A 53,447-nucleotide genomic window follows, 5' to 3' on the forward strand; every position below is an offset into this window, starting at 1 on the left:
CGATCAGCTCGTCGCGCAGCTTGGTCAGCTGCGGGACGTGGGTGCTGCGCTGGTCCACCGCCTCGCGCACCGCCGCGGCCAGGCCCAGCACGGCGGGGGTGTTCATCGTCCCCGACCGCACTTCCCGCTCCTGGCCGCCGCCGTGCAGCACCGGGACGCACTTGACGTCCCGCCCCAGCAGCAGCACACCGGCCCCGCACGGGCCGCCGACCTTGTGCCCGGTCATGGTGAGCGCCGCCGCGCCGCTGGCCGCGAAGTCGACCGGCAGGGTCTCCACCGCCTGCACCGCGTCGGTGTGCAGCGGAACCCCGTAGCGGTTCGCCACCTCGGCCAGCTCCCGGATCGGGTTCACCGTGCCGACTTCGTTGTTCGCCCACATCACGGTGGCCAGCGCCACCTCGTCCGGCGCCTCGGCGATGGCCTCTTCCAGCACCTCCGGCTGCACCCGGCCGCAGGAGTCCACCGGCAGCCAGGTGACCTCGGCTCCCTCGTGCTCGGCGAGCCACTCGACCGCGTCGAGCACCGCGTGGTGCTCGACCGAGGAGGCCAGCACCCGCCGGCGGGCCGGGTCCTCCTTGCGGCGCCCCCAGTAGATGCCCTTCACCGCGAGGTTGTCGCCTTCGGTGCCGCCACCGGTGAAGATCACTTCGGACGGCCGGGCGCCCAGCGCGTCAGCGATGTCCTCCCTCGACTCCTCCACTGCCCGACGAGCCCGCCGGCCCGAGGTGTGCAGGGAGGAAGCGTTGCCGATCATGGTCAGCGCTTCGCTCATCACCGCGGCCGCCCGGGGCCGCATCGGTGTCGTGGCAGCGTGGTCGAGGTAAGTCATCGTCTGTCCAGGGTAATGCAGGCCGCGCTCGCCCCACCCCGCGGTCTGATGAAAGGCGCAGGTCAACCCGGTTCCTGCCGCAGACCTGCGGGTCAGGCGGCCAGCCGGTGGCGCCGTCGGGGCGCCCCCCGCCGGGCGCGGCGGCCAACGTGCTCGTCCCCGCACGGCGCGGGAACGCCCGGTCGCTCCGGGGTGCGCCCGCCGCGACGACCGGGGGCGGCCGTAGATTGCACAGCATGCAGCCCAGCGATGCCCTCGAGTGCGTGGAGATCTACCCGGACGGCGCCTGCAGCGGCAACCCCGGCCCCGGCGGCTGGGGCGTGGTCCTGCGCTACGGCAGGCACGAGCGGGAGCTCTACGGCTCGGACCCGGCCACCACGAACAACAAGATGGAGCTCACCGCGGTGATCGAGGGGCTGGCGGCGCTCACCCGCCCGATGCCGCTGGTGCGGATCTACACCGACAGCAGCTACGTGCTCAACGGGATCACCAAGTGGCTGCCGGGGTGGAAGCGCAACGGGTGGCGGACCGCCGCGAAGCAGCCGGTGAAGAACGCCGAGCTGTGGCAGCGGTTGGAAGCCGAGTGCGCCCGGCACCGCGAGGTGCGGTGGCAGTGGGTCAAGGGGCACGCCGGGCACCCGGAGAACGAGCGGGCGGACGAGCTCGCCTGCAAGGGCCGGGACGAAGCCGGCGGCCGCTGAAAGCGCAGCGGGCGGGCCGCCGGTGCGACCCGCCCGCTGGTGGAGAGCTTCTGCGCCAGCTCAGCCCTTGCGCTTGTTGATCTCCTCGGTCAGCTGCGGGGCGACCTGGAACAGGTCGCCGACCACGCCGTAGTCGGCGATCTCGAAGATCGGGGCTTCGGGGTCCTTGTTGACCGCCACGATGGTCTTCGAGGTCTGCATACCGGCGCGGTGCTGGATCGCACCCGAGATGCCGAGCGCGATGTACAGCTGCGGCGAGACGGTCTTACCGGTCTGCCCGACCTGGAACTGGTGCGGGTAGTAGCCGGAGTCCACCGCGGCGCGGGACGCGCCGACCGCACCACCCAGCGAGTCGGCCAGCGCCTCGACCACGGAGAAGTTCTCCGCCGAGCCGACACCACGACCACCGGAGACGACCACGGAAGCCTCGGTCAGCTCCGGGCGGTCACCGGCCTCGGCCGGCTGGCGACCGGTGATCTTGGCGGTCTTGGCCGCGTCGGAAGCGGGGACCTCCACCTGCTCGACCGCGGCGGCACCGCTGGCCTGCTCCGCCTCGATGGAGCCCGGCAGGACGGTGATGACCGGGGTGCCCTTGACCACCTTCGCCTGCGAGGTGTAGGAGCCGCCGAACAGCGAGTGGCTGGCCACCCCCTGCTCGTCGAGGTCGACGACCTCGTTGAGCAGACCGGAGCCGGTGCGCACCGCCAGGCGGCCGGCGATCTCCTTGCCGTCCACCGAAGCCGGGATCAGCACCGCGGCCGGGGACGTCCGCTCCACCAGCGCGGCCAGCGCGTTGACCTGCGGCGTCAGCAGGTACTGGGCGACCTCGGCGGTCTCCGCCGCGTAGACCTTGGCAGCACCGTAGGAGCCCAGGGCCGCGGTGAGCTTCTCAGCGGTGCCCGGCTCGCCGACGACCACGGCCGACGGCTCGCCCAGCCGCCGAGCAGCGGTCAGCAGCTCGTAGGTGACCTTCTTGACCTCGCCGCCCACGTGATCAACGAGGACCAGAACCTCACTCATGAATCAATGCCTCCTCGCGATTTCCGTGAACGACTTTCAGAGCAGTTTCTGACCGGCAAGGAACTCGGCGATCTGCACGCCGCCCTCGCCTTCGTCGGTGACCTTCACACCCGCTGCCTTCGGCGGCGTCGGCGCGGACGCCACCACCTGCGACGCGGCGTTGGCCAGCCCGACCTCGGAAGCGTCGATGCCGGCGTCGGCCAAGCTCAACACGGTGACCGGCTTCTTCTTCGCGGCCATGATGCCCTTGAAGGACGGGTACCGCGGCTCGTTGATCTTCTCGGTCACCGACACGACCGCAGGCGTGTTCGCCTCGAGGTTGACGATGCCCGCGTCGGTTTCCCGCTCGATCTTGACGGTGGTGCCGTCGGTCTCGACCTTGCGCGCGAAGGTCAGCTGCGGCCAGCCCAGCACCTCGGCGAGCATGGCCGGCACCGCACCGGCACGACCGTCAGTGGACTCGTTGCCCGCGATGACCAGGTCCACCGAGTCCACCGTGCCGATGACCTTCGCCAACGCGCGAGCCGTGGCAGGAGCGTCCGTGCCGTGCAGGGCTTCGTCCGCCAGGTGGACCGCCTTGTCCGCGCCCATGGACAGGGCCTTGCGGATGGCGTCGGTAGCCCGCTCGGGGCCCATGCAGATGACGGTCACCTCGCCGCCTTGCGCTTCTTTGATCTGCAGCGCTTCCTCAACGGCCCGTTCGTTGATCTCATCCAGCACCGCATCGGCCGACTCACGGTCGAGCGTGTGGTCGGTTTCCGTGAGTTTCCGCTCGGAATATGTGTCGGGCACCTGCTTGACCAGGACGACGATGTTCATGGGCCCTCTTCGACCTCCTGCGGACTGCCGACGGCTCGCTGGGCAACCCAGCGCTTGCTTGATTTACCTGGCGGCCACACCGGATAAGTGATCGCGAATGGCCACCGGATGCTGTCGCATCGTGATACCACCCGGGATGTTACTTGTCAGTAGCCCAGCGGCAACCAGGACTTGCGCGTGAGAGTACTCACCTTTTCACCGACTCGTGCCACAAAGCGATCCAGGCCACTTCAATCCGGGGGGAAATGGGTAGTACATCCGGGTGAGTAGCCTGACCGCATGAGGCAACGCGTCGCCATCGTCACTGATTCCACCGCTTCGATCCCAGCGGACGTGGCCAGCAAGCTGCACCTGCCCGTGGTGCAGCTCGAACTGAGAATCGGCGACGAGCACAACGACGAGCGCCGGATCCCGCACGCGCAACTGGCCGAAGCGATGGTGGCCGGAGTCCCGGTCGAGACCAGCGAACCACCGTCCCCGGCCTTCTTCTGGAACTACATGGACGCCGCAGCCGCCGGGGTGGAGGCGATCATCTCGGTGCACATCTCCGAGCAGCTCTCCCGGACCTGCAAGTCCGCGCGCAGCGCAGCCGCCGAAGTCGACCTCCCGGTCTACGTCGTCGACTCCCGGCTGGTCGGGCTCAGCCTCGGCTTCTCCGCGGTGGCCGCCGCCGAAGCCGCCGCGTCCGGCGCCACCCCGCAGCAGGTGATGAACGTGCTGGAGCAGCGCCTGCGCAGCACCACCCAGCTGGTTTACGTCGACACCCTCGAATACCTGCGCCGCGGCGGCCGGATCAACAACCTCCAGGCCATGCTCGGCCAAGCGCTGTCCATCAAGCCCCTGCTGATCCTCAAGCACGGGAAGCTCGAGAAGTACGCGCAGGGCATCGGCCCGGAACGGGCGATCAACAAGATCATCGACGCCGGGGTCAGCCGGGCCGGCAACAATCCGGTCGACATCGGCGTGGAGCACTTCCAAGCCGCCGACCGCGCCGAACAGGTGCTCACCGAACTGCGCAAGCGCATCCCGCAAGTCCGCCGGGCCGTGCTGGTGGAGACCAGCGCGATCCTGGGCGCCCACATCGGCCCCGGCGCATTCGGGGTGACCGTCTCCCCGGTGAACTGACGAACCGGCCCCGGGCCGAGGCCACCCCGGCCCGGGCTAGCCGGCGAGCTTGTCCATCGCCCGGTGGATCCGCTTGACCGAAACCGACTGGGCGGTCCCCAACGTCTGCGCGAACAAGCTCACCCGCAGCTCCTCCACCATCCAGCCGATCTCCCGCAGCGCGGGCGAGGACGGCAACTGCCTCCGCAACTGCTGGTAGCGCTGCTGCACCTCGTGGATCTGGTCCATCCACTCGAAATCCCGCTGCGGGTGGTACTGCGCCTTCTCCAACCGCACCTCGACGGCCTGCAAGTACCGGGCGATGTGCGGCAACCGGTGCCACCCGGTGGCGGTGACGAACCCCGGGTAGACCAAGCCCGCCACCTGCTCCCGCATGTCCGCAATGGACTCGGCGGTGACGTTCTTCGGAGGATCGGCCAGCACGGCGTTCACCCGCTGCGCCACCGACAAGATCCGCACCGTCCGGGTCACGGTGTCGGCGGTGACCTCGCCCAGCCGCGGGCGAATCGCGTCCAGCAGCTTGCGGAACGACTCCTCGTCCCACACCGGGCCGCCGTTCTCGGCCATCAACTTGTCCAACGCGCAGTTGACGCAATCGGTCAGCACCGCGTCCACGTCCCCGTGCGGGGCGCTGCCCAGCACCAGCTTCTCGCCGCTGTTCAACCCGCGCTGGATCGACTTCACCGGTGACGGCAGGTTCAACGCCAACAACCGCCTGGTGCCGCCCCACAGCGCCTGGCGCTGCTCCGCCTCGGAGCTGAACATCCGAACCGCGACGCTGTCCCCTTCGTCCACCAAGGACGGATAGGCGCGCACCGCGTGACCGGACCGCTGGTCCTCGAAAGTGCGCGGCAGCGAACCGAAACTCCACGACCGCAGACCGCGCTGCTCCACCGACTTGCCGGCCTTGGAGATCTCCGCGCGCAGCTTCGGCTTCAACTCGGCCTTCAACTGGTCCAAGTCCTTGGACTCGCCGAGCTTGCGCCCCTTGGCCCCCACCACCCGGAACGTCATCTTCAAGTGGTCGGGCACCCGGTCCCAATCCCACGCGTCGGCCGGCACCACCACACCGGTCATCTGCTTCAACGCCCGGGTCAAGCACTCCAGCAGCGGGCCGTCCTGCGGGTCCATCCGCTGCAGCGCCGCCTTGGCGTGGTCGGGCACCGGCACGAAGTTGCGGCGCAACTGCTTGGGCAGCGACTTCAACAGCGCCGTGACCAGTTCCTCCCGCAACCCCGGGATCTGCCAGTCGAACCCGTCGGAGCTGACCTGGTTGAGCAGCTCCAGCGGAACGTGCACGGTGACGCCGTCGGCATCGGCCCCCGGCTCGAACTGGTACGACAACCGCAACCGGTGCTGGCCCTGCACCCAGAAGTCCGGGTAGTCCTGATCGCTGACCTCCCCGGAATCCTGGTTGATCAGCATCGACTTCTCGAAGTTCAGCAGATCGGGCTGCTGGCGGCGGACCTCCTTCCACCAGGAGTCGAAGTGCCGCCCGGAAACCACTTCCGCGCCGATGCGCTGGTCGTAGAACTCGAACAGGGTTTCGTCGTCGACCAGGATGTCGCGGCGCCGGGTCCGCTCCTCCAGGTCCTCCACTTCCGCCAGCAGTTCCCGGTTGCGGTGGAAGAACTCGTGGTCGGTGTCCCAGTCGCCCTCCACCAGGGCGTGCCGGATGAACAGCTCCCGGCTCAACTGCGGATCGATCCGCCCGTAGTTGACCTTCCGCGAGGCCACCAGCGGAACCCCGTACAGCGTCACCTTCTCGTAGGCGACCACCGCGGCCCGGTTGCGCTCCCAGTGCGGCTCGCTGTAGTTCCGCTTCACCAGGTGGCCGGCCAACCGCTCGGCCCACTCCGGCTCGATCTTGGCCACCATCCGGGCCCACAGCCGGGACGTCTCCACCAGCTCCGCGGCCATCACCCACCGCGGCTGCTTCTTGACCAGCGAAGACCCCGGGAAGATCGCGAACCGGGCGTTGCGCGCCCCCAAGTACTCCTGCGGGCCGCGGCCGGAGGACTTCTTCTCCGCGTCCTTCAACCCGATGTGGCTGAGCAGCCCGGCCAGCAGCGACTGGTGGATCAGGTCGGGGTCCGCCGGCTGGTCGTTGATGGACATCCCCATGCCCTTGACCAGCTGCCGCAACTGGAGGTACAGGTCCTGCCACTCGCGGACCCGCAAGTAGTTCAAGAACTCCGCCCGGCACAGCTTGCGGAACTGGTTGCCGGACAGCTCCCGCTGCTTCTCCCGCAAGTAGCGCCACAGGTTCAAGTAGGTCAGGAAGTCCGAATCGGCGTCCTTGTCCACGAACCGGGCGTGCTTGCTGTCCGCGGCCTGCTGCTGGTCCGCCGGCCGCTCCCGCGGGTCCTGAATGGACAAAGCGGCGGCGATGACCAGGACCTCCCGCACGCAACCGTTCCGCTCGGCCGCCAACACCATGCGGGCCAGCCTGGGGTCGATCGGCAACTGCGCCAACCGCCGCCCGATCTCGGTGAGCCGGTGCCCCTTCCCGGTCTTCTCCAACGCCCCGAGCTCGTACAGCAAGTTGACGCCGTCGTTGATCTGCCGACGATCCGGCGGATCCAAGAACGGGAACGACCCCACGTCCCCCAGCCCCAGCGAAGTCATCTGCAAGATGACCGAAGCCAGGTTCGTCCGCTGGATCTCCGGATCGGTGAACTCCGGGCGGGCCAGGAAGTCCTCTTCGGAGTACAACCGGATGCAGATGCCCTCCGACACCCGGCCGCAGCGGCCCTTGCGCTGGTTCGCCGAAGCCTGCGAGATCGGCTCGATCGGCAACCGCTGCACCTTGGTGCGGAAGCTGTACCGGGAAATCCGGGCCGTCCCCGGGTCGATCACGTACTTGATGCCCGGCACCGTCAACGACGTCTCGGCCACGTTGGTGGCGAGCACGATCCGCCGACCGGTGTGCGACTGGAAGACCCGGTTCTGCTCGGAAGCCGACAACCTGGCGTACAGCGGCAAGATCTCGGTGTTCGGCCGGTTCTGCTGCCGCAGCGCGTCCGCGGTGTCCCGGATCTCCCGCTCCCCGCTGAGGAAGACCAGGATGTCACCCGGGCCCTCCGCGCACAACTCGTCGACCGCGTCGCAAATGGCCTGCGTCTGGTCCCGGAACACGTCCTCGGTCTCGTCCGAGTCGTCCACCAGCGGCCGGTAGCGCACCTCCACCGGGTAGGTGCGCCCGGACACCTCGATCACCGGGGCGTCGTTGAAATGCCGGGAAAAGCTCTCCGGATCGATCGTCGCCGACGTGATGATGACCTTCAGATCCGGGCGGTGCGGCAACAACCGCTTCAAATAGCCCAGCAGGAAGTCGATGTTCAGGCTTCGCTCGTGCGCCTCGTCGATGATCAGCGTGTCGTAGCGGCGCAGGAACTTGTCGTGCTGGATCTCGGCGAGCAGGATGCCGTCGGTCATCAGCTTCACCAGCGTGTCCTCACCGGCCCGCTCGGTGAAGCGCACCTGGTAGCCGACCGCGCCGCCCAGCTCGATCCCCAACTCGTCAGCGATCCGGGAAGCCACCGACCGGGCGGCGATCCGCCGCGGCTGGGTGTGCCCGATCAACCCCCGCACCCCGCGGCCCAGCTCCAGGCACATCTTCGGCAGCTGCGTCGTCTTGCCCGAACCGGTCTCGCCGGCGACGATCACCACCTGGTTGTCGCGGATCGCCTCCAGCAGCTCCTCCCGCCGCTGGCTGACCGGGAGGTTCTCCGGGTAGGTGATCTCGGGAATGCTCTCCCGCCGCTGCTGCACCCGCAGCTCCGCCTCGGCAACGGCCGAGGAGATCTCCTCGGTCACCGCCTGCCGCGCCTGGGGATTGCGGATCTTGCGCACCCCCTCGATGCGCCGCTGCAGCCGACGCTGATCCTGCAGCATCAGCTCCGGCAGCCGGTTCCGCAGCTCGTCCAGGGATGTTTTCACAGACGGTGTACCCATACTCGTTCCAGCATAGAGAAGAGGTTCCGCGCGCTCCGCGCAATTTCCGACCGAACACGCAGCGCAATCAGACGTGCTCAGCGCGGCACAAATAAGCCATCGCGGTGTTCCCGACCCGGGTCAGCACCACGGTGGCCTCCTCCGGCCCCTTCGGCTTCAACTTGCGGCGCAGCACATCCGGATCGACGTCCACCCCGCGCACCAGGATCTCCAACCGCCCCACCTCGTGCCGGCGCAGCAGCGCCCGCAACGCCTTCTCGCTGTAGCGGCCGTGGTCCACCACCCGGAAAGCCCGCACCCCGCTCGGCGGCCGGTCCCCGGTCAGGAAAGCGATCCGCGGGTCCAGCTGCGCCAGCCCGTGCCGGGCCGCGTAGTGCCGCACCAGCCCGGCGCGGATCACCGCACCATCCGGTTCGACGATCCACTCCCGCACCTCACCCGCGGGGCACTCGTCCGGTTCCGCATCGGTGATCGCCCAGCCGCTGCCGTCCGCGGCGAGCACGGTGGCCCGCCGCCGCACCCCGCTGGCCAGCGAACCGAACCACAGCGACGCCTCCCGCACCTGGCCGCGCAGCGACACGAGCTCGATCTCGGCCCGCTCCGGCACCGCGGCGAAATCCAGCCCCGGCGCCGACTTCACCACCAGGTCCCGCCCCGCGTACACCGCCAGCAACTCGTCCAGCGGCGGCACCAGGTCGGCCGGGTTCCAGCGCCGCCGGCCAGCACCGTCCCGGCGCGCCGGATCGGCCACCACCGCCGTGCCCCGGGTCACCGGGCGCAGCGCGTCCGCCAACAGCAACGCCGCCGACCGCCCGGAGACAGCGAGGTTGTGCCGCGCCATCGCCAACCGCACGGCGTCCACATCGGAACCGACGCAGCGCTCGGCCACCGCCGCCAGTTCGAAGAGATCCGCCCCCACCGAGCAGGTGACGTCGTGCACCACCCGCCCGGCCAACCGCTCGGCCCGGTGCCGGGCCACCACCGAAGCCGTCGCCTGCTGCAGCGCCGCATCGGTCAACAACCAGCGGTGGCCCTCCACCAGCTTCTCCGCCGCCCGCCGCTGCAGCACCGCGGTCTCCAGCACCGCGGCCGCGAAACGCTCCCCCACCAGTTTGCGGGCCACCGCCACATCGGAGAACCGCGACGCAGCCGTCAACTCCCGCTCGGACAGCTCAGCCACCGCCTCCTGCCCGGCAGGCGACCCCAGGAACCCCACTTCGGACAGGTCGAACGAATACCCCACGAAAACTTTCCACACCAAAAAGCGAGGCCGGGCTGCGCACCAGCCCGGCCAACCACCATCAACCGGTCACTTGCCGGTGAACTTGGCCTTCCCCGGACCGTTCTCGATGAACGACCGCATCCCGATCTTCTGGTCCTCGGTGGCGAAAGTCCCGGCGAACAAACTGGTCTCCAGCTTCAACCCGGTCGCCAGGTCGACCTCCAGGCCACCGTCGATCGCCGCCTTGGCCGCCGCCAACGCCTGCGCCGGCCCCTCGGCGAACTGCTCCGCCCAACGACGAGCCGCCTGGTAGACCTCCTCGGCCGGAACGACCTCGTCCACCATGCCCAGCGAAAGTGCCTCGTCCGCCTTCACGTGCCGGCCGGTGAAGATGATGTCCTTGGCCTTGCTGGGGCCGATCAACCGGGCCAACCGCTGCGTGCCGCCCGCGCCCGGGATCACGCCCAGCAGGATCTCCGGCTGGCCGACCTTGGCGTTCTCCCCGACGATGCGGCGGTCGCAGGCCAGCGCCAGCTCGAAACCACCGCCCAAGGCGTAGCCGGTGATCGCGGCCACCGTGGGCTTGGGGATCGCCGCCACCGCGCTCACCGCGTCGGACAGGCCGCGCGCCTCCTTGGCCACCATGTCCGAATACGACATGTCGGCCATCTCCTTGATGTCGGCGCCCGCGGCGAACACCTTCTCACCGCCGTAGACGACCACCGCCCGAACATCGGTGCGCTCGGTGGCCTCGACAGCGGCTTCCCGCAGCTCCTTCTCGATCTGCCGGTTCAGCGCGTTCATCGGAGGACGGTCCAGCCGGATCGTCCCGATCGCACCGTCCACCTCGAGCCTGACGAACTCGCCCACGCAGCCTCCTCCTCGTCGAACCGCCGCCTGTGCAGGCAGGCTACCGCCGCGCCACCCGCGCGGCAGTGTTGCAGATCACTGTCCGCAGCCGATGCTCAGCTGCGCCGCCAGGCAAAATAGCGGCTGCCGTTGCGCTGCACCTCCAGATCCTGGTCGAAGGTCTTGGAGAGGTTGTCCGCGGTCAGCACGTCGTCCAGCAGCCCCTGGGCGACGATCCGCCCGTCCCGCAGCAGCAGCGCGTGCGTGTAGCCCGGCGGGATCTCCTCCACGTGGTGCGTCACCAGCACCGAAGCCGGCGCGTCCGGATCCATCGCCAACCCCGACAACCGCGCCACCAGGTCCTCCCGGCCACCCAGGTCCAGACCGGCGGCCGGCTCGTCCAGCAGCAGCAGCTCCGGATCCGTCATCAACGCCCGCGCAATGGTGGTCCGCTTGCGCTCCCCGTCCGAGAGGGTGCCGAACCGGCGCTCCGCCAGGTGCCCGATCCCCAGCAGCTCCAGCAGCTCGCGCGCCCGGTCCAGGTCCAGGTCCTCGTACTCCTCGCGCCACCGGCCGACGACCGCGTAGCCCGCGCTGACCACCACGTCCTTCACCAGCTCGTCCCCGGGGATGCGCGCGGCCAACGCACCCGAGCAGAACCCGATCCGCGGACGCAGGTCGAACACGTTCGTCCGGCCCAACCGCTCCCCGAGCACGTCCACCGTCCCCTCGCTGGGATACATCTCGGTGGCGGCGAGCTTGAGCATCGTGGTCTTGCCCGCCCCGTTCGGGCCGAGCACCACCCACCGCTCGTCCAACTCCACAGCCCAGTTCACGTCGGACAGCAGCGTGGTTCCACCGCGCCGAACCCCGACCCCGTCCATGCGGATGACCAGGTCGTCCACGTCTAACCTCCCAGCCGTGACTGACCACAGCGCCCGTGGTGCCGTCTCGGTTCGTCTCCGTGCGGACCGCCGCGGTCTCCCCGGCAAGTCCCCTCCACCGGCCTATTCTTCCGCCCGAACCCGCCGACCAGTGCGGCGGGGAGCGGAAAACCCCGGCCGCGGATCATCGCGAAACCACCCCCACCACCCGCCGCGAAACTAAGATCAGCTCCCTGTGCGAAGCAAAAACCTGCTGCTGCGCCCCTGGGTGCTCAGCACCGCAGCCGGCATGCTCGTGATCGCGGCAGTGGAAATCCCCACCGGCACCGGAGCGACCGGCACCGCGCTCGGCTGGCTGGGCGCGCTCACCGCCGCCATCACCCTGCCCATGGCGACCCAGCTGGGAATGCTCGCCGGCGCGCTCCTCCTCGGGCTCCGCATCCGGCACGTCGTGATCGGCGCCATGCGCCGCCTCGGCACCTGGAAGCTCGGCCCCGCCACCATCACCCTCCGGGCGCTCCCGGTCACCATCAGCGCCGAGATCGGCCCGTGGCGCCCCCCGGTGATCCTGCGCAGCTGGCTGGCCGGGCTGCTGTCGGCCTGCACCGGGATCGGCCTGGTCACCACCGCCTGGCTGCTGGCCGGCGGCCCGTTCGGCCGCGGCTACGCCCTCGCCGCCACCGCCCTCATGCTCCACAAGCTGCGGCCGAAACGAGCGCCCCTGTCCACCTCCACCGGCTGGCTGCTGTTCCGGCTGCCCCGCATGCCCGAACCGCAGCGCACCGAATTCCGCGCCGGCCCCATCGCCGCCGCTGCCAACGACGCCCTGCAGGAAGGCGACCTGGACACCGCGCAACGGCACGTCGACCAGCTGACCGAGCAGTACCCGCACCTGACCGCCACCCGCTCCGCGCAAGTGGCCATGCTCGAAGCCCGCGGCGAATACGCCCGAGCCACCCTGCACCTGCTCGACTACCTGTCCAGCGGCCCCGACCTGCCGCCGCGGGAGATGTCCTACCTGCTGGCCGGGCTGGCCGGACTGGGCTTCGCCGCCGCCGAAACCGGGCAGCTGCCCGCCGAAACCATCCTGCCCACCGCCAAGAAGGCCCTCACCGACGCCATCCAGCTCGGCTACCCGGAATTCGAGCTCAGCGGCACCCGCGGCATGCTGGCCCTGCTGGAGGGCGACCTGGACGAAGCGGTCCGCCTGGCCGCCATCGGCGCCGAGCACAGCCCCTCACCGCTGTCCCGCGCCGACGACTACGCCACGCTCGCCCAAGCCCACATGGCCCGCCGCGACAACGCCGCCGCCCGTCGAGCCCTCGCCGCAGCCGAAGAACTCGCCGCCTGGTGGCCGCGGGTCGCCCGCGTCCGGCAGCGCCTGCACGTCAGCTGAGCCTCACCCGGCCAACACCACCTTGCCCAGCTCCGCGGGCCCGGACAGCAGCGGGTGCTTCGGCAGCACCCGCACCGTGTACCCGGCCGGACCGGCGTGCGGCAACGTCACCCGCGCCCGCCACCGGCCGACACCGGTCTGCCGCATCGACTCGGTCACGAAGTCGTGCAGCTCGGCCGAATCGTCCACCCGGCCGACCACCACCTCCACGTCCACATCGGACGGATCCAGGCCGGCCAGGTCCACCTCGGCGCTCACCTCGACCTGGCCGCCCAGCAGCGGCGTCCCGCCGTCGAGCACCGTCATCTCCGTGCTCGCGATCCGCACCGAATCCCACGCGGCCCGCAACTTCGCCAAGTACTCGGCCATCTCCTTGCTGCCGCGGTAACCGTCCGCGGCCACCGCGCGCACCGAACGCGCCGCCGGCGCGTAGTGGTGGTCCACGTACTCGCGCACCATCCGCGACGACTGCACCCGCGGCCCCAACGTGGCCAACGTGTGCCGCACCATCGACATCCACTTGCCCGGCACGCCGTCGGCGTCGCGCTCGTAGAACATCGGCACCACGTGCTCGGAGATCAGCTCGTACAGCGCGGCCGCCTCCAAGTCGTCCCGCCGGTTCGGGTCGGTCACCCCGTCCGCGGTGGGGATCGCCCAGCCGTTGGAACCGTCGTACATCTCGTCCCACCAGCCGTCCCGCACCGACAGGTTCAACACCCCGTTCAACGCGGCCTTCATCCCCGAGGTGCCGCACGCCTCCAACGGGCGAACCGGGTTGTTCAACCACACGTCGCAGCCCGACACCAAGTACCGGGCCAACGCCATGTCGTAGTCCGGCAAGAACACGATGCGGTGCCGCACGTCCGCCTGATCGGCGAACCGCACGATCCTCTGGATCATCGCCTTGCCCGCCTCGTCAGCCGGGTGCGACTTGCCCGCCACCACGATCTGCACCGGGCGCTGCGGGTCCAACAGCAGCGACCGCAGCCGCTCGGGGTCCCGCAGCATCAACGTCGCCCGCTTGTAGGTCGGCACCCGCCGGGCGAAACCGATGGTGAGCACCTCCGGATCGAGCACCGAATCGCACCAGCCGAGCTCCAGATCCGAAGCGCCCCGCTCCAGCCACGCCCGCCGCAACCGCCGCCGGATCTGCTCGATCAACCGCTTCCGCAGCGAACACCGCAGCTCCCACAGCAGCGCATCGCTCACCGGCTGCATGCCGCGCAACCCGGCACCGCTGTCCATCTCCGACTCGCCGAGCAACTTGCCCAGCTCCCGAGCCGACCAGGTGGGGCCGTGCACCCCGTTGGTCACCGAGCGGATCGGGACCTCCTCCACCCCGAACCCCGGCCACAAGTGGCGGAACATCTTCCGCAGCACCTTGCCGTGCAGCTCCGACACCCCGTTGGCCCGCTGCGCCAACCGCAACCCCATGTGGGCCATGTTGAACATCACCGGGTTGTCCTCGGCCCCCAGCTCCAGCACCCGGTCCAACGGCACCCCCGGCAGCAGCGGCTCCGCCGAATCGTCCTGGAAGTACCGCCGCACCAACTCCACCGGGAACCGGTCGATCCCGGCCGGCACCGGGGTGTGCGTGGTGAACACGGTGCCCGCCCGCACCGCCACCACCGCCTGGTCGAACTCCAGCCCGGGGTCCTCCTGCAACTCCCGGATCCGCTCCAGGCCCAAGAACCCCGCGTGCCCCTCGTTGGTGTGGAACACCTCCGGCTGCGGCGTCCCGGTCAACCGGCAGTACGCCCGAACCGCCCGCATCCCGCCGATGCCGGCCAAGACCTCCTGCCGCATCCGGTGCTCGGCATCGCCCCCGTACAACCGGTCAGTGGTGCCGCGCAGCTCGTCGTCGTTCTCCGGCAGATCCGTGTCCAGCAGCAACAGCGGAACCCGCCCCACCTGGGCCTTCCAAATCCGCACGTGCAGCGTCCGGTCGTCCGGCATCGCCAGCCGCACCAGCACCGGGTCCCCGGCCTCGTCCCGCAGCAGCTCCAGCGGCAAACCACCCGGATCGATCACCGGGTAGTGCTCGATCTGCCAGCCCTCCTCCGAAAGCGTCTGCCGGAAATACCCCGACCGGTACAGCAGCCCCACCCCGATCATCGGCACCCCGAGATCGGAAGCCGCCTTCAAATGGTCCCCGGCGAGCACCCCCAACCCACCGGAGTAGTTCGGCAGCACCTCGTGCACACCGAACTCCATCGAGAAGTAGGCGATCGAAGCCGGCAACTCCGCGCCCTCGCCCAACCGCTGCTGGTACCACCGCGGCATCGTCAAGTAGCGGCGCAGATCGTCATCCACCGCGCGGGTGCGGGCCAAGAAGTCCTCGTCCTCGGCCAACTGCATCAACCGCTCCGCCGGCACCTCGGCCAACAAGCGCAGCGGATCACCACCCACCTCGGACCACACCTCCGGGTCCACCGCAGCGAACAAGTCCTGCGTCGGCGGATGCCACGTCCAGCGAAGATTCATCGCCAACGTGCCAAGCGCACGCAGCGGCTCCGGCAGATGGGCGCGCACGGTGAAGCGATGGACGGCTCTCACGGAAGCGGACGATATCTCGGCAGCCGACAACACGTGCGGGCGCACCACGGTGCCGCGACCACGATGAGAAGCTGAACGCGTGCGTCCCCTGCAGCTCCTGGCGATGCTCATCACACTGGCCACCGCGCTCAGCGCCTGCTCCCCGCCACCCCAACCGCGCCAGCGGGGAATCCTCCAGCACAGCACCGATCCCGCCTTCGTCCACGGCACCGACCACAGCCAGGTCGACCGGATCGCCGCCACCGTCGTCACCGACCTCCAGCAGTACTGGGCCGAAACCTTCCCCCGCGCCTTCCAGCAGCCGTGGCGCGACCTCGACGGCGGCTTCTTCTCCGTGGACACCACCGGCAACGGGAACCCACCGCCCTGCGCGACCGCCCCCGCCGACGTCACCGGCAACGCCTTCTACTGCGCCACCGTCGACGCCATCGCCTGGGACCGCTCCGCCCTGCTGCCCGTGCTCGCCGAACACCACGGGCAAGCCGCCATCGCCCTCGTGCTGGCCCACGAAACCGGCCACGCCGTGCAACAACGCCTCGGCGTCGACCTCGGCGACAACAACACCCGACTGGAAACCACCGCCGACTGCTACGCCGGCGCCTACTTCCGCTGGGCCGCCGACGGCAACTCCCCGCACCTGCGGCTGGACGACGACGACATCGACACCGCCCTGCGCACCCTCAGCGTCTTCTACGACCACACCCCCAGCGGGAACAACGCCCACGGCACCGCCTTCGACCGGACCACCGCCTTCCAGCACGGCTACCGCAACGGGCCAGCCGCATGCCCCGCCCACCAGCCGCAGCACATCACCAGCCCCACACCCGCCACCCACCACGCCCCCGACGCCCAACTCCCGGACATCAACGAGTTCTTCCAGCAGTACGTCACCGACCGCGGCGGCACCTGGCAGCCACCCGCCCACAACCCCGACAGCTGCCGCCCCGCCCCCGCACCGGTGGCGGTGTGCCTGGACCCACCAGCCGTGCGCACCGACCAGCAAGCCCTGGACGACATGCGCTACGAGATCGGCGACCACGCCACCACCGCCGCACTCGCCGCCCACCACGCCCTGATCGCACTGCACCAACTGCACCAGCCGGTCACCGGCCGCGACGCCACCCGGCGAACCAGCTGCCTCACCGGCGCCTACCTGCGCTGGCGCGCCACCACCACCGGACTCGCCGCCGCCGACCTCGACGAAGCCCTCAACGCCGTGCTCACCGACCCCACCACCACCCGAGACGCCACCGGGCACAACCCGCTCACCGGCCACGAGCGGACCAGCGCCTTCCGCACCGGCCTGCTCACCGGCACCCCCGGCTGCGACCCATGACCGGTTGATTTCCGCAAAACCCCCGCTGACCGGCCGAACCCACCCGATAAGGTCGGCAACCAGCGCTGATCAACGAACCCGGCAACAGCCGGCACCAGCTCCAGCAAGATGGGGACACAGGCAGTGGCATCTCGAGCAACGACCCGACCCGCACGAACCGCTATTTCCCTGCTCACCTGCGCCGCACTGCTCACCGGCTGCGCCCACGCCATCAGCGGCACCCCCACCACCCCCGGCACCCAAGCCCCGGACGAAGTGGCGGGCCTCCCGGTGACCGCCGGCCCCAGCGGGCCGAAACCCGACGCCCCCGACCCTCGGCTGCCCGTGGAAGGCACCGACCACGGCCCAGCGGACCGCCTCGCCCGCGCCGCGATCGCCGACACCACCGCCTTCTGGCGGGCCACCTTCCCGGAAACCTTCGGCAAGGAGTTCCACCCGGTCCGCCGACTCGTCTCCTACGACTCCACCGGCCGCGGCATCGACCTGTGCGGGCACCCCACCGCCGGCTCGGCCAACGCCTTCTACTGCCCCGCCGAGAACACCATCGCCTGGGACCGCGGAGAACTCCTGCCCACCCTCACCAACACCTTCGGCCCCATGGCCGCCGTCAGCGTCCTCGCCCACGAAATGGGGCACGTCGTGCAGCACCAAGCCGGCACCGCCCGCCCCGACGACCCCGCGCTGGTGCTGGAACAACAAGCCGACTGCTTCACCGGCGCCTACTTCCGCCACGTCGCCGAAGGCAAATCGGACCACTTCCAGATCTCCACCGGCGAAGGCCTCAACGACGTCATGGCCACCCTCGCCTACTTCCGCGACACCCCCGGAGCCGGCGACTTCACCGACACCGACGCCCACGGCAGCGCCTTCGACCGGATCAGCGCCTTCCAGCACGGCTTCACCGAAGGCCCCCGCCGCTGCGCGCAACTGGACCCCGAGGAAGTCAAACAGCGCACCACCCACTTCAAGTTCTGGAAGCAGCAGCAGGAAACCGACCTGCCCGTCGACGAACACGGCATCGCAGCGGTGGAACGCAGCCTGCGGGAAGTCTTCCGCGACACCGGCGCCGCCCCGCCCACCATCACCACCGAACCGCAGGCGTGCGGCAACCGACCCGAAACCCCACCCGCCACCTACTGCCCGGACACCAACACCGTTTCCCTCGACCTGCCCGCCCTGCAGCAGATCGCCCAACCACCCGGCAAGAACACCACCGACGGCGGCTACGGCGACTTCGCCGCGTACGCCCAGATCGCCGCCCGGTACACGCTGTCCGTGCAGCGCTCGGCCGGCCTGTCCCTCACCGGCGACACCGCGAGCCTGCGCACCGCCTGCCTGGTCGGCGCCTGGAGCGGGCTGCTCGTGGAAGACCCCATCGGCCAGCGCAACCCGGTCGGCAAACTCCGCCTGGCCCCCGGCGACATCGACGAAGGCATCGCTTCCCTGCTCAGCGAGGACAGCCTGATCGCCGCAGACGCCGACGGCAACCAGGTGCCCTCCGGGTTCGCCCGCGTGGAAGCCTTCCGCACCGGCTTCCAAGAAGGCCTCGGCACCTGCTCCACCAGGTACTTCGACTGAGCCGAGAACGAAAACGCGGCCGCGCCGGTCACCGGCGCGGCCGCAGTAGTCTCCACAACGGACAGCGATGCTCAGAACAACGCGCTGGCCAACGCCCGGCGCGCCTTCACCACCCGCTCATCGCTGGCCGGGAACAACTCGAAAAGCTCCAACAAGTGCACGCGGACCTTGTTCCGCTCATCGCCCGAAGTGCGCTTCACGGTCCGCACCAGCCGGTCGAAACCAGCCTCGGCGTCACCCCGCGCCACCTCGGCGTCCGCGGCCGCGATCTGGGCGTCGACGTCGTCCGGCGCCGCATCCGCCCGCTCCACCACGGCCGGATCGACCTGCTCGGCCCGCGCGGTGAACCGCACCTGCGCCAACGCGGCCTTGGCCTGCTCGTTGTCCGGCTCGGAGTCCAGGATCTTCTGGTACGCCGCCTCGGCCGCCGCGTAATCCCCGCGCTGCAACGCGTCCTCGGCCTCGGTGAACCGCGGGTCCTCCGGCTCCTCCTCGGCCGCCGCGCCGGACGCCTGCTCGGCCTCGCGAATCCCCGGAAGCCTGTCCCGCAACGCGTTGAGCAGCGCGTCGATCCACTGCCGCAACTGCGGCTCCGGCTGGGCCCCGGCGAACGCGTCAACGGGCTGGCCGCCGGCGATGGCGATCACCATCGGAATGGACTGCGCCTGGAACAGCTGCGCGATCCGCGGGTTGGCGTCCACGTCGACCTTGGCGAGCACCCACGCGCCGTTGCCCTCCCGGGCCAACTTCTCCAGCACCGGCGAGAGCTGCTTGCAGGGTCCGCACCACTCCGCCCACAGGTCGAGCACCACCGGGACCCGCATGGACCTGTCGATGACCTCGGCCTGGAACGTGGCCTCGGTGACATCGACGATCGGTGCGGCCGCCGAAGCGCCGCCGTCGTTCGCCTTCGCTTGCTGATTCGCACGCGCAGCCGCCTCGGCCCGGTTTTTCAGCGCCGACAGGTCGACCGCGCCCGCCATCGCGGCGGACATTGCTGCTGCGTTCTGGCGTGGATCCGGCCTCGTCACACATCCATCCTGACACGGCCCGACAAGCGAGCGGCCGCTGGGCGGCGCCTCCCACCTGGGGCCCGACCCGCTCCCGACCCGAACAACCCCCGAGCACCACAACAGACCACCCGGAAGAGTGAACGGGTTGGTGCGCGGCCGCGCACCAACCCCGGCGGAGCGCTGCGACGACGAGACCGGCGCCCCGCCGCGTCACTCCTCCCGCAGGTGCTCCTCCACCCGGCGCACCTTCTCGGTCAACTGGTTCGTGCGCCCCGGGCGGATGTCGGCCTTCAACACCAGACTGGTCCGCGGCGCGCGGGACGCCACCGCCTCGGTGGCGCGCTTGACCACGTCCATCACCTCGTCCCACTCGCCCTCGATCGTGGTGAACATGGCAGTCGTCTCGTTCGGCAACCCCGACTCCCGCACGACCCGCACCGCGGCCGCGACCGCTTCGCTGACGCTGTCGCTGTCCCCGCCACCGGTCGGCGCCACGCTGAACGCCACAAGCACCTGTCTACCTCCTTCATCCACGCGGTCCGGCTACCCTGGGAACACCCGGCTGCACCCACCGGATAGGCAGCAGCTGGCCGGTACCGCGCTGCTAGCGTCGAGCACCATGAGTACCCGTAACCCGCTGCCCTTCGACCCCATCGCCCGAGCGGCCGAGCACTGGGCCGAGCGGGTTGGCCCGGCCACCACGATGGCAGCAGTGACCAGCATCATGCGGGTCCAGCAAATCCTGCAATCAGCCGTCGACAACGCGCTGCGGCCGCACAACCTCACCTTCGCCCGCTACGAAGCCCTGGTGCTGTTGAGCTTCTCCAAACGGGGCAGCCTGCCGATGCGCGTGATGGGCGACCGGCTGCAACTGCACCCGACCAGCGTCACCAACATCGTCGACCGGTTGGAGCAGGACGAGCTGGTCCGCCGCACACCGCACCCGACCGACCGCCGCACCACGCTCGTGGAGATCACCGAAGACGGTCGGAACCTGATGCAGAAGGCCACCGAAGCGGTCACCGCCATCGACTTCGGGCTACGGGGACTCACCGAACGCCAGACCCAGCAGTTGACCGACTTGCTGGCCAAAGTGCGGCAAGCCGCGGGCGACTTCTGAGCCGCCGCTCAGTTCAGCTCGCGCAGCGCGTACCGCACCTTGGCCCAGAAGGTCGGCTCATCCGCCTCCCGGCCGGAGAGCATGCCCCGCCGGTTCGCCCACCACTCGAAGAGCAGGGTGGCCAGCGGTGGGACCGAAGCGGCAACGGCCAGCACGAGCTCCCAGAACCGCCAGCGCAGCGGGCTGAACACCACCAGGCACACCACCAGGTAAGCGGTGAACATGAAGCCGTGGAACCAGCCCGTGATGGTCACCCCCAGCGGCTGCCCGAACCCGTACTTGACCACCATCGCCACCAGCAGCGCTGTCCAGGAGACCGCTTCACCAACCGAGACCACGCGAAACCAACCGGCATAACTGCGGGGCACCGCTTCCCCTTTCCTCGAAGGAGCTCCTCCCCGAAGTGTGCCGGGTGGCGCCCATCACTCCCGCACCACCCGGGTTTCCGACCACAACCTCGCCCCTCGCCAGCGCTCAACCGCACGCGCGACCGCACCGGTGGCAGCACGAATCGCCACGAAGGGAACTCTTCTCGCTCGACCAGCAGAAAAGCTCCCTTGCCCACCACGCCCAACGGCGTCCTGTGTGGAGTTCCGCGCGGTCGCTGCCCAGCCCGGCCGGCCACCCACCGGCAGAACCCGAACCCGGTTGACGCCTCCCCGCCCGGGTGGGGTTGACTGACCGCGGGCAGTGGCGGTGGAATTCGCCCTGCTCGGGCGAGGCCAGCGGCACCCGGTGCGTCTGCTTCCGAAACCTGCTCCGGCAGCGGACCCCAGCCCGCAGGACCGCTCGCCCACCGGTGATCCCGAAGTGCTGGAAAGGTCTCGAAGGTGAGCACGACCCCGGATGTCTACGCTGGCCCGACCGCGCCGGTCAAACTCCCGGCCAACCAGCCGCCCCAGTTCTACCGGGGCGGCGCGTCGATCGCGGCCCTGCGCGGCGTCCAGGACGATCGGGAGTACGGCCCGGAGGACTGGGTCGCCTCGATCACCACGCAATTCGGCCAGGCCGAATCAGGCCTGACCCGACTGCCCGACGGCCGGTGGCTGCGCGACGCCATCACCGCCGAACCAGCGCAGTGGCTCGGCCCGCAGCACGTCTCGGTGTTCGGCGACAGCACAGCCCTGCTGGTCAAACTGCTCGACGCCGGGCAACGACTGCCGGTGCACTGCCACCCCTCGGACCGCTTCGCCCAACAGCACCTCGGCTCCCGGTTCGGCAAGACCGAAGCCTGGATCGTCATCGGAACCAGCGGGCCGAAACCAGTGGTGTACGCGGGTTTCCGCAACGACGTCGACCCCGAGACCGTGGCCACCTGGGTGGCCACCCAAGACGCCACGGCAATGCTCGGCTCGCTCAACGAAATCCCCGTCAAGCCGGGCGACACGGTGCACATCCCCGCCGGCACCCCGCACGCCATCGGTGAAGGCGTGTTCATCGTCGAACTCCAACAGCCGACCGACTTCTCCATCACCCTGGAATGGGAAGGGTTCCTCACCAGCGCGGAGAAGGCCTTCCTCGGCCTGGACGAGAAAACCGCCCTGCAGTCGGTCAACCACCGCGGCTTCCCCGACGAACTGCTCTCCGACCTGGTCAAGCACACCGCCGACCAGGTCGCACCCAGGGTTCCGCTGCTGTCGACCGAAGCCGACCCGTTCTTCCGGGCCGAGCGGTTGCACGCACCGGTCGAACTCGACCCCTCCTTCGGCGTCCTGGTGGTGCTGGACGGAACCGGTTCCCTGGTCACCGAGCACACCACCCTGCCGCTCAAGCGCGGGGAAACGGTCGTGGTCCCGCACGCGGCCGGCAGCACCCGCCTGGACGGTGACCTGGTGGCCGTGTACTGCCGCCCGCCGGAGCCGCTCACCCACCGCTGACGCCATCCCGCTGGACCAGCGGCCGCTGCGAGCCACGTCACGTCACAGCGCGATAGCGGTTGCGCCCAAACCCCCGCGGTGCGGACGCATCTCCGTTACCGTCCTCGGCTAGGTGATCACCCGATCGCTGATCGTGGCTTCGATCACTTGCTGTGCTCGACCCGTGGCGTGCCTCGCCGTGCGCTGTGTACAGAAAGGATTCGACGCCGTGCAGCCGGACAGAACGTATGGGAGCTCCGGTCTCGACCAGACCGAAGCAACGGCGGATGGCACTGCGCTGATCGGGAACTTCGAATCCCACACCCGCCACCTGTCCAGCCCCGAAGAACGCGAAGCGCTCGCCCGCAAGATCGGGGAGGAGTGGAACCAGATCAGCTCTCGCCTCGCCGAGCTGTACGCCACCGGAGTGCCCAGCGACGATCCGCGCGCCCAGGAAGTAATCCAGCAGCACTACAACTGGCTCCGCTACTTCTGGACCCCGGACCGCGATTCCTACCTGCGCCTGGCCGAGGTCTACGCCAACCAGCCGAAGTTCCGCAAGCGCATCGAGCGCAGGAAACCCAAAGGCCTCGCCGGATACCTGCGCGACGCCATGACCACCTACGCGTGGGCCCGACTGAGCTGAAGCGCACCCCCGCCCTGTCGGTGGCATCCCGTTCAATAGGGGTATGCGGAGGTGGGTGCTGCACGTCGACATGGACGCGTTCTTCGCGTCCGTGGAGCAACTGACCCGCCCTACCCTGCGCAACCGACCGGTCCTGGTCGGTGGGCTCGGCCCGCGCGGAACCGTCGCCGGAGCCAGCTACGAGGCCCGCGCCTACGGGGCGCGTTCGGCGATGCCGATGGCCGAAGCCAGGCGGCGCTGCCCCACCGCAGTCGTACTACCCCCCAGGTTCCGGGTGTACCAGGCGGTCAGCGCCCGGGTCATGGCCCTGGTGCGCGACGTTTCCGACGCCGTGGAGCAGGTCTCCATCGACGAGGCCTTCCTCGAGCCGGCCCAGCTGGCCGGCGCGGACACCGCCAAAACCGAGGACTTCGCCGCCCGGTTGCGGGCCCGCGTGCACGACGAAGTCGGGGTGACCGCTTCCATCGGCGCCGGATCCGGCAAGCAGATGGCCAAAATCGCCTCCGGACTGGCCAAACCGGACGGAATGCTGGTGGTCGCCCCGCACCAGGAACTGGAGCTGCTCAGCCGTCTTCCGGTGCGGAAGCTGTGGGGAGTCGGCCCGGTCACCGAAGCCAAACTGCACCGCATCGGGGTCAACACCATCGGCGAACTGGCGCAACTGCACCTCTCCGACCTGACGTCCCTGCTCGGTCAAGCTCACGGCAGCGAACTGCACCAGTTGGCCCGGGGGATCGACGACCGGCCGGTCGCCGAACGCGCGGAAGCCAAGCAGGTCAGCAGCGAAACCACGTTCGACCACGACATCACCGACCCGGCCCGGGTGCAGTCCGAAGTGCTCACCGCGGCTCGAGCCGCGCACCGCCGGCTCACCGCGTCCCACCGGGCCGCCCGCACCGTGACCCTCAAGATCCGGGACGCCGACTTCACCACGACCAGCCGCTCAGCCACCCTGCCCTGGGCGACCAGCCACTTCCCCACGCTCGCCGACACCGCCCGCAAACTGGTCCGCACCGCCGTCCCGCCCGGCACCCCGGTTCGACTGGTCGGGGTCTCCTACTCCGGGCTGACCGCTGTGGAGCAAACCCCCTTGTTCGACACCCCCGGCGACACCGGGGAAATCGAACTCGCCCCGGCCCTCTCGACCAAGAAGTCCGAACCGGACTCCCCCGATCGCCGGTGGCGGCCGGGTGACGACGTGCACCACCCCGAACACGGCCACGGATGGGTGCAAGGAGCCGGCCACGGCCGGGTGACCATCCGGTTCGAGACCGCGGCCACCGGGCCGGGGCGCGCCCGCACCCTCGCCATCGACGACCCCCACCTGTCCCGGGCCGACCCGATGAACAGCTTGGGCTGGTGACTACGCGTCCACCGGCACCGGCAGTTCCCTGCGGTACTGCCCGATCCACTTGCGGCCCGCCACTTCCTGGACCGCGGCCTCCAACGCCTTCGGCAACCGGCTGATCGGCGGCAGGTAGAAGCGGTACCGCTCGTAGGGCAAGTCCGGCATGGGAGGCGGTTCCTCCACCAGCCAGCGATCGAGCTCCGGGTGCCGCTCGGCGAAACCGGGATCGGCCGGGAAGAACTCCAGCGCCACCCGGCGCTCCGGGGACACCACCCGGCGGGCCTGCAAGAACGACAGCGTGCTGACCCCCACAGCGGCGATCTCGTCCCACGCCACCCCGAACACCTCGCCTTTGGTGCGGGCGTAGAAGCCGCTGCGGTCGAACAGGAAACCGCGGCTGTTGAGCATGCCCCGCGAGCCGACGAGGAAGTAGCCGAAGACCACCGCGGACACCAGCTGCAGCAGCCACGCGCCGACCGAATTGCCCTGGTAGGCCAGGTTCGCCGCGCACAGCACCGCGACCAGCCCGCTGATCCCCCCGCCGAGGAGGAAGGTGCGGAAACTGCTGGCGCTGACGTCCACGTCCCGCGCACCGGGGCCGAGCAGCACCGGGCGCCGGCGGCCACCGCGAGCCGCCTCCGGGATCCTCTCGCCAGGCGCGGTCAACCGCGCGGTGCCGCGATCGGCTCTGCCGCGCGGCACCGTCGCGCGTTCATCGATCCGCTGGGTTCGCTGCCATCCGCCAGGCAACCACTTCATGCCGCCCAGGGTAGACGGGGCTGCCGGGCGAGATTTCCCGCTCCAGCGAATCTCAGGGAGATCTCCGGGACAGCTCAGTTCTGCGGAACCCGCAGGACCAGGGCATCTCCCTGACCCCCGCCGCCGCACAGCGCTGCCGCACCGGTGCCGCCGCCCCGGCGCTTCAGCTCCAGCGCCAGGTGCAGGGCCAGCCGGGCCCCGGACATGCCGATCGGGTGGCCCAGGGCGATCGCGCCGCCGTTGACGTTCACGCGGTCTTCCCCGATTCCCAGCGCCCGCGCCGAGACGATGCTGACCGCGGCGAACGCCTCGTTGATCTCCACCAGGTCGAGCTTGCCGGCGTCGACGCCCTCCTTGGCGCACGCGGCCTTGATGGCGTTGGACGGCTGCTCGTGCAAGCTGGCGTCCGGGCCGGCCACGACGCCGTGCGCCCCGATCTCGGCGATCCACGGCAGACCCAGCTGCTCGGCCTTGGCCTTGCTCATGACCACGACAGCGGCGGCCCCGTCGGAGATCTGGGAGGCCGAACCAGCGGTGATCGTGCCGTCGGCGGCGAAAGCCGGGCGCAGCTTGGCGAGCTTCTCCACCGTGGTGTCCGGCCGGATGCCCTCGTCGGCGTCCACGACGAGCGGGTCGCCCTTGCGCTGCGGCACCTCCACCGGGGTGATCTCCTCGGCGAACAGGCCCTTCTCCGCGGCCGCCGCGGCCCGCTGGTGGGAGCGGGCGGAGAACTCGTCCTGCTCCTCCCGGGTCAAGCCGTAGCGCGAGTTGTACTTCTCGGTGGACGCACCCATGGCCATCTGGTCGAAGGCGCAGAACAGGCCGTCGTGGGCCATGTGGTCGAGCATCGTCACATCGCCGTACTTGTGGCCCTCGCGGGAACCGGTCAGCAGGTGGGGAGCCTGGGTCATCGACTCCTGCCCGCCGGCCACCACGATGTCGAACTCACCGGCCCGGATGAGCTGGTCGGCGAGCGCGATGGCGTCCAGCCCGGACAAGCAGACCTTGTTGATCGTCAAGGCGGGCACGTCCATCGGGATGCCGGCGGCGACCGCGGCCTGCCGGGCCGGGATCTGCCCAGCACCAGCGGTCAACACCTGCCCCATGATGGTGTACTGCACCTGGTCCGGCTGCACCCCGGCCTTTTCCAAGGCGGCCTTGATCGCCAAGCCGCCGAGCTGCGCGCCGGAGAAGTCCTTCAGCGAGCCGAGCAGCCGCCCCATCGGCGTACGTGCTCCCGCCACGATCACAGAGGTGCCCACAACTGCCTCCCGGTTCGTCCACGTGCCGCGTCGGTGAGTCGCAGCACCATCATGAGCCAGCGAATGCGAACGGCACCATACCCAGACTGACACTCAGTGCCACATATGATGCGGAACACATCCTAGTGCCGCGCCCCCGCCACGCACCAGCAACCACCAGCGGTGATCACGCCCCCCGTGGCCGAGCAAGGGAACTTCTCCGGCTACCCCGAAAGAAAAGTTCCCTCGCTGCCGACCTCACCGCACCGGGCGCACCGCTTCCAGCACCACCCCGCTCCGCGGCCTGGTGGGCACCCGGTTCAACGGGATGCCCAGGTCCTGCGGCGGCAGTTCGCAATCCAACCGGGCCAACCGGACCGCCAGGGCGGCCAGCAGCGCGGTGGTGACGTCCTCGCCCGGGCACCGGTGGCCGGAGCGCGGATCAGCCCCTCCCTGCGCCACCAGCTCGTCGCGCCCCGGGGGCGCGGCGGCGAACCGGTCGGGGTCGAACCGGTACGGCTGCTCCCACAGGGTTTCGTCGTGGTTCTGCCCGTACAGGTCCAGCAGCACCAGAGCCCCCGGCGGTATCGGTTCCCCGCGCCACGTGAGCTCGCCGGCCGCCAACCCGCCGACGAACGGGGCGAACGGGTAGAAGCGGCGCACCTCGTGCGCGAACGCGATGGCGTGCTCCGCGGACGCGTCGCGCAGCCGCTCCCGGTGCACCGGCCAGCGGTGCAGGGCGTGCGCGGTGAAGGCCACGAACCAACTGACCGCCGCGGTCGGCCGAACGACGTTGAGCAGCTCCACCGCAGCCGTCCGCGGCGAGAGCACCTGCCCGGTGTAGTCCCGACAGGTCGCCACGGCCTCCACCGCAGAACCAGCCGGTGCCCGCACCGCCCCGGACCGGACTTCCTCCACCAGCTGCGCCAGCCACTTCTCCCGACGAGCGCGCGCCAGCCGGGCGCGCCAATGCCGCGGGCCGAGCGTGGCGAACCCGTCCACCATGGAAACCAGGTCCGCGGCCAAGCCCGCGACATCACCGTCGGCGACGGGAACCCCGGCCCACCGGCACACCCCGCGGGTGAGCACCCGGCTGGCCTCGGTGAACAGCACCACCCGCCGGCGCCGGGACCACTCCTCGACCGCCAGCTCCCACTCCCGCACCACGCTCGCGGTCAGCGAATTGACCGCGGCCGGCGCGGCGAGCAGCGCTTTGCGGATCCGGTGCGCCTCCCCGTCGAGGGTGTGCACCGCCTGCCGGCCGAACAGGGTGCTGACCACGGGCTCGGGAAGAGCGCCCCGCCGGTGCACGTGGTTGTCGTCGTAGAAGAACCGGACCGCGTCCGGCCCGCGCAGGCCGACCGCGGGGCGGCCGAGGACCCTGGCCCGCACCACCGGGGCCGAGGTCTCCCGCCACCGCCCCGGCAGCCACGTGTAGCCGTCGAGCAGCATGGGCAGGGTGCTGTCGAGCACGGGAGTGCGCCACTGGTCCATGCCTTCGGCACTGCCCGGGCGGTGGGGTGGTGAAACACGCGTCCCCACCACCCGAACCGCGCGCTCCCGCTGGTTCCCGCCACCGGGTTAGGCTGCCGGCATGCGCGCAGAAATCGAAGACCTGGTCACCGCGGTCGATCACGTGGGGATCGCGGTCCCCGAGCTGGACGAGGCGATCAGCTTCCACGAACGGACCTTCGGCCTGGAAGTGACCCACACCGAGGAGAACCACGAGCAGGGCGTGCGGGAAGCGATGCTGCGCGCCCCCGGCGACTCCTCCGGTGCCACCCAGATCCAGCTGCTGGCCCCGCTGCGCCCGGACTCGGCCATCGGCAAGTTCCTGGACCGCAGCGGCCCGGGACTGCAGCAGCTGGCCTTCCGGGTGACCGATGTGGAAGCGGCCGCGGACAGGTTGCGCGCCAAGGGGCTTCGCCTGCTCTACGACCAGCCTCGGCGCGGCACCGCCAACAGCCGGATCAACTTCGTGCACCCCAAGGACGCCGGCGGGGTGCTGGTCGAGCTCGTCGAACCAGCCGCGGAACCCCACGAGTGACGGCTACCGGGGCAGCAGTTTGATCCGGCGCTGCGCGACCCGCTCCACCGCGGCACGGCTGTAGGCGAGGGGGAAGTACTCGCCGTCCCGCCACATCGCCGCCAGGTCCCGGTAGTGCGGGTCGCTCGGATCACCGGACTGGCCCGGGGTGTTCACCGCCAACGACTCGTCCCAGTTGCCCACGTCGAGGACCATCCGGAACGACGGGCCGGCGAAGTGCCGGAAATCCCCCGGCCAGTAAGCGGACTGGTTCACCGTGTCCACCGATCCGCCGCGCGGGAACGGTCCGGTGTCCAGTCGCTGCCGCTCGCTGTCGTCCACCAGCGGGGACAGCGGGTGGGTGAAGGAGGTGTGCAGCAGGTCGCCCCACTTCCACTGCTGCTCGTCCGGCCCGAGCAGCCGCTCGACCTCGGCGCGGGCGGTGGCCAGGGTGTCCAGCAGCAGCTGGTCGCGGGCCGCCGCGTCCGGCAACCACCGGCCGGGGTTCTCCAGCTCGGCCAGCATGACCGCGGTGTCGGGGGCGTCGATCAGCGGTGCCGCCTCGGGCACCGCGCGCCGCACGAACTCGCCGGCCAGGTGCCGGGTCAACCACACTTCGAAGAGCGCAGCGGCCGCCGAGTCCGGGCGCAGCACGTGGTCCCACTCCCGCAGCAGCCGCAGCGCCCGCGCCACAACCGGATCCTCGCTGTCCAAAGAGGACAGCAGGGTGGTCAGTCGGCGAGCCGGGATCGACAACTGGTCGTTCTGCAGCGCCACCGAATCGGCCAGCGCGTGCCGGGACTGCTCGGAGAGCACCTCGACGATGCGCTGGTGCCGGAACGGGTTCGTCCACTCGTAACCCAACCCGCGGTCCCAGTACTCCTGCGGCAAGTTGAACTGGTTGGCGGTGGCGATGAAACCACTGTCGGGATTGAGCACTCGAGGCAGATCGTCCCCCGAGTGGAAACCCTCCCACTCGTAGCGCCCGTCCCCCGGAACCGGCAGCAAACCGTCGTACCCGCGGCGACGAGGCGCCAACCCGCCGGGCACCCAACCGATGTTCCCCGCGGTGTCGGCGTAGACCTGGTTCTCGGTGGGGGCGCCCCAATCCCGCATGGCCGCCGTGAACTCGTCGAAATCACGAGCCCACAGGTAGCGCACGCTGCCGAAGTACGGGGCCATGCCGGGCTCCAACCACGCCGTCCGCACCGCGTAGGCCAGGTGGCGCTCCTCGTCGACGTGGATCACCGGGCCGTGCCGGGTGAACTGCAACTCGACGGTGCGGGCGGGTTCACCGCGCACCGCGATCTCGGTGCGCTCCACCCGCACCTCCTCCCAACCGTCCGCGTAGCGGTACCGGGTGTGGTCCTGCTCGTCCAGCTGGTAGACGTAGAGGTCCTCCTGGTCCAACGGGAAGATCGTCAACCCGAACGCGATCGTGCCGTTGTGCCCGATGGAGATGCCCGGCAGCACCGGCTCCCCAGCACCGATGACGTCCAACCCCGGGCAGCACAGGTGCACCAGGTAGCGCAAGGACGGCACCGGATACCCGCGGTGCGGATCGTTGGCCAGCACCGGCCTCCCGGTGGCGGTGCGCGCCCCGCTGACCACCCAGTTGTTGCTGCCCGCCGCGGTCGGCGGCGGGGCCGGCCGCACAGCACCGCCGCGGAATTCCACTTCCCGGGTGGCCAGTTCGAACACCCGCAGCACGTCGTCCGGCAGAACGCCCGAGTCGAAACCGTCGGGAACGGTGACCCGGTGCTCGGGCTGGAGCCCCTGGCGGATCTCGTCCGCCTCGACACCGGCCGCGCGAGCCACCCGCGCCCGCTGCACCTCGCTGAGCAGGTTGCGGGTCAACCCGTGACTGCGGATGCGCACCACGTCCTCGGGCTGCCAGCGGGCCGGCTGGTAGCCCAGCAGCCGGAACTCCTCCGGCAACTCGTCCGGGTGATCGTCCAACCAGTCGAGGTAGGCGTTGATGCCGGCGGCGAAGCGCTCAGCGATCCGCTGCGCGTCCGGGCCGTAGCTGGCCCACTCCGCGGCCATGTCCCCCCGGTAGAGGAACAACCGGCAAGCGCGGTCCTGCTCGACGTAGTCCGGCCCGAGCACCTCGGCCAACAACCCCAGGCCGCGCCTCCGCCACAGGTCCAGTTGGAAGAGCCGGTCGCGGGCGGCGTTGAAGCCCTGGGCGAGGAAGAGGTCCTCCTCGTTCGCGGCGTAGATGTGCGGGACGCCGTAGCGGTCCACGATCAATTCGACTTCCGCGGACAGGCCGGTCACGTGGTAGTTCATCGAGCCTCCCGCCGGTGCTCGCCCAGCCGCGCGCCGGGCCTCTCGAGATCGACCTGATCGATGTCTACGCCGCCCGCACTTCGACCACAAGTTCTGGACTGGAATATCCACCGGCTGGCCCGCCAGCACCCCCGATCGCAGGCCCCACGGCCCCCGCGTCCGCCACTACCCGTTCCGAGGCGATCGCCCACCTCGTCCGGCCGGTGGTCGAGCCCACCTCCGGAGTAACAATCGGCACAAGAGGCGAATTTTTTCCCAGCGCACCCCGTTCAACTCCCACAACATGTTCTTTCACCAGGTAACTTGGACCGCATGGGGCTTGCCGACGACCGTGATCTGCTACCACTCGGCTCAGGCTTCGACCTGGCGCGCAAGAACGGCTACGACCGCGCCCAGGTCGACGAGCACTTGGAGCGGCTCGACGCCGAAATCCGTTTACTCACCGCGGACCGGGACGCGGCGGTATCCCAGGCCAACGACCTGTCCAAACAGCTGGAAGCAGCCCGTTCCGAGATCGAGAGCCTGCGCGGCCAGGTCGAGCGGCTCGCCAAGCCGCCGACGACCATGGAAGGCCTCAGCGAACGCCTCCAACGCATGCTGCGGCTAGCCCAAGACGAAGCCAACGACATCCGCGCCCGCGCGGAAGAGGACGCCGCCCAAACCCGGGCCCGCGCCGAACAAGAGGCGAACCAGCTCCGCGTCCGCTACGAGCGGCTGATCTCCGAAGTAGACAGCCGCCGCAGTGAGATGGAAACCGAACACCGCTCACTGATGGAGAAGGCCAAAGCGGAAGCCGAGCGGATCACCCGGGAAGCCGAGGAGAACGCGCGGCGGGCCGAGCAGGAGTCCCAAGCCCGGCGGCAACAGGTCGAAGAGGACTTCGAAATCGCCATGGCGGCCCGCCGCAGCGAAGCCATGCGCGCGCTCGCCGAACAAGAAGCGGCCAGCAAGGCCGAGGCACAGCGGCGCCTCGAAGAAGCCAGCCGTCGGCTGCAAGAAGGCACCGAGGAAGCCCACCGGCGCGTCCGCGAAGCCACCGACAAGGCCAACCAGCTGGTCAACGAGGCGACCGCCAAGGCCGAACAGCTCACCCGCGAGTCCACCGAGGCAGCCCGCCAACGCGAGGAAGCCAGCAAGGCCGAGGCGGAGCGGCGCATCAAGGAAGCCACCGACAAGGCCGACCAACTGGTCCGGGAAGCCACCGAAGAGGCCACCCGACTGATAGACGAGGCAACCAAGGAAGGTGAACGCCTGGTCGCCGCCGCCCGCCAAGACGCCCAGAAGCGCTTGAAGGCCACCACCGAAGAGGTGCAGCGCCGCCTGGCCAAGGCCGACAAGCAGGTCCACTCGCTCACCGAGCTGCGGGACGCGGTGGCCAGCAAACTCCGGGACGCCGCGGAAATGCTCGGGCAAACCGCTCCCCTCCTCGAACGCCTGGAACAAGAACAGGCGGAGGAGGAGAAACTGCGGCAGGCCGCCGAAGAAGCCCGGGAACAGGCCCGCAAGGACGCCGAAATCGCCATCGCCCAGGACGAGCGGGCCGGCCACCAGGTCGGGCCGGAAACCACTCCTCAGGACGAGCAATCGGGCGCGGACGAGCCGACCGAGAAGATCCGCAAGGACAAGGTCCGCTCGACCAACAAGCACAACCCGCCGACCCGGCGCATCGAAATGCCGGCCGACCCGGGCCAGCAGGGCCCGAACGGCACCCGGACCGACATCAGCAAGTAGCCGACCGGGCAGGGGCAGCGCCCCTGCCCGGTTTCAGCTGAACTGCTGCAGCCACGGGCGGATCGCAGCGACGAACGCTTCCGGATCCTCCAACGGCGGCAAGTGCCCCACCCGAGGAACTGAGACCTGCTCGCCTTCCTCGAGCAGCTCGGCCAACTGCCGGGCGGCCTGCGGCGGCGTCAACGGATCCTCCTCACCGGCCACCACCAGCGCCGGACCGGAGAACGAGCGCAGCGTTCCCGTGGAATCCGGGCGGCCCGCCATCGCCCGCTGCGCCCAAGCGATTCCCTCCGGCGACTGCGCGTTGACCAGCTCCCGCATCCGGTCGACCGCCTCCGGCCGTTGCTGGAGCGTCGTCCGGCCGAGCACGCTCTGCGGATTCGTCTCGGCCAGCCAGGAGACACCTTCCCGCTCCACCCGCTCCGCGACCGAAAGCCGGTTGGCCCGCTGCTGTTCGTCGTCAGCCACCGCCTTGGTGTCCACCAGCAGCAGCCCGGCCACCCGCTCGGGAGCCCGCCGGAGCACCCCCATCGCCACGTAGCCGCCCATCGAGCAGCCACCGAGCACAACCCGGGAGAGCTCCAGCCGATCCAGCAGCGCCACCACATCGGCCGCCACCAGGTCCAGGTCCGGCGGCACGTTCGCCTCGGCCGACTCCGGATCGGCCAAGCTCCAAGCCGGCGAACCGTCCAGCGGGCTTTCCCCCATGCCGCGCTGGTCCGGGGTGATCAACCGGACCTGCTCCTCCAAGTGACCGCGCACCCCGTCCCACATGCGCGCGTCCACCGGGAAAGCGTGCAACAGCACAAGCGGTGTTCCAACTCCGGATTCGATGTAGTGCACGTCCCCATCGTGCCGGAGCCAACGGCTCAACGCGGGAACGGCACGCAGACAACCGACAAAGGAACTTCTCCGCCACCCCCGGCAGAAAGGTTCCCTTGCTGCCGCACCCGGGCCGTCCCAGCGCTTTCCCGCCACTTTGGACGCGTCCCGGTGGTGCTGCGGTCCTGGCCCGACCCCGGGAACCAGCGCCCGCTTCGGCGCCCCCGCGCAGCACCCCGCCACGCGCCGGCACGACGGCTAGGAAGAAACGATGGTGACCTGCCGGGTCTCGTAAGGACCGTCCCAGGTGCGCGGCAGCGGAGTCCCCACCTCCGGGGCCACCGCCTCCACGATCGCGTCCAACGCGGCCTCGGCCTTGCCCACCCACAGGTGCTTGGTGTCCGGGAAGGCGATCACCTCGGCCTGCGGGATCGCGGCGAACCTGCGGCGCGCCTCCGGCGGCTGCAGGAAGTCATCGTGCTCGGGGATCAGCGCGCGCACCGGCTTGCCGGACTCAGCCCAAGCCCGCAGGTCCTCCTCGGTGCTCCAGCGCAGCGGCGGGGAGATCAGCACCGCGCCCTCCACCAGCGGGTCCAACCCGTGCACCAAGGTCAAATCGGTGCCGAACGACCAGCCCACCAACCACACCCGGGGCAGCTCGTTGAACTCGGCGTACTCCAGGGCCGCGGCGACGTCGAACCGCTCCGAGTTCCCGCCGTCGAACGAGCCCTCGCTGCGGCCGGCCTCGCTCGCCGTGCCCCGGGTGTTGAAGCGCAACACCGCGAGATCCGCCAACGCGGGCAGCCGGAAAGCCGCTTTGCGGAAGATGTGCGAATCCATCATGCCGCCGTGCGTGGGCAGCGGATGCAGGCAGATGATCGTCGCCCGAGGCGGGCGGGACTCCGGCAGCGCCAGCTCACCAACCAGCTTCAGCCCGTCAGCGGTGTGCAGGGTGATCGACTCGCGCCGGGCGGGCAGCATCGTATTGGCACGGATCTCGGTGCTCATCACCCCGATCCTGCCACGACCCCCATCCGCCCGGAATGTGGTGTTCACGACCAGCGCCGCGTCGGCCCCCGCCGGTTGCGGGCGTGCCAACAACCGGTGTGCCAGTGCCGGCGCTCACCGACCCCGCCGAACTCCGCGCTGGGCCACGCCACGACATGCGCCGTCCCCGGCCGGATCTCGTGGTCGCACCCCGGGCAGCGGTAGTACTTGGTGGCCTGCGCAGCGGGCACGGTGCGCACCATCCACTCCCCGTTCTCGTCGCGTTCAACGCGGGACATGCCGAACGTGACCCCGGCGGACCGGTGGCTCACGTCGGCACCGAGGCGCTTCGAACGGCGTGGACGATTACGTCTGGGCACGACCACCACGGTAACGGTTAGTAGTCCCGCCGGAACCGGCCGGGCCGCGGCAGCCGCCCCTCAGGGCAGCTTGGGCCAGGCGTGACCAGCCAGTCCCCGCGCGTACTCGCACGCGTCGACCCCGGTCTCCCCGGGCACCGCCACCACCAGCATGGCGACCTCCACCTGGCCGTCCCCGGCGAACGGGATGTGCGCGGTCTCCGCCGAGCACAGCGGCGTCCGCGGATCGCCACCCACGATGCTGAGCACGGTGCGCCGGCCGGCTATCTGCTCCTCCACCGCGGCCCCGTGCATCACCCGCGGCGGCTCGCCCGCGGTGTGCACCAGCTGGACCCGAGACGAACCGGCAGCCATCTCCCCCCACAAGCACTGGTGCCCGGCCGGGGCCGCCTGCGGCTCGGCCTCCTCCAGCCCCGGGACCTGCCGCACCACCGCAAGGTCCAACAACTGGCACGGATCCCGGAAGGCCAGGGACTCGGCCGAGTACTGCCGGTGCCCGACGCGGTGCTGGTCGATCGCGTCGATCACCGCCTCAGCAGCTGACTCGGCGGCACCGCACAACCCGGAGGCCGGATCGCCCTCCAGCAGGTCCACGTTGACCTGCAGTGCGAGACCGTCCTGGAACAAGACCTGCCGGGTGCAGTGCCCGGGCAGCGGAGCGTTCTGCACCAGGCTCAACTCTCCCCGGCGCACCACCGGGCTGCCGTCGTCGGCCTGCGGGGAGTGCTCGACCAGCTGCCCCACCGCCACCTGCACCAGTGAGCCGTTGTCCAGCCGCAGGTGCAGCAGGCAGTAGTCCAAGGAAACGGTTTCGGCCTGCCACGCCCGGCCGAGACCGCTGAGCGCCGCCGGATCGATCAGCGTGCACGGGTCGAGGGTGCGCAGATCACCGAGCAGCGATGCGGCGGAACCGGTTCTCCCCGTGCCAGTCGGCTGGTGGCCCCCAGGGGTGCAGCTGGCCACCAGCAGCACGGCAAGAAGCACCAGGACAGCGCGGAACCGGCTAACCAACACCGGATCACCCTATCCCGCCCACCAGCGCGAAGAGTAGTAAAGGGGACTTTTCTGCCCCATACGGCAGAAAAGTCCCCTTCCTCCAATCAGTCCGTTGTGGACGGTCTACTCGTCGAAGTTGCGTTCGGCCAACTCGAAGATCCGGTCGATGGCCTGCCGCGCGTCCGGGCCGCTGGCGCGGAGCACGATGCGGTCGCCCTTGCGGGCACCGAGCCCCATCACGCCCAGCACGCTCGCGGCATCGGCCTCCTTGTCACCGAGCGCCACGCTGACCTTGGCCTGCAGACCGGTGAGGCTGCGCGCCAGCAGCGCAGCGGGCCGCGCGTGCAAGCCGACCTCGTTGGCGAGGGTGAGCTCCTCGACTATCTGCTGCTTCTCCTCGGTCGAGGCAGCGGCTTCCGGTTCCTTGCCGGCCTCAGCCGCGCGAGCCACATCCGCCAGGGTCTTCCCGCCCTGCGCCGCCACCGCGGCCGCTACCGCGCCCTCGACGAACGGTCCTTCCGCAACGATCGCGCTGTTGGGGTCGCCGAGGGACTCCACCGCCAGCTCGGCGACCATCTTGGCGCTTCCCAAGTCGTAGAGCAGGACGGCCCCGTCACCGGTGTTGGCCTCCGCCAGAGCAGCGGAAACCTTCTCGAAGTCCGTACCAACACCCCCGTCGGCCATTCCGCCAGCGGGCAGCACCCGAACGTCCGGGGCCATTTGGGCGGCCACCTCGCAGACGCCTTCGGCGAGCCGGGCGCTGTGGGAAACGACTACCAGGCCAACAGTCATGAGCGGGACCTCGCTGATTCGGCGAAAGAAGACAACAGCAGAGCGGTGGAGCGCGCCCCCGGGTCGAGGTGCCCGGCGCTGCGCTCCCCCAAATAGGATGCCCGTCCCTTGCGGGCCACCAGCGGCTCGGTCGACTGCGCCCCCTCCTGCGCGGCCTGGGCCGCGGCGGCGAGCACATCGGCCGGGCCAGCACCGGAAGCAGCCGCGGACTTGGCGGCTTCCACAGCTGGGGCGAGCGCGTCCACCATCGTCTTGTCCCCGGTTTCCGCTCGCCCGCGGGCCACCACGCCTTCCAGACCCGCCTGCAGCGCCCCGGCAACAGCCGGACCGTCCAGTTCGCCAGCGCTCCCCACAGCGGTGGCAGCCCGCAAGAACGCGGTCCCGTACAGCGGGCCCGCCGCACCACCAACCGTGGAAATCAGCACCGTGGCGGTCATTTTGAGCACCGATGCCGGGGTTTCATCAGCTGCACCGCCCAGTTTGGACACCACTGCTTGGAAACCGCGGTCCAAGTTCTCGCCGTGGTCGGCGTCGCCGATCGCCCGGTCCAGCTGGTTGAGCTCTTCCCGGTGCGCGGCAACAGCTTCTGCCCCGGCGCGCACCGCGGCGATCACGTCCTGTGTACTGCAAGCCATCGAGTTCTCCTTGTCACCAGCACAGCGCGGGAGTGCGCACCGGCGCATCCCACAGCTCGGTGAGCTCGTCGTCCAGTTTGAGCAGCGTCAAGCTGATGCCCTGCATTTCCAGACTGGTGATGTAGGGACCGACCAGCCTGCGCTGCACTTGAATACCCCGATCAGCCAGCTTGCGTTCGGCGATGCCGTGCGCCAGGTAGAGCTCCAGCAGCGGCGTACCGCCCATCGAGTTGGTGAACAACAGCACCCGGTCACCGGATTCGAACGGCAGGTCCGACAGGATCGGGTCCAGCAACCGCTGCACAATACCGTCGGCGTCGGTCAGCGCGACGCGTTCCCGCCCCGGCTCCCCGTGGATGCCGATGCCGATCTCCATTTCCTGCGGGCCCAGTTCGAAACTGGGTTCCCCGACGTGCGGCACGGTGGGCGCGGTGAGCGCCATGCCCATGGACCGCACCTGCGAAACGACCTTGCGGGCCAACCGCTCGCAGGTGTCCAGGTCGGCGCCGCGCTCGGCGGCCGCACCGACGATCTTCTCGGCGAGCACGGTGCCGCCGACCCCGCGCCGGCCCGCCGTGTGCGTGGAGTCCTGGACCGCGACGTCGTCGTCCACGACCACGCTGCGCACGTCGATGCCATCGGCACCCGCCAGCTCAGCCGCGGTTTCGAAGTTCAGCACATCGCCGGTGTAGTTCTTGACGATCAACAGGGCCCCGGCACCGCCGTTGGTCTCGTTGATGGCGGCCTGCACCGCGTCCGGTGTGGGGGAGGTGAACACCGCTCCGGGCACTGCCGCGCTGAGCATTCCCTGGCCCACGTAGCCGGCGTGCATGGGTTCGTGCCCGGAACCACCGCCGGAGATCACCGCCACCTTGCCCTGGACCGGGGCGTCCGCGCGGACCACCACGTCCGGCTCGGTCTGCACCCGGACGAGATCTGGATGGGCCGCGGCCAGCCCGCGCAATGATTCGACGACCACGTTCGCCGGATCGTTGATGATCTTCTTCACGAGGCCTCCCTGCCCGTTCACCACGTTGCGCTGGCACCGCCATCCTGGCCCATCCGGCCTTCGGCGTGCTTTTCGCGTTCCAGCAGCCACTGACAGCAAGGGAACCTTTCTGCCTCCAACAGCGCAAGAGGGAACCTTCCTGCCGGTGGTGGCCGCTTCACCGCAGCGGTCAGGCCGACGCCGCACCCGGCGGCCGGTGGTCGTGGCGGCCGGCCCGCGACCGCTGCGGTGCCTTCCCGCCGTCCACGCGACGGGGTGACGGGCGGTGAGGCCGGGGTCAGCGGCCGCGCAGCAGCCGCACCATCCGCACCAGGGTGCGCACGGTTCCTCGGGAGCGGGTGAAGGTCATCGGGTTGATCGGCAGCGAGAACCGGGCCCGCGCGATGGCCTGCGGGCGGGCGAATTCGCGCAGTCCTTCGGCCCCGTGGATGCGACCGAACCCGGAGTCGCCGACCCCGCCGAACGGCAACGCCGGCACCGCGGCGAAGGCGATCACCGAGTTGACCGCGACCATGCCGGTGCGCAGCCGGCGGGCCAGTTCCATGCCCCGGGAGCGGGAGAACACGGTGCCGCCCAGCCCGTAGCAGGTGTTGTTGGCGCGGGCGATGGCTTCGTCCACATCAGATACCCGCTGCACCACGATCGTGGGGCCGAACGTTTCTTCGGTGACCGCGGGCGAGTCCTCCGGCACGTCGGTGAGCACCACCGGTTCGACGAACGGCGGGCGCACCGAGTGCCGTCCGCCGACCAGCGCCTTGCCGCCCTGTTCGAGGGCGTCCTCCAGGTGGTTGCGGATGATGTCGACCTGGGAAGCCATGGTGATCGGGCCGAAGGCGGCCTGCGGTTCGCCACCCGGGCGGAGCTTGCCGGCGAGGTCGGTGACCCGCTTCAGGAACTCGTCGGCCACGGAGTCGACCACGTACACCCGTTCCACGCCGATGCAGGTCTGCCCGGCGTTGGCCATCGCACCCCACACGGCGGCTTCGGCGGCGGCGGTCAGGTCGGCGTCGGAGTCGACGACCAGCGCGTCCTTGCCACCGCATTCCAGCAGCACCGGGGTGAGGCTCTCGGCGCAGGTGGCCATCACCCGCTTGGCGGTGGCGGTGGAGCCGGTGAAGGCGACCTTGTCCACCCCGGCCTTGCACAGCGCGGCACCGGTCTCCCCGAACCCCGTGACGACCTTGAAGACCGGGTGCTCAGGCACGGCTTCGGCGAAGGAGGAGGCGAGCCACTCGCCCACTCCGGGGGTGAGTTCGCTGGGTTTGAACACCACGGCGTTGCCGGCGGCCAGTGCGTAGGCGATCGAGCCCATCGGGGTGAACGCCGGGTAGTTCCAGGGGCCGATGACACCGACGACGCCGAGCGGCACGTACTCGACGCTGGACTGGTGGTTGGCCATCAGCAGCCCGGAGGGGACCTTGCGCCGGCGCAGCACCTTCTCGGCGTTGGCCGCCGCCCAGTGCAGGTGGTCCACCACGAGCACCAGCTCCAGGCGGGCGTCGTCTAAGGGCTTCCCGGTCTCCGCGCAGATCAACGTGGCCAGCTCGTCGAGACGCCGCACCAGCAGTTTGCGCCACGCGTCGAGCCGGCGTTTGCGCCCGGTGAAGCCGAGGTCCGCCCAACTGGCCTGGGCTTGCCGGGCCTCGCGCACCGCGGCTTCGACCGCTGCGGCGTCGTGGATCAGGTGCCGCCCTACGACCTCACCGGTCCGGGGGTCGATCGATTCGAAGGTTTCGATCTCAGCTGCGGCCTCGGTGGCACTTTCGACGCTGCCATTGGCGGTCTGGGTCATGGCCGGCCTCCCCATATTTACATTGGTCGTTGTTATCGCGCAGCCTACGAGATCTTGCGGGTCGCTGGCACGGTTTACCGATCCACATCGGCGGGCCGCGGCACCGGGCCCGCCGCCCCTCGCCCCGGTCGGCCCGGTGCGCTGGGGCCCCGCCGCTGCGGGGTGGCGCAAGACCACCTGCGGTGTCGAGCGGTCGAGTGGAAGGACATCCGCGCGTGAAAAAGCGCCCCCACCGCTGGGGCGGGGGCGCCGGTCAGGTCATTGGTCGGAGGATTGGGGCGATTCCGGCACGATGATCGGTCGCAGTCTCGCCCACAGGAAGAACAGGGCGGACACGACGACCATCCCGATCCCGGACCACAGGTTGATGTTGACGCCGGCGGCTTTCTCGATCGCCTCCGCCGACTGCACCAGACCGGTGGCCAGCAGCACCACGCCGTAGACCAGGAACAGCATCCCGATAACCGTGCGAACGTCGAAAGCACCAGCGGTGCGCGCCCGGCGATTCTCAGTCATGGTGTCTCCTCAATCAGCCGAAGACGATGTTGAGCACGATCGTGATCACCAGTGCGATCCCGGCCAACAGGCCCGGGCGGCGGTACCAACCGGCGTCCTCACCGCTGGTGGAGGCGCGCAGGTTCTCCCGCGGGGTGAGCGAGTAGACCAGGCCGACCAGTTCGCTTTCGGGTTTCGGCCGGGTGGCCATGCTGACCACCACGCTCACCAGGACGTCGACCACGAACGCGGCGCCGGCGCCGAGGAAGCTGGCCCCCTGGCCGGGCAGGTCCAGCACGCCCGCCTCGTTGAGGCTGAACACGGTCACCGCGGCCACCGTGCCCAGCACCAGGCCGGACCAACCGGCCGCGGGCGTCATGCGCTTCCAGAACATACCGAGGATGAACGTGGCGAACAGCGGCGCGTTGAAGAACGAGAACAGCTGCTGCAGGTAGTCCATCAGGTTCTCGTAGCCGGCGGCGATGAACGCGGTGCCGACTGCGGCGGCGGTGGCACCGACCGTGACCCACCGACCCATCCGCAGGTAGTAGTCGTCCGGGCGGTTGCGGACGATGTAGCTCTGCCAGATGTCGTAGGTGAACACGGTGTTGAACGAGCTCAGGTTCGCCGCCATGCCGGCCATGAAGGAGGCCAGCAGACCGGCGAGGGCGACGCCGAGGATGCCGTTGGGCAGCAGGTCCCGCATCATCAGCAGGATGGCGTCGTTGTAGTCCACGTCGCCTTGCCCGGTGGCTTTGAAGGACGCCAGTTCCGGGATGGTGACCGCCGCGATCATGCCCGGGATGACCACGATGAACGGGACGAACAGCTTCGGGAAGGCGCCGATGATCGGGGTGCGCTGCGCGGCCGACATGGACTTGGAGGCCATCGCCCGCTGCACTTCCACGAAGTTCGTGGTCCAGTAGCCGAACGAGAGCACGAAGCCGAGACCGAACACCAGGCCCAGGACGCTGAGGAAGTTGCTGCTGAACCCGGTCAGCTCGTTGCCCGGCCAGGCGCTGAGCTGTTCAGCGCCGCCCGGGCTGGCGGTGACCTTGTCGACCAGGCCGCCGATGCCGCCGACCTTGATCAGCCCGAGCACGGTGAGCGGCAGGAACGCGGCGACGATGACGAAGAACTGCAGCACCTCGTTGTAGATCGCCGCGGACAGGCCGCCGAGCGCGGTGTAGGAGAGCACGATCGCCGCGGCCAGCAGCACCGACACCCACAGCGGCCAGCCGAGCAGCGCGTTGACGATGCTGGCCAGCAGGTACAGGTTGATTCCGGCGATGAGGATCTGCGCGACGGCGAAGCTGATGCCGTTCACCAGGTGGGCTGCCCTGCCGAAGCGGCGCAGCATGAATTCGGGGACGCTGCGCACTTTGGAGCCGTAGTAGAACGGCATCATCACGACGCCGAGGAACAGCATCGCGGGGACTGCGCCGATCCAGAAGTAGTGCATGGTCGGCATGCCGTACTGGGCTCCGTTCGCCGACATGCCGATGATTTCGATGGCACCGAGGTTGGCGGCGATGAACGCCAGGCCCGTCACCCAAGCCGGTAGGGCTCGTCCGGAGAGGAAGAAATCCAGACTGGTGGAGACCGAGCGCCGCGCCAGGTAACCGATGCCGAGCACGAATGCGAAGTAGACGGCCAGCAGCGCGTAGTCCACTGCGTTGGCGTCAAGAAGCTGTCCCTGGGCTAGCCGCACTGCTACCCCACCTCCAGAACCAACAACTTCAAACGGAAATCACCACCGATGTGGCGCAATCGGACAGTACCGCACAGGGTGAACGGGGCACGAGGACCGATACCAATTCGTTGAGGTCCAACACTAAGACGACAAAACCGACTTCGCCGGGCAGCGGGAACGGGCCGCGTCCACCACGGACCGGCACCGCTCGACCACTGCCCGCAACCCCGTCACCGAGCCCGGGGACGGCACAGCAGCACCCCGCGCGTCACCCGGCCGCAGCGCCACCGGAGAGCTGCTCGACGATCCGCGCGACGGCCCGCTTGGCGGCCCGCCCAGCACCGATCAGCGTCGCCGAAGCCCACCCCGTCCAATCGCCGTAGCCCAACAGGTGCAGCCGGGGCTCCCGCACGCTGCGGGTGCCGTCGACCTCGACCCTGTCCCCCAACCCCAGCGGCGCCAGGTGCTGCAGCGCGGGCCGGAACCCGGTGCACCAGATGATCACGTCGCAGTCGAGCTCCGGAGCACCAGCCCACGCCACCCCGCGCTCGGTGAGCCGGTCGAACATGGGGCGCGCCCGCAGCACGCCGCGCTCCCGGGCCTCCCGCACGGCGTCGACCACCACGATGTCGCCCAACTGCCGCGGGCCACCGGTGTCCGGCAACCCCGCCCGCCGAGCCGCCTCCCGCCGCGTCGCCACGTCGAACAGCACCCGACCGTCCACGCCGTCGGGCATGAACCGGGGCGGACGCCGCGTCACCCACGTCGTCTCGGCCACGGTGGACACTTCGGCCAAGATCTGGGCCGCCGAATTGCCCCCACCGACGACCACCACGCGCTCGCCCGCGAACTCCTCCGGCCCCCGGTAGTCGGCGGTGTGCAGTTGCCGACCGCCGAACACCCCCGGCACCACCGGCACGTGCGGGGCGCTCCACGTCCCGGTCGCGCTGATGACCACGCGCGCCGACCAGCTCCGCTCACCGGCGCTGACCAGCAGGTGCGGCCCCGCGTCGTGCACGCCGTCGACCCGCACCGGGCGCCGCACCGGCAGCCGGTAGCGGCGCTCGTAGCGGGTCAGGTAGTCCACCACGTGCCCCGTGTCGGGGAACTCCCGCCCCGGCTGCCGCGGCATCCACCACCCCGGCAGGGGGCTGTGCTCGGCCGGGGAGAACAACTGCAGCGACGGCCAGTAGTGCTGCCACGCCCCGCCCGGCGCGTCCTGGTCGTCCAGGATCACGAAGTCCAGTCCGCTGCGGCGCAGGAAGTACCCGGCGGCCAACCCGGCCTGCCCACCGCCGACGACCACCACGTCGTGCACCCCCGGCACGCGCACCTCCCCAGCGCAGCAGCGGCGGTCAGAACAACCGGTACTCGTCCGGCTCGATCCCCCGCAGCGCGTCGTAGTCCAACACCACGCAGCGAATGCCCCGGTCCTCGGCCAGCGTCCGCGCCTGCGGCTTGATCTGCTGCGCGGCGAACACCCCGCTGACCGGCGCCAGCAGCGGATCCCGGTTCAGCAGCTCCAGGTACCTGGTCAACTGCTCCACCCCGTCGATCTCACCGCGGCGCTTGACCTCCACCGCAACGCTGCGCCCCTCGGCGTCCCGGCACAGCAGGTCCACCGGGCCGATCGCGGTCGGGTACTCCCGCCGCACCAGCGACCAGCCCTCCCCGAGGGTGGTGACGTGCTCGGCGAGCAGCTCCTGCAGGTGCGCTTCGACACCGTCCTTGACCAGACCGGGCTCCGGGCCCAGCTCGTGCTTGGAGTCGTGCAGAACCTCCTCGATGGTGATCACCAGTTTTTCACCGGCCTTGTTCTGCACCGTCCACACCCCGGTGTCCTCGATGAGCCAGCACGGGGGGCTCATCCAGTTCAGCGGCTTGTAAGCGCGGTCGTCGGAGTGCACCGACACCGAACCGTCCGCTTTGATCAGCAACAGCCGCTGCGCCATCGGCAGGTGCGCAGTCAGCCGTCCTACGTAGTCCACCTGGCAGCGGGCAATGACGAGTCGCACCCGCCACAGGGTACGGATGCCGATCGACGCGCCGCACCCGCCCCGCCCGGCCGCACGCCCAGGGGCCAGAAGGAACATTCCACAGGCTGAGATACGGTTACCGGCCGTGACGTATGCCCGCAGCCTGATGCGCACCAAACCGGTCGAGCAGATCACCCAGGACGGTTCGAACACCGCGCTCCGCCGCGCCCTGGGCCTGTGGCCGCTGGTGGCGCTCTCCATCGGCGCCACCCTGGGAACCGGAATCTTCGTGGTACTGGCAGACGCGGCCCCGGTGGCCGGCCCGGCAGTGGTGATCTCCTTCGTCATCGCCGGGGTCGCCGCCCTGTGCTCCGCGCTGTCCTACGCCGAACTGGCCGGCAGCGTGCCGGTGTCCGGCTCGGCCTACTCCTACACCTACGCCACCCTCGGCGAGCTCATCGCCTGGGTGTGCGGGTGGTGCCTGCTGCTGGAGTACGGCGTCTCGGTGGCCGCGGTGGCCGTCGGCTGGGGCGCCTACCTCAACGAGTTCTTCCGCGGCACCATCGGGGTGACCATCCCCGACGCGCTGGCCGCCCCGCCCGGGGAAGGCGGGATCGTCAACATCCCGGCCGCCCTGGTGGTGCTGCTGGCCACCGCGGTGCTGCTGATGGGCGTGCGGGAGAGCGCCCGGGCCACCGTGATCACCACCCTGCTCAAGATCGCGGTGCTGGTGTTCTTCGTGGTCGTGGCGCTCACCGCGTTCCGCTCCGACAACATGGCGCCCTTCGCCCCCAACGGGATCACCGGGATCTCCATCGGCGCCTCCGCGGTGTTCTTCTCGTTCATCGGTTTCGACGCCGCCTCCACCGCCGGGGAAGAAGCCCGCAACCCGCGCCGCGACCTGCCGCGGGCGATCATCCTGTCGTTGGCCATCGTCACCGCCGTGTACGTGCTGGTGGCGTTCGCGGCCACCGGGGCGGTCGGCCCGAAGGTCCTCGGCGACTCGGACGCCTCCCTGACCACCGCGCTGCGCCTGGTCACCAGCTCCGAATGGCCGGCGGTCGTGCTGGCGGCCGGCGCCGTGATCGCGATCGCCTCCGTGGTGCTCACCGTGCTGTACGGGCAAACCCGGATCCTGGTGTCGATGTCCCGCGACGGGCTGATGCCCCGCGTGCTGTCCCAGGTCAACCACCGCGCGGTGCCGGCCCGCAACACCGCCCTGGTCGGCGGCCTGGTGGCCGTGCTGGCCGCGGTGGTGCCGCTCAGCCAGCTCGCCGAAGCCACCAGCATCGGCACCCTGGTCGCGTTCGGCCTGGTCAACATCGGCGTGGTGGTGCTGCGGCGCACCCGCCCCGACCTGCCGCGCAGCTTCCGCACCCCGCTGATGCCCGTGGTCCCGCTGCTCGGGCTGGCCCTGTGCGCCTACCTGGTCGCCGGTTTGGACGAGGTCACCTGGTTGACCTTCGCGATCTGGAGCGCGATCGGCCTGGCGGTGTACTTCGGCTACGGCCGCCGCAACTCCCGGCTCAACCGGACCGCGGACCCGGTCAGCTGAGCCGCAGCCACACGGCCGCGTCGGGCGGCAAGCACCCGCCGCCCAGCGGCTGGCTGGCCAGCACCACCTCCCCGGCCGGCAGCGGCACCGCCACCCGGCCGGTGTTGACCACGACCAGCACCCGGTCCCGGCGGAACGCCACCACGTCCCCGCGGTCGCACTCCTCGGACCACGCGAAACCGGCACCGGTGAACTCCCGGCGCAGCCGCAGCGCCGCCCGGTACAGCCGCAGGGTCGAGCCCGGGTCGTCGCGCTGCACCGACACCGCGTACCGCCCCCACCCGGGCGGCTGCGGCAGCCAGCCCGCGACCGCGGAGAACCCGCACGAAGGGCCGTGCCGGGCCCACGGCAGCGGCACCCGGCAACCGTCGCGTCCCTTGTCCTTGTGCCCGCGGTGGCGGTGCACCGGATCGGTCAGCACCTGCTCGGCGAGCCCGGTGACCTCCGGCAGCCCCAACTCCTCCCCCTGGTAGAGGTACACCGAGCCGGGCAGGGCCAGTTCCAGCAGCGCGGCCGCGCGGGCCCGGCGGGTCCCGGTGCGCAGGTCGGCTGGCGGCCGCTGCCCGTTCTCGGCCAACCACACCGTGGGGTTCACCTCGGGCGGCAGCCCGAGCAAGGACACCTGCCGCATCGCGTCGTGGCTGCCCAGCATCCAGGTGGGTGCCGCGCCCACCGACCAGGCCGTCCCCACCGTCTCCTCGATCACCCGGCGGTATTCGCCGGCGTGCCAGCGGACCCGCGGGAATTCGAAGTTGAACACCTGCTGCAGCTCGCCCTCCCGCAGGTAGGCGGCCCGCCGGTCCTTCCCCACCCACGTCTCGCCCACCGCCATCAGCGGCGGCGAGAACTCGGCGAACACCCGGTTCCAGTCCCGGTAGATCTCGTGCACCTCCGGGCGGTCCAGGAACGGGTGGTCGGGGTTGGCCGCGAAATCGTCCAGCCCCTCGCACTCGGCGCCCCCGACCACGTCCGGCAGGCGAGGATCCTTGACCAGGGCGGCGGCCGAGTCGATGCGGAACCCGTCCACCCCCCGTCGTCCCCAGAAGCGCAGCACCTCGCGGAACTCCTCCCGCACCTGCGGGTGGTGCCAGTTCAGGTCCGGCTGCTGCGGGGCGAACAGGTGCAGGTACCACTGGCCGTCCGGCACCCGGGTCCAGGCGGGGCCGCCGAACCGGGACTCCCAGTTGTTCGGCGGCAGTCGCCCCCCAGGCCCCCGGCCGTGGCGGAAGATGTAGCGCTGCCGCTGCGGTGACCCCGGTCCGGCCCGCAGCGCCTCGCGGAACCACGGGTGTTCGTCGGAGGTGTGGTTCGGCACGATGTCGACCAGCACCCGCAGGCCCCGCCGGTGCGCGGCGGCCACCAGCCGGTCGAAGTCCTCCAGCGTGCCCAGCCGCGGGTGCACCTGCCGGTGGTCGGTCACGTCGTAGCCGCCGTCGACCCACGGCGACGGGTAGAACGGGCACAGCCACAGCGCGTCCACGCCCAGCCAGCACAGGTGGTCCAGCCGGGACAGCACCCCCGCCAGATCCCCCACCCCGTCGGCGTTGGAGTCGGCGAAGCTGCGCGGATACACCTGGTACACGACCGCGTCGCGCCACCAGCACATCCCGCACCCCCACTGGCACCGGTCCCGGTCCCCATTGTCGACCGCCACCCGCCAGCGCACACGCGGGAACGACCGCAAAGCGGCGGGAACGCCGCCGACCCCGGTGGCCCGCGCAGGACGCGCCGAGCGGTGGGACCGCGCGCGACCCCGACAGCGCGCTCGTGCCCCAGGTCCACACCGCACCCCTCGAGCGTCCCCGGTGGACCGAACCGCGTGCACCAGCGCCGGCAAGACGACCTGGGGAACGCGGCACGCGCACGAGAGGGAACCAGCCCACCTGCTCCTCGGGAGCCGACGGGCTGGTGCGCGACCTCAACCGTCAGTTGATCTCGTAGTCCAGCACGTAGTGCGCGCCGTCCCTGGCGAACTCGACCTTCCCGCTGCCTTCGGACAAGGTGTGCCGCCCGAGCAGGTCGTCCGGGTCGAGATCGTCCTCCTCGAACAACTCCACGACGACCGAACCGCTGAACCCGTGGGTGGCTCCGATGCGTTCGCTCTGCCCGTCCGTCATCCGCACCGGGCCCCACACCTTCTCCCCGTCGAGCTTCAGGTAGGGGTGGTCACCACCGATGTTGTCCTCGGTGGTGTAGCAGTACAGCGTCCCCAGTTTGATGATCGCCATCAGTTCTCGCATCCTTCCCCCAGTTGGCGAATCGACGACCGCGTCGCTCGCGGCGACCGCCAGTATTGCCAGAGAACGATCACTTCGGGCGTTCTCGGCTCCGAAATGACCGGTGCGGAGCAGCGTTTCCCGGCATGTTCACCCGATGGAGTCGAACCAGAGCGCAGCTTCCGGAAGCTGCGCCACGACCGCCCGGGCACCGGAAACCCCGGTTCCGATCGAGCACCCCGCACTCCTGTCCACAAAGGCCAGAGCTCTGGCGCGGGACACCGCGGAACGCGGCGGGGAACCCCGCGCGACCCGAGCCGACCGGGCGCGAAGCCCCGGCCCCCGGGGCCGGCGAGGCGGTGCCGGACGAACCACGGCAGCACCGGGCTCAAGCTGCCCCGTCCTCCCCCCAGGCCTCCCCGCACGACTTCGGCTCCCGGCAGTCGTGGTGCCGGGCGTAGTCGGCGATGGAGACCGCAACGCAGCGGTCGCAGCCGATGACCGGGCGCGCGGCGGTGTAAGCACCAACCGCCACATCGCAGTAGGTGCGGCCAGTGCCGGCGGCGCGGATGTGCACCACCCCGTCCCGATCGGTCCACAGTCCGCAGGGCTTCAGGGCGTCGTCCACCGCAGCACCGGGAGAACTCGTCCGTTGCGGCATACCCCCAACATCGTCAACACGGCGCCCGGTGTTGAGCGGTTGCGCGCACTCGTACCCGAACTGCCGGTCCACGAGCACCGCACCCCGCAGCGACTCGAACACCCGACCGCACCGGGCACGCCGACGACCACCCCACGCCCGCGCCCCCGGCTACGCTGGTCGGGACACGCACAGAACCCACCCCGGCGGGGTGGCCTCAGGCGGAACCCCGGCGAGCACCGGAGAGGAAACGAGTGCAGCACCCGCAGAACCCCTGGGAGACCACCAGCACCCGAGAGGTCTACCGCAACCCCTGGATGAGCGTTCGAGAAGACCGCATCCGCCGCGGCGACGGCTCCGAAGGCGTCTACGGGGTCATCGACAAACCCGACTACGCCCTGGTCATCCCGCTCGACGGGGACCGGCTGCACCTGGTCGAGCAATACCGGTACCCGCTGGGCATGCGGCGGTGGGAATTCCCGCAAGGAACCGCCCCCGACCGCGCCTGGCTGCCCCCGCACGAACTGGCCGCCCGCGAACTGCGGGAGGAAACCGGGCTGCGCGCCCAACAGCTCACCGAACTCGGCACCCTCGACGTGGCCGCGGGCATGTCCAGCCAACGCGGCAAAGCGTTCCTGGCCACCGGCCTCACCCCCGGACCGCACCAGCGGGAACCGGAAGAGCAGGACATGCGCACCGGCTGGTTCACCCGGGACGAATTCGAGAAGATGATCAGCGCCGGGGACATCACCGACGCCCAGTCCATCGCCGCCTACGCGCTCCTGCTGCTGCACGAGCGCGGCCGCTAGACCTCGTCCAGCACCGACCGCAAGAACTGCTTTGTCCGATCGTGCTCGGGGGCGTTGAACAACTCCTCCGGCGGCTTGTCCTCGACGATCTTGCCCCGGTCGAACATCAGCACCCGGTGCGAAACGTCCTTGGCGAACTTCATCGCGTGCGTCACGCACAGCATGGTGATGTCCGTGCTCCTGGCCAAATCCCGCAGCACGTCCAACACCTCGGCCGCCAACTCCGGGTCCAAAGCGGAAGTGATCTCGTCCAACAGCAACACGTCCGGGTCCATCGCCAACGCCCGGGCGATCGCCACCCGCTGCTGCTGACCACCGGACAGCTGCGACGGGTAGGAGTCCACCTTGTCCGCCAGCCCCACCCCCTCCAGCCAGTGCAGCCCCCGCTCCTCGGCCTCCTGGCGGGACAACCCCAGCACGTGCACCGGGGCTTCGGTGACGTTGCGCAGCACCCGCATGTTCGGGAACAGGTTGAACTGCTGGAACACCATGCCGATGCGGCGGCGGATCCGCCGCAGGTGCTTCTCGTCCGCCGGCTCCTCCCGATCCCCCCGGCGCACGTGCGTCAAGCACTCCGAGCCCACGTAGATGCGCCCACCGTCCACCCGCTCCAACGTCATCAACAACCGCAAGATCGTGGTCTTGCCCGAACCGCTCGGCCCGATCAACGTCACCCGCTGGCCGGGCTGCACGCCGAAACTCAGCTCGTCCAACACCACGGTGCTGCCGAACCGCTTCACCACCCGGTCGAACCGGATCATCTCGTGACCGTCCGAACCGGCCTCAGATCGCAACACGGCGCTCCAACCTCCGCACCAACAGCGACGACGGATAGCTCAACAGCAGGAAGAGGATTCCCGCGATGGTCAGCGGTTCGACGTACCGGTACGCGTCCGAACCGGCCTCCTGCGCCGCCCCCACCAGATCGAGAACGCCGATCGCCAGCAACAGCGGAGTTTCCTTGAACATCGAGATCGTGTAGTTCCCCAGCGCCGGCACCACGCGCGGAATCGCCTGCGGCAGGATCACCCCGATCCACGTGTGCGCCGGCGGCAGGCTCAACGCGCGCGCCGCCTCCCACTGGCTCTGCGGCACCCCGTCGATCCCGGCCCGGTACACCTCGGCCGCGTAGCAGGCGTAGTGCACCCCGAGACCGAGGATCCCGGTCGTCAACGACGAGAGCCGCACCCCGAAATCCGGCAGCACGTTGTACAAGAAGTAGAGCTGCACCAGCAGCGGTGTGCTGCGGACGAACTCGATGAACCCCCACACCACCCAGCTGACCACCCGGATCCGCGAGCGGCGCAGCAGCGCCAACACCAGACCCAGCACGTAGGCCAGCAGCGAACCGAGCACGGTCGCCTCGAACGTCACCAACAACCCGCGCAGGACGTCCGGGATGATCTGCCCGGTGAACTCCCAATCCCAGATCATCAGACCACCCCGCCTTCAACGCGGGTGAGCGCCTTCTCCTTGGGCTGCGGCGCACGCCCCACCCCGGCCGCGGCCCGCCGCTCCCAGAACCGCATCACCAGGGTGATCAGCACCGACAGGATCAGGTACAGCGCCAGCATCAACAGGTAGATGAGCGCCGTCTGCCCGGAGAAGTTCGGCTCCAGCACGTCCCGGCCCTGGTAGGTGATGTCGTGGACGAAGATCAGCGACAGCAGCGAACTCGCCTTCAACAGCTGGATGAACAGGTTGTTGAACGGCGGGATCATCTCCACCACCGCCTGCGGCAGGACCACCAACCGCATCCGCTGCGCCGGGGTGAAGCTCAACGCCACCGCGCACTCGTGCTGCTCCCGCGGCACCGACCGGATCGCGCCCCGCACGATCTCCCCGCCGTAAGCACCGTGGTTGAGCCCCAGCACCAGGATCCCCGCCCACAGCGGCAACAGCTCGAACCCCACCAGCAGCGGCAACGCGAAGAAGATCCAGAAGAGCTGCACCACCTCGGAAGTCCCGCGCCACACCTCCACGTAGATCCGGGCGATCGCGCGCACCCACCGCCACGGGGCCAGCATGCCCAGCCCGGCCGCGAACGAGAGCACCAAGCACAGCACGATGCCGCCCAACGTGGACAACACCGTCGCCGGCACGCCCTGCAACAGGACCGCCAGCAGGTACGCGGGACTTCCGGACAAGGGCCACCTCCCCCTCGGGGGTCAACCGGCCGCGCAGAGCTCCTCAGTGGTGACATCAGCGGGCGGCAGGTTCTCCTGGGTGAACCCGAACGGTTGGACGATCCTCACCCACTCCCCGCTGTCGTGCAGCTCCCGCAGCGCCCTGTTGAACTCCTCCCGCAGCGAGTCGTCCTCGCGGCGGAACACGAACGCACCGGCCTGGATCTCCGGTTTGCCGTCGATGACCGGCGTGAACCCCTGGGTCACCTCCACCGGGGCACCCGGGTTCTTCTGCACCAGGTCGTTGAGCGAGATGTTGGTCAGCGCCGCGCAGTAGACCCGCTGGTCGGTCACCGCCTGCAGCAGCGCCGTCTGCGAGTCGAACGTCTGCACCTGCCCCTCGGGAACCCCGAGGCGGGCCGCGTAGTCCTTCTCCACCGCCCCGCTGAGCACCGCCATCCGCAGGTTCTTGCGCGTGACGTCCTCGAAGCGGGTCACCCCTTCCGGGTTGCCGCGCGGCACCAGGAACGAGGTCGGCGCGATGTAGTCGGGGATGGAGAACGCGGCGTTCTGGCAGCGCTGCGGGGTGATGAACATGCCGGCCGCCACCACGTCGAACCGCCGCGCGTTCAACGCCGGGATCAACTGGTTGAAGTCCACCTGCGTGGCTTCCACGTCGTTGATCCCCATCTTGCGGAACACCGCCCGAGCCACCTCAGGGGCCTCACCGGTGACCCGGCCGGCCTGGTCGGTGAAACCGTAGGGGGCCTCACCGGCGATCCCGACCCGCACCCGCCCCTCCTGGCGGGCCGACTCCAGCGGATCACCACCACCCCCGCCGGTGCTGGTGCAGCCCACCAGCGAACCACCGAACAGCAGGCCAGCGGCCGCATATCCGGAGCCTTTCAGGAAGATCCTGCGCGAGCACCCCGTGTCCGCCATGGCCATCGCCCCTTCGGTGCCTGAGAACAGGGTCCCTGAGGGCTTCCATAGTCACCGCGAACCAGCGGCACCGCACGCTAGGAAAAGGGAACTACCTGAACGAGTCCACGGCAGCCGGGTGTTGACACAGCGTGTCAGCTCGAAACCCGCGTCACATCCGCCCCCAGGGCGCGCATGTTCTCCACGAAGTTCGGGTAGCCGCGGTCGATGTGGAACACGTCCCACACCTCGGTGACCCCGTCGGCGCACAACCCGGCCAGCACCAACCCGACCCCGGCCCGGATGTCAGTGGCCCACACCGGTGCGCTCGACAACCGCTCCTGGCCGCGCACCACCGCGTGGTGGCCGTCGGTGCGCGCGTCCGCGCCCATCCGCACCAGTTCCTCGATGAACCGGAACCGGGACTCGAACAGGTTCTCGGTGATCATCGACGTGCCGTCGGCCACCGCGGACAGCGCCAACGCCATCGGCTGCAGGTCGGTCGGGAACCCGGGATAGGGCAAGGTCACGTAGTCCACGGCCTGCGGGCGGTTCCGCATCACCACCCGGAACTCCTCGTTCCCGCAGGTGACCTCGGCGCCCGCCGTCCGCAGCTTCTCCAGCACCAGGTTCAGGTGCCCCGGGTTGACCCCCCGCACCGTGATGTCCCCGCGGGTGGCGGCCGCGGCGAACGCCCACGTGGCCCCGACGATGCGGTCCCCGATCACCCGGTGCTCCACCGCGCGCAGCGACGGAACCCCGTGCACGGTGAGCGTGGACGTGCCAGCGCCCTCGATCTTGGCCCCCATCTGCTGCAGCATCACGCTGAGGTCCACGATCTCCGGCTCGCGGGCGGCGTTGTCGATCACCGTGGTGCCCTCCGCCAGCACCGCCGCCATCAGGATGTTCTCCGTGGCCCCCACGCTGGGGAAGTCCAACCAGATCTGCGCTCCCCGCAGGTCCTGGGCCTCGGCCACCACCGCCCCGTGCTCGATGTAGCTGGTGGCGCCGAGCTGGCGCAGCCCGCTCTGGTGCATGTCCAGCGGCCGGGAACCGATCGCGTCCCCACCGGGCAACGTGACCACGGCCTTGCGGCACCGCGCCACCAGCGGACCGAGCACGCACACCGAAGCCCGCAGCTTGCCCATCGACGGCGAAACCGCCTCGTGGTTGATCTCCGCGGGGGTGTCGATCGTCACCCGGTCCCCGTCGATCTCGACCGTGCAGCCGAGACTCCGCAGCACATCGGCCATCAACGGGACGTCGAGGATCTCCGGGCAATTGGTGATCGTGGTGGTG

The 53,447-nt window shown here is 70.0% G+C and carries 48 protein-coding genes; 13 read left to right on the plus strand and 35 right to left on the minus strand.

Annotated elements, in window-relative coordinates:
• The coding region (locus SREC43747_RS0108990) for a cysteine desulfurase family protein (RefSeq protein WP_037331657.1) at positions 1 to 829 on the minus strand (829 nt) is incomplete at its 3' end.
• Positions 830 to 1,065: 236 nt separating this feature from the next.
• On the opposite strand from SREC43747_RS0108990, the gene rnhA reads away from it, so the two are divergent.
• The gene (gene rnhA / locus SREC43747_RS0108995; protein WP_029720864.1) at positions 1,066 to 1,530 is read left to right on the plus strand and encodes a ribonuclease HI; all 465 of its coding nucleotides are present in this window, start codon (positions 1,066 to 1,068) and stop codon (positions 1,528 to 1,530) included.
• Between the two features lie 60 nt (positions 1,531 to 1,590).
• On the opposite strand, the gene SREC43747_RS0109000 is transcribed toward rnhA, so the two are convergent.
• Both SREC43747_RS0109000 and SREC43747_RS0109005 read right to left on the minus strand, forming a co-directional pair.
• On the minus strand, positions 1,591 to 2,550 hold the full coding sequence (locus SREC43747_RS0109000; protein WP_029720865.1) for an electron transfer flavoprotein subunit alpha/FixB family protein: 960 nt from the start codon (positions 2,548 to 2,550) through the stop codon (positions 1,591 to 1,593).
• Between the two features lie 36 nt (positions 2,551 to 2,586).
• A complete protein-coding gene (locus SREC43747_RS0109005) occupies positions 2,587 to 3,369 on the minus strand; it encodes an electron transfer flavoprotein subunit beta/FixA family protein (RefSeq protein WP_029720866.1) in 783 nt (260 codons plus the stop codon).
• A 279-nt stretch (positions 3,370 to 3,648) separates the two neighbouring features.
• Between SREC43747_RS0109005 and SREC43747_RS0109010 the strand changes: the two genes are divergently transcribed.
• Positions 3,649 to 4,494 carry a DegV family protein gene (locus SREC43747_RS0109010; protein WP_029720867.1) on the plus strand — a complete coding sequence of 282 codons (846 nt, stop codon included), beginning with the start codon at positions 3,649 to 3,651 and terminating at the stop codon, positions 4,492 to 4,494.
• A gap of 36 nt (positions 4,495 to 4,530) precedes the next feature.
• Here SREC43747_RS0109010 and hrpA read toward each other — a convergent pair whose 3' ends face one another.
• The 4 genes from hrpA to SREC43747_RS0109030 form a co-directional block, all read right to left on the minus strand.
• Complete coding sequence (gene hrpA / locus SREC43747_RS0109015) at positions 4,531 to 8,451, minus strand: ATP-dependent RNA helicase HrpA (protein WP_029720868.1); 3,921 nt, start codon at positions 8,449 to 8,451, stop codon at positions 4,531 to 4,533.
• 67 nt (positions 8,452 to 8,518) lie between these two features.
• Positions 8,519 to 9,694, minus strand: coding sequence for a THUMP-like domain-containing protein (locus SREC43747_RS0109020; RefSeq protein WP_029720869.1), 1,176 nt, complete (start codon positions 9,692 to 9,694; stop codon positions 8,519 to 8,521).
• 66 nt (positions 9,695 to 9,760) lie between these two features.
• Entirely contained in the window at positions 9,761 to 10,543 is a 783-nt protein-coding gene (locus tag SREC43747_RS0109025) for an enoyl-CoA hydratase/isomerase family protein (protein WP_029720870.1), read from the minus strand.
• 95 nt (positions 10,544 to 10,638) lie between these two features.
• Positions 10,639 to 11,406 (minus strand): ABC transporter ATP-binding protein, encoded by a 768-nt coding sequence (locus tag SREC43747_RS0109030; protein WP_051387900.1) that lies wholly within the window; start codon positions 11,404 to 11,406, stop codon positions 10,639 to 10,641.
• Between the two features lie 235 nt (positions 11,407 to 11,641).
• On the opposite strand from SREC43747_RS0109030, the gene SREC43747_RS0109035 reads away from it, so the two are divergent.
• Complete coding sequence (locus tag SREC43747_RS0109035) at positions 11,642 to 12,802, plus strand: tetratricopeptide repeat protein (RefSeq protein ID WP_029720872.1); 1,161 nt, start codon at positions 11,642 to 11,644, stop codon at positions 12,800 to 12,802.
• A gap of 3 nt (positions 12,803 to 12,805) precedes the next feature.
• Here SREC43747_RS0109035 and glgP read toward each other — a convergent pair whose 3' ends face one another.
• Positions 12,806 to 15,358: an alpha-glucan family phosphorylase gene (glgP, locus tag SREC43747_RS0109040; protein WP_029720873.1), complete on the minus strand. Its 2,553-nt coding sequence runs from the start codon at positions 15,356 to 15,358 to the stop codon at positions 12,806 to 12,808.
• A 79-nt stretch (positions 15,359 to 15,437) separates the two neighbouring features.
• Between glgP and SREC43747_RS0109045 the strand changes: the two genes are divergently transcribed.
• Complete coding sequence (locus SREC43747_RS0109045; RefSeq protein ID WP_051387898.1) at positions 15,438 to 16,694, plus strand: neutral zinc metallopeptidase; 1,257 nt, start codon at positions 15,438 to 15,440, stop codon at positions 16,692 to 16,694.
• A gap of 123 nt (positions 16,695 to 16,817) precedes the next feature.
• The gene (locus SREC43747_RS0109050) at positions 16,818 to 18,272 is read left to right on the plus strand and encodes a neutral zinc metallopeptidase (RefSeq protein ID WP_236623099.1); all 1,455 of its coding nucleotides are present in this window, start codon (positions 16,818 to 16,820) and stop codon (positions 18,270 to 18,272) included.
• A gap of 71 nt (positions 18,273 to 18,343) precedes the next feature.
• Here the strand turns inward: SREC43747_RS0109050 and SREC43747_RS0109055 are convergent, their stop codons facing one another.
• Positions 18,344 to 19,267, minus strand: coding sequence for a tetratricopeptide repeat protein (locus SREC43747_RS0109055; protein WP_236623100.1), 924 nt, complete (start codon positions 19,265 to 19,267; stop codon positions 18,344 to 18,346).
• 228 nt (positions 19,268 to 19,495) lie between these two features.
• On the minus strand, positions 19,496 to 19,798 hold the full coding sequence (locus SREC43747_RS0109060) for an MTH1187 family thiamine-binding protein (protein ID WP_029720877.1): 303 nt from the start codon (positions 19,796 to 19,798) through the stop codon (positions 19,496 to 19,498).
• 106 nt (positions 19,799 to 19,904) lie between these two features.
• Here SREC43747_RS0109060 and SREC43747_RS0109065 point away from each other — a divergent pair, with 106 nt between their 5' ends.
• Positions 19,905 to 20,405 (plus strand): MarR family winged helix-turn-helix transcriptional regulator, encoded by a 501-nt coding sequence (locus SREC43747_RS0109065; RefSeq protein WP_029720878.1) that lies wholly within the window; start codon positions 19,905 to 19,907, stop codon positions 20,403 to 20,405.
• 8 nt (positions 20,406 to 20,413) lie between these two features.
• Here SREC43747_RS0109065 and SREC43747_RS0109070 read toward each other — a convergent pair whose 3' ends face one another.
• Positions 20,414 to 20,743, minus strand: coding sequence for a DUF3817 domain-containing protein (locus SREC43747_RS0109070; protein WP_029720879.1), 330 nt, complete (start codon positions 20,741 to 20,743; stop codon positions 20,414 to 20,416).
• 492 nt (positions 20,744 to 21,235) lie between these two features.
• On the opposite strand from SREC43747_RS0109070, the gene SREC43747_RS0109075 reads away from it, so the two are divergent.
• The 3 genes from SREC43747_RS0109075 (at position 21,236) to SREC43747_RS0109085 (ending at position 24,270) form a co-directional block, all read left to right on the plus strand.
• Complete coding sequence (locus SREC43747_RS0109075; RefSeq protein ID WP_029720880.1) at positions 21,236 to 22,282, plus strand: class I mannose-6-phosphate isomerase; 1,047 nt, start codon at positions 21,236 to 21,238, stop codon at positions 22,280 to 22,282.
• Positions 22,283 to 22,490: 208 nt separating this feature from the next.
• A complete protein-coding gene (locus tag SREC43747_RS0109080) occupies positions 22,491 to 22,907 on the plus strand; it encodes a TipAS antibiotic-recognition domain-containing protein (protein WP_029720882.1) in 417 nt (138 codons plus the stop codon).
• 43 nt (positions 22,908 to 22,950) lie between these two features.
• The gene (locus SREC43747_RS0109085) at positions 22,951 to 24,270 is read left to right on the plus strand and encodes a DNA polymerase IV (protein WP_029720883.1); all 1,320 of its coding nucleotides are present in this window, start codon (positions 22,951 to 22,953) and stop codon (positions 24,268 to 24,270) included.
• Here the strand turns inward: SREC43747_RS0109085 and SREC43747_RS0109090 are convergent, their stop codons facing one another.
• The 3 genes from SREC43747_RS0109090 to SREC43747_RS0109100 form a co-directional block, all read right to left on the minus strand.
• The gene (locus tag SREC43747_RS0109090) at positions 24,271 to 25,014 is read right to left on the minus strand and encodes a hypothetical protein (RefSeq protein WP_029720884.1); all 744 of its coding nucleotides are present in this window, start codon (positions 25,012 to 25,014) and stop codon (positions 24,271 to 24,273) included. It abuts the gene before it with no gap.
• 74 nt (positions 25,015 to 25,088) lie between these two features.
• Positions 25,089 to 26,276, minus strand: coding sequence for an acetyl-CoA C-acetyltransferase (locus SREC43747_RS0109095; RefSeq protein WP_029720885.1), 1,188 nt, complete (start codon positions 26,274 to 26,276; stop codon positions 25,089 to 25,091).
• 237 nt (positions 26,277 to 26,513) lie between these two features.
• A complete protein-coding gene (locus tag SREC43747_RS0109100) occupies positions 26,514 to 27,797 on the minus strand; it encodes a cytochrome P450 (protein WP_236623101.1) in 1,284 nt (427 codons plus the stop codon).
• 52 nt (positions 27,798 to 27,849) lie between these two features.
• Here SREC43747_RS0109100 and mce point away from each other — a divergent pair, with 52 nt between their 5' ends.
• Positions 27,850 to 28,302 carry a methylmalonyl-CoA epimerase gene (mce, locus tag SREC43747_RS0109105; RefSeq protein WP_029720887.1) on the plus strand — a complete coding sequence of 151 codons (453 nt, stop codon included), beginning with the start codon at positions 27,850 to 27,852 and terminating at the stop codon, positions 28,300 to 28,302.
• Between the two features lie 3 nt (positions 28,303 to 28,305).
• Here the strand turns inward: mce and SREC43747_RS0109110 are convergent, their stop codons facing one another.
• Positions 28,306 to 30,573 carry a penicillin acylase family protein gene (locus SREC43747_RS0109110; protein ID WP_029720889.1) on the minus strand — a complete coding sequence of 756 codons (2,268 nt, stop codon included), beginning with the start codon at positions 30,571 to 30,573 and terminating at the stop codon, positions 28,306 to 28,308.
• Positions 30,574 to 30,885: 312 nt separating this feature from the next.
• Between SREC43747_RS0109110 and SREC43747_RS0109115 the strand changes: the two genes are divergently transcribed.
• A complete protein-coding gene (locus tag SREC43747_RS0109115; protein ID WP_037331659.1) occupies positions 30,886 to 32,304 on the plus strand; it encodes a coiled-coil domain-containing protein in 1,419 nt (472 codons plus the stop codon).
• 33 nt (positions 32,305 to 32,337) lie between these two features.
• On the opposite strand, the gene SREC43747_RS0109120 is transcribed toward SREC43747_RS0109115, so the two are convergent.
• From SREC43747_RS0109120 to nucS, 12 genes are all read right to left on the minus strand, one after another.
• Positions 32,338 to 33,147, minus strand: a complete 810-nt coding sequence (locus SREC43747_RS0109120; protein ID WP_029720891.1) for an alpha/beta fold hydrolase — start codon at positions 33,145 to 33,147, stop codon at positions 32,338 to 32,340.
• A 237-nt stretch (positions 33,148 to 33,384) separates the two neighbouring features.
• Positions 33,385 to 34,134, minus strand: a complete 750-nt coding sequence (locus SREC43747_RS0109125) for an alpha/beta hydrolase (protein WP_029720892.1) — start codon at positions 34,132 to 34,134, stop codon at positions 33,385 to 33,387.
• A 44-nt stretch (positions 34,135 to 34,178) separates the two neighbouring features.
• Positions 34,179 to 34,493, minus strand: a complete 315-nt coding sequence (locus SREC43747_RS0109130; protein WP_029720893.1) for an Rv1322 family protein — start codon at positions 34,491 to 34,493, stop codon at positions 34,179 to 34,181.
• Between the two features lie 60 nt (positions 34,494 to 34,553).
• Complete coding sequence (locus SREC43747_RS0109135) at positions 34,554 to 35,507, minus strand: DUF3558 domain-containing protein (RefSeq protein WP_029720894.1); 954 nt, start codon at positions 35,505 to 35,507, stop codon at positions 34,554 to 34,556.
• 105 nt (positions 35,508 to 35,612) lie between these two features.
• Positions 35,613 to 36,281, minus strand: a complete 669-nt coding sequence (gene dhaM, locus SREC43747_RS0109140; protein ID WP_029720895.1) for a dihydroxyacetone kinase phosphoryl donor subunit DhaM — start codon at positions 36,279 to 36,281, stop codon at positions 35,613 to 35,615.
• Positions 36,278 to 36,916, minus strand: a complete 639-nt coding sequence (dhaL, locus tag SREC43747_RS0109145) for a dihydroxyacetone kinase subunit DhaL (RefSeq protein ID WP_029720896.1) — start codon at positions 36,914 to 36,916, stop codon at positions 36,278 to 36,280. The genes dhaM and dhaL overlap by 4 nt, the downstream gene beginning before the upstream one ends.
• Before the next feature lie 13 nt (positions 36,917 to 36,929).
• Positions 36,930 to 37,925 carry a dihydroxyacetone kinase subunit DhaK gene (gene dhaK / locus SREC43747_RS0109150; protein ID WP_029720897.1) on the minus strand — a complete coding sequence of 332 codons (996 nt, stop codon included), beginning with the start codon at positions 37,923 to 37,925 and terminating at the stop codon, positions 36,930 to 36,932.
• A gap of 277 nt (positions 37,926 to 38,202) precedes the next feature.
• Positions 38,203 to 39,717: an aldehyde dehydrogenase family protein gene (locus tag SREC43747_RS0109155; protein ID WP_029720898.1), complete on the minus strand. Its 1,515-nt coding sequence runs from the start codon at positions 39,715 to 39,717 to the stop codon at positions 38,203 to 38,205.
• 258 nt (positions 39,718 to 39,975) lie between these two features.
• A complete protein-coding gene (locus tag SREC43747_RS0109160; protein WP_029720899.1) occupies positions 39,976 to 40,233 on the minus strand; it encodes a hypothetical protein in 258 nt (85 codons plus the stop codon).
• Between the two features lie 13 nt (positions 40,234 to 40,246).
• Positions 40,247 to 41,923 (minus strand): sodium:solute symporter family protein, encoded by a 1,677-nt coding sequence (locus SREC43747_RS0109165; protein ID WP_029720901.1) that lies wholly within the window; start codon positions 41,921 to 41,923, stop codon positions 40,247 to 40,249.
• 250 nt (positions 41,924 to 42,173) lie between these two features.
• The gene (locus tag SREC43747_RS0109170; RefSeq protein ID WP_029720903.1) at positions 42,174 to 43,232 is read right to left on the minus strand and encodes an ArsO family NAD(P)H-dependent flavin-containing monooxygenase; all 1,059 of its coding nucleotides are present in this window, start codon (positions 43,230 to 43,232) and stop codon (positions 42,174 to 42,176) included.
• Positions 43,233 to 43,260: 28 nt separating this feature from the next.
• Complete coding sequence (gene nucS, locus SREC43747_RS0109175) at positions 43,261 to 43,920, minus strand: endonuclease NucS (protein WP_029720904.1); 660 nt, start codon at positions 43,918 to 43,920, stop codon at positions 43,261 to 43,263.
• Positions 43,921 to 44,026: 106 nt separating this feature from the next.
• Between nucS and SREC43747_RS0109180 the strand changes: the two genes are divergently transcribed.
• A complete protein-coding gene (locus SREC43747_RS0109180; RefSeq protein WP_037331662.1) occupies positions 44,027 to 45,436 on the plus strand; it encodes an amino acid permease in 1,410 nt (469 codons plus the stop codon).
• Here the strand turns inward: SREC43747_RS0109180 and SREC43747_RS0109185 are convergent.
• From SREC43747_RS0109185 to SREC43747_RS0109195, 3 genes are all read right to left on the minus strand, one after another.
• Positions 45,429 to 47,042: a glycoside hydrolase family 13 protein gene (locus SREC43747_RS0109185; protein ID WP_029720906.1), complete on the minus strand. Its 1,614-nt coding sequence runs from the start codon at positions 47,040 to 47,042 to the stop codon at positions 45,429 to 45,431. The two genes, SREC43747_RS0109180 and SREC43747_RS0109185, sit on opposite strands and share 8 nt — an antisense overlap.
• A 319-nt stretch (positions 47,043 to 47,361) precedes the next feature.
• Positions 47,362 to 47,664, minus strand: a complete 303-nt coding sequence (locus SREC43747_RS0109190) for a hypothetical protein (RefSeq protein ID WP_029720907.1) — start codon at positions 47,662 to 47,664, stop codon at positions 47,362 to 47,364.
• Positions 47,665 to 48,040: 376 nt separating this feature from the next.
• Entirely contained in the window at positions 48,041 to 48,415 is a 375-nt protein-coding gene (locus tag SREC43747_RS0109195; protein WP_029720908.1) for a hypothetical protein, read from the minus strand.
• Positions 48,416 to 48,609: 194 nt separating this feature from the next.
• On the opposite strand from SREC43747_RS0109195, the gene SREC43747_RS0109200 reads away from it, so the two are divergent.
• The gene (locus tag SREC43747_RS0109200; protein WP_051387901.1) at positions 48,610 to 49,101 is read left to right on the plus strand and encodes an NUDIX domain-containing protein; all 492 of its coding nucleotides are present in this window, start codon (positions 48,610 to 48,612) and stop codon (positions 49,099 to 49,101) included.
• Here the strand turns inward: SREC43747_RS0109200 and ehuA are convergent.
• The 5 genes from ehuA to murA all read right to left on the minus strand — a co-directional run.
• A complete protein-coding gene (gene ehuA / locus SREC43747_RS0109205) occupies positions 49,098 to 49,862 on the minus strand; it encodes an ectoine/hydroxyectoine ABC transporter ATP-binding protein EhuA (protein ID WP_029720911.1) in 765 nt (254 codons plus the stop codon). The genes SREC43747_RS0109200 and ehuA overlap by 4 nt on opposite strands.
• Positions 49,863 to 49,884: 22 nt before the next feature.
• The gene (ehuD, locus tag SREC43747_RS0109210; protein ID WP_029720912.1) at positions 49,885 to 50,535 is read right to left on the minus strand and encodes an ectoine/hydroxyectoine ABC transporter permease subunit EhuD; all 651 of its coding nucleotides are present in this window, start codon (positions 50,533 to 50,535) and stop codon (positions 49,885 to 49,887) included.
• Positions 50,535 to 51,248 carry an ectoine/hydroxyectoine ABC transporter permease subunit EhuC gene (gene ehuC / locus SREC43747_RS0109215; protein ID WP_029720914.1) on the minus strand — a complete coding sequence of 238 codons (714 nt, stop codon included), beginning with the start codon at positions 51,246 to 51,248 and terminating at the stop codon, positions 50,535 to 50,537. The genes ehuD and ehuC overlap by 1 nt, the downstream gene beginning before the upstream one ends.
• A gap of 21 nt (positions 51,249 to 51,269) precedes the next feature.
• Positions 51,270 to 52,169, minus strand: coding sequence for an ectoine/hydroxyectoine ABC transporter substrate-binding protein EhuB (gene ehuB / locus SREC43747_RS0109220; RefSeq protein ID WP_029720915.1), 900 nt, complete (start codon positions 52,167 to 52,169; stop codon positions 51,270 to 51,272).
• 134 nt (positions 52,170 to 52,303) lie between these two features.
• The coding region (murA, locus tag SREC43747_RS0109225; RefSeq protein ID WP_029720917.1) for a UDP-N-acetylglucosamine 1-carboxyvinyltransferase at positions 52,304 to 53,447 on the minus strand (1,144 nt) is incomplete at its 5' end.

The organism is Saccharopolyspora rectivirgula DSM 43747 (assembly GCF_000497205.1).
GTDB classification, from domain to species: Bacteria; Actinomycetota; Actinomycetes; order Mycobacteriales; family Pseudonocardiaceae; genus Saccharopolyspora; species Saccharopolyspora rectivirgula.

Excerpts from the sequence above, each read along its gene's own strand:
- SREC43747_RS0109110 (WP_029720889.1), bottom strand. The coding sequence starts at position 30,573 with ATGAACTACCACGTGACCGGCCTGTCCGCGGAAGTCGAATTGATCGTG.
- SREC43747_RS0109000 (WP_029720865.1), bottom strand. The coding sequence starts at position 2,550 with ATGAGTGAGGTTCTGGTCCTCGTTGATCACGTGGGCGGCGAGGTCAAG.
- SREC43747_RS0109125 (WP_029720892.1), bottom strand. The coding sequence starts at position 34,134 with ATGAGCACCGAGATCCGTGCCAATACGATGCTGCCCGCCCGGCGCGAG.
- mce (WP_029720887.1), top strand. The coding sequence starts at position 27,850 with ATGCGCGCAGAAATCGAAGACCTGGTCACCGCGGTCGATCACGTGGGG.
- SREC43747_RS0109155 (WP_029720898.1), bottom strand. The coding sequence starts at position 39,717 with ATGACCCAGACCGCCAATGGCAGCGTCGAAAGTGCCACCGAGGCCGCA.
- dhaL (WP_029720896.1), bottom strand. The coding sequence starts at position 36,916 with ATGGCTTGCAGTACACAGGACGTGATCGCCGCGGTGCGCGCCGGGGCA.
- SREC43747_RS0109160 (WP_029720899.1), bottom strand. The coding sequence starts at position 40,233 with ATGACTGAGAATCGCCGGGCGCGCACCGCTGGTGCTTTCGACGTTCGC.
- SREC43747_RS0109115 (WP_037331659.1), top strand. The coding sequence starts at position 30,886 with ATGGGGCTTGCCGACGACCGTGATCTGCTACCACTCGGCTCAGGCTTC.
- ehuD (WP_029720912.1), bottom strand. The coding sequence starts at position 50,535 with ATGATCTGGGATTGGGAGTTCACCGGGCAGATCATCCCGGACGTCCTG.
- SREC43747_RS0109090 (WP_029720884.1), bottom strand. The coding sequence starts at position 25,014 with ATGAAGTGGTTGCCTGGCGGATGGCAGCGAACCCAGCGGATCGATGAA.
- ehuB (WP_029720915.1), bottom strand. The coding sequence starts at position 52,169 with ATGGCGGACACGGGGTGCTCGCGCAGGATCTTCCTGAAAGGCTCCGGA.
- SREC43747_RS0109010 (WP_029720867.1), top strand. The coding sequence starts at position 3,649 with ATGAGGCAACGCGTCGCCATCGTCACTGATTCCACCGCTTCGATCCCA.
- SREC43747_RS0109185 (WP_029720906.1), bottom strand. The coding sequence starts at position 47,042 with ATGTGCTGGTGGCGCGACGCGGTCGTGTACCAGGTGTATCCGCGCAGC.
- SREC43747_RS0109200 (WP_051387901.1), top strand. The coding sequence starts at position 48,610 with ATGAGCGTTCGAGAAGACCGCATCCGCCGCGGCGACGGCTCCGAAGGC.
- dhaM (WP_029720895.1), bottom strand. The coding sequence starts at position 36,281 with ATGACTGTTGGCCTGGTAGTCGTTTCCCACAGCGCCCGGCTCGCCGAA.
- SREC43747_RS0109190 (WP_029720907.1), bottom strand. The coding sequence starts at position 47,664 with ATGGCGATCATCAAACTGGGGACGCTGTACTGCTACACCACCGAGGAC.
- SREC43747_RS0109065 (WP_029720878.1), top strand. The coding sequence starts at position 19,905 with ATGAGTACCCGTAACCCGCTGCCCTTCGACCCCATCGCCCGAGCGGCC.
- SREC43747_RS0109030 (WP_051387900.1), bottom strand. The coding sequence starts at position 11,406 with ATGGACGGGGTCGGGGTTCGGCGCGGTGGAACCACGCTGCTGTCCGAC.
- hrpA (WP_029720868.1), bottom strand. The coding sequence starts at position 8,451 with ATGGGTACACCGTCTGTGAAAACATCCCTGGACGAGCTGCGGAACCGG.
- SREC43747_RS0109005 (WP_029720866.1), bottom strand. The coding sequence starts at position 3,369 with ATGAACATCGTCGTCCTGGTCAAGCAGGTGCCCGACACATATTCCGAG.
- ehuA (WP_029720911.1), bottom strand. The coding sequence starts at position 49,862 with ATGATCCGGTTCGACCGGGTGGTGAAGCGGTTCGGCAGCACCGTGGTG.
- rnhA (WP_029720864.1), top strand. The coding sequence starts at position 1,066 with ATGCAGCCCAGCGATGCCCTCGAGTGCGTGGAGATCTACCCGGACGGC.
- SREC43747_RS0109055 (WP_236623100.1), bottom strand. The coding sequence starts at position 19,267 with ATGTCCGCCGCGATGGCGGGCGCGGTCGACCTGTCGGCGCTGAAAAAC.
- SREC43747_RS0109085 (WP_029720883.1), top strand. The coding sequence starts at position 22,951 with ATGCGGAGGTGGGTGCTGCACGTCGACATGGACGCGTTCTTCGCGTCC.